Raw genomic sequence first — 56,980 nt, forward strand, 5'->3', positions numbered from 1 at the left:
CGCGAGGTCGACGGCGCCTGGGTCGACCCCGAGGCCTGGGCCGAGCAGGCGCCGCGCCACGAAGGTTCGTGGTGGACCGCCTGGCACGACTGGCTGCTGGCCCAGGGCAGCGGCGAGACCGCCAAGGCGCGCACGCCGGCCAAGGCCGACGTCGTCTGCGCCGCGCCGGGCACTTACGTGCACCAGTGCTGGCGTGACTGAGCCCGGACATGGGACGCCGGAAGGCGTCCCGTGCCGGACGAAGGCCTGAGCGCGATTTCACGCGCGAGGGCTGGCCTCGATCCGGTCTCAATCCGGTTTGACGAAGCGCGCCACGGCGGCGATCAGCTCGCGCGGCCGCTCGCGGTGCGGCACGTGGCCGCAGTCCTCCAGCTCCAGCAGCACCGTGCCCGGCACCTGCCGCGCGACGCTGCGGATCTGCTCCAGCGTGCCGTAGTCGTCGCGTTCGCCCTGCACCGCGAGCAGCGGGCAGCGGATCGCCGCGACCTCGTCGACGATGGACCAGCCGTGGAAACGTTCGTCCAGCCAGACGCCGTTCCAGCCCCAGAAGGCCGAGTCGGGGTCGTCGTGCCAGCGCGCCAGCCGGGTGCGCAGATCGCCTTCGACGTAGGCCCGGCGGGCGGCGCGCAGGCCGGCCAGCGTGAGGTCCTCGACCCACAGGTGCGGCGCGACGATCACCGCGCCGGCGGCGACGCCGGGGAAGGCCGCGGCGTGCAGCAGCGCGATCGTCGCGCCGTCGCTGTGGCCGAAGAGCCAGAGCGGCTCGCGCGCGGCGTCGAGGCCACGCTCGGCGAGCAGCGCCGGCAGCAGATCCTGCGCCTGGCGGTGCAGATAACTCGCGTCCCAGTGTTCGTCGGCCGCGCGCGGCGTCGAGCGGCCGTAGCCGGGGCGCGAATAGACCAGCCCGCGCCAGCCGAGCGCGGCGCAGAGCCGGTCGGGGAAGTCGCGCCAGGCCGCCGCCGAACCCAGGCCCTCGTGCAGGAAGACCATGCACGGCGTGCCCGGCGGCGCGTCGCGGCCGATCTCGCGCCACTCGATGCGCACGCGGCGGCCGTCGAACGGCAGCTCGCTGAACGAGGTTCCCTCACGCATCGCGCGACCTTAACGCCGTGGGCCGGCTTGGACCTTTCGCGTCCGGGGCCTTGGCGCCGGCTTTTGGCATCGACGGCGCACCCGGCCCAGAATGATTCCGCTGCCTGACGGTTCCGGACGTCGGGTGGTCAGGAAGATCGAGTTACGGGGCCCTCGCGGCCCCGTTTTTTTGCCCTCAGCGCACGCGCAGACGCGGCGCTTCGCCGGCTGCCGGCACGACACGGCCGACGACCGCGGCGTCGCCGAAACCGTGTTCGCGGAAGACCGCCAGCACCGCGTCCAGCGCCTCGGGCGCGCAGGCGGCGAGCAGGCCGCCGCTGGTCTGCGGGTCGGTCAGTAGCGCGCGGTCTTCGGCGGCGAAGCCCTCGGGCAGTTCGACTTCAGCGCCGTAGCTGGCCCAGTTGCGGCCCGACGCGCCGGTGACGAAACCCTGGCCGGCCAGCGCCCGCACGCCGGGCAGCAGCGGCACCGCGGCCCAGTCGAGCTCGACGTCGTGGCCCGAGCCGCGCGCCATCTCCAGCGCGTGGCCGGCGAGCGCGAAGCCGGTGACGTCGGTCAGCGCATGCACCGCGTCCAGCGCCGCGAGGTCGGGCCCCGGCGTGTTGAGCTTCGTCGTCGTCGCGATCATGCGGTCGTAGCCCTCGGCGCCGAGCGCACCCTTCTTCAGCGCCGCCGACATCACGCCGACACCCAGCGGCTTGCCCAGCACCAGCAGGTCGCCGGGTTTCGCGCCGGCGTTGCGGCGCACCCGCTGCGGGTGCACCAGGCCCAGAGCCACCAAGCCGTAGATCGCCTCGACCGAGTCGATCGAATGGCCGCCGGCGATCGGGATGCCGGCGGCCCGGCAGACCGAGGCGCCGCCTTCGAGCACGCGGCCGATGGTCTCGGTGGACAGCACCGCGATCGGCATGCCGACCAGCGCCAGCGCCAGGATCGGCTTGCCACCCATCGCGTAGACGTCGGACAGCGCGTTGGTCGCGGCGATGCGGCCGAAGTCGAACGGGTCGTCGACGATCGGCATGAAGAAGTCGGTCGTCGCGACCAGCGCCTGCTCGTCGTTGAGCTGGTAGACCGCGGCGTCGTCGCTGGTCTCGATGCCGACCAGCAGTTCGGGCGGCACCGGCATCGCCGACGCGCCGCGCAGGATCTCGGTCAGCACGCCCGGGGCGATCTTGCAGCCGCAGCCGCCGCCGTGCGACAGCGAGGTCAGACGGGGCTCTGCAGGGGCGGGGGCGGTGGTCATCGGCGGCTTTCGCAAAGATGGATCGGCCGCGAGCATAGTCCTGCCGGGGAAGCCGAGCGCCTGCGCGGGCCGCTGCCCAAACTCCATAATCGCGCCCCATTTCGCCCCAGGGAGAACCGATGTTCCACCGCCTGATGTCCCGCGCGCTGCGCGTCGCCGCCTTCACCGCCGCCTTCGCCGCCGTCGGCGCCCAGGCGCAGCAGGTGCTGCGTGTCACCGCGATCCCCGACGAGTCGCCGACCGAGCTGGCGCGCAAGGCCGCGCCGCTGGTCAAGTACCTCGAGTCCAAGCTCGCGATGAAGGTCGAGTACACGCCGGTGACCGACTACGCCGCCGCCGTCGAGACCCTGGTCACGCGCAAGATCGACCTCGCCTGGTTCGGCGGCTTCACCTTCGTGCAGGCCAGCATCCGCTCCGGCGGCCAGGTGATCCCGCTGGTGCAGCGCGAGGAGGACCAGAAGTTCCGCTCGGTCTTCGTCACCGCCGACCCGGCCGTGCGCTCGCTGGCCGACATCAAGGGCCGCGACTTCAGCTTCGGCTCGCAGAGCTCGACCTCGGGCCACCTGATGCCGCGCAGCTTCCTGATGGCCGCCGGGCTGGAGCCCGACCGCGACTTCCGCCGCGTCGCCTACAGCGGCGCGCACGACGCCACGGTGGCCGCGGTCGCCGCCGGCAAGGTGGCCGCCGGCGCGCTGAACATCTCGGTCTGGGACAAGCTCGTCGCCGAGGGCAAGGTCGACACGCAGCGCGTGCGCGTCTTCTACACGACGCCCACCTATTACGACTACAACTGGACCGTGCACGCCCAGATGCCGGCGGCGCTGCGCGAGAAGCTCAAGGCCGCGTTCCTGGCGCTGTCGCGCGACAGCGCCGAAGGCCGCGAGGTGCTGGAGCTGCAGCGCGCGACGCGTTTCGTGCCGACCAGCCCGGACAACTACAAGGGCATCGAGGCCGCGGCCCGCGCTGCCGGCCTGATCTGAGCGCGGCCGCGATGCGCATCGCGCTGGCCGCCGCCGTCGGCCGCCACCCGGCGGCACGGGCCGACGCGCCGGCGGCCATCGACGGCCTGACGCTGGACGTCGCGCCCGGCGAGGCGGTGGCCGTCATCGGCCCGTCGGGCGCCGGCAAGACGACGCTGCTGCAGCTCATCGCCGCGGCGCTGAGGCCCTCGGCCGGGCAGGTCGTGCTGGACGGCACCGACCCGTGGACGCTGCCGCGCGCGGCGCTGCAGCGGCTGCGCGGCCGGCTGTTCCTGGCGCCGCAGACGCCGCCGCTGCCGCCGCGCCAGCGGGTCGTCACCGCGGTGACGGCCGGCCGGCTGCCGGCGATGGGCTTCTGGCAGAGCCTGGCGGCGCTGCTGCACGCGCAGGACATCGGCGCGGCCGAAGCGGCGCTCGCGCGTTTCGACCTCGCCGACAAGCTCTTCGAGCGTGTGGACCGCCTGTCCGGCGGCGAGCGCCAGCGTGTCGGCCTGGCGCGCGCGCTGCTGTCGCCGGCGTCGCTGTGGCTGGTCGACGAGCCGCTGTCGGCGCTGGACCCGGCGCGTGCCGCCCAGGCGCTGGCCGCCTTGCGCGACGAGGCCGCGGCGCGTGGCGTGACGCTGGTCGCCTCGCTGCACCAGGTCGACGCGGCGCTGGCCGCGTTCCCGCGCGTGATCGGCCTGCGCGACGGCCGCCTGGCCTTCGACCTGCCGGCCGCCGAGGTCACGCCGGCGCGGCTGCAGGCCTTGTACGCGGCGCGCGAGGACCTCGCGCCGGTGATCGAGGACCTGCCGGCCGAACGCGCGCTGGTCGCCGGCCGATGCTGAACCCGGCGCGCCGCGACCCGGCCTGGGCCGGGCGGGTCTTCTGGACCGGCGCCGTGCTGGTGCTGCTGTGGCCGCTGGTCGTGGCCACCGAGTTCCGGCCGCTGCGGCTGTTCGAGCCCGACACGCTGGCCGTCAGCGGGCGTTTTCTCGCCGCCTTCTTCCCGCCGGCGCTCTCGCCGGAGTTCCTCGAGCTCGTCGCGAAAGCGACCTGGCGCACGGTGGCCATCGCCACCGCCGGCATCACGCTGGCGCTGCTGATCGCGGTGCCGGGCGCGCTGCTGACGGCGCGTGTGCTGTCGCTGTCGGCGCTGGCCGGGCCGATGGCCGCCGTGCCGCTGGTGCTGCGCCAGGCGGTGCGCGCCGTGCTCGTCGTGCTGCGCAGCGTGCCCGAGCTGGTCTGGGCGCTGGTCTTCGTGCGCGTCGTCGGCCTGGGGCCGACGGCGGGCGTGCTGGCGATCGCGCTGACCTACGGCGGCATGCTCGGCAAGGTCTACGCCGAGATCCTCGACAGCGGCGAGCCGGCGCCGGCGCAGGCGCTGCTGCGCCAGGGCGCGGGCCGGCTGCAGGCCTTCTTCTGGGGGCTGCTGCCGCAGAACGCGCACGAGCTGGCCTCGTACACCGTCTACCGCTGGGAGTGCGCGATCCGCTCGTCGGTGGTGCTCGGTTTCGTCGGCGCCGGCGGCCTGGGCCAGGAGCTCGACGGTTCGCTGAAGATGTTCGCCGGTGCCGAGGTGGCGACGATGCTGATCGTCTTCGTCGCGCTGGTCGCACTGGCCGACCGCGCCAGCGCGACGATCCGCAAGGTGCTCGGATGAGCCCGCGCCGCCCGCCGCCGCGCACCGACGTCCGCACGCGCGTGCTGCTGGCCGCGCTGGCGGCGCTGGTCGTCGCCAGCTTCGTCTCGCTGGACCTGCAGTGGCGTGCCTTCTTCTCGGCCGCGGCCATGACCTCGATGGCACGTTTCGTCGCCGAGTTCTTCCCGCCGGCACACGACCCGGTGTTCGTCGCCAAGGTCGTGCGCGGCGCCGGCGAGACGCTGGCGATGTCGCTGCTGGGCACGGCGCTGGCGGCCGTCGGCGGGCTGGCGCTGGCCTTGCCGCGCCGCGGCCGCTGGCTGGCGCGCTGGCTGATGAACGCGCTGCGTGCGGTGCCCGAACTCGTCTGGGCGGCGCTGCTGCTGGTGGCCGCCGGCCTGGGGCCGATGACCGGCACGCTGGCGCTGGCGCTGCACACCACCGGCGTGCTCGGCCGGCTGTTCGGCGAGGCGATCGAGAACGCGCCGCCCGGCCCGGCCGAGGCGCTGCGCGCGCAGGGTGTCGAGGGCTGGCGCGTCGCCGCCTGGGCGACGCTGCCGCAGGTGCTGCCGCAGCTCGTCAGCTACACGCTGTACCGCTGGGAGAACAACATCCGCGCCGCCGCGGTGCTGGGCGTCGTCGGCGCCGGCGGGCTGGGGCAGATGCTGGCCTTCCACCTCGGGCTGTTCCAGATGGGGCGCACGGCGACGGTGCTGCTGGCGATGATCGTGCTGGTGCTGGCGGTCGACGCGGCCAGCGTCTTCGCCCGACGAATGCTGATGCGCTGAGCAGAACTGCACGCGCCGCGCCCGCGAGCACGGGGGCAGGGCGGGCGGGGCCGCGTGCCAGAATCGTCGCCGACATGAAGATCCTGCTCACCGGTGCCGCCGGTTTCATCGGCATGACGACGGCGCTGCGGCTGCTCGCGCGCGGCGACGAGGTGGTCGGTCTCGACAACCTCAACGACTACTACGACGTCCGGCTCAAGCTCGACCGCCTGGCGCGGCTCGAGCCGCACCCGGGCTTCCGCTTCGTCAAGCTCGACGTCGCCGACCGCGCCGGCATGGACGCGCTGTTCGCCGCCGAACGTTTCGACCGCGTCATCCACCTCGCCGCGCAGGCCGGCGTGCGCTACTCGCTGCAGAACCCGCACGCCTACGTCGACAGCAACCTCGTCGGCTTCATCAACATCCTCGAGGGCTGCCGCCACGCGCGGGTGCAGCACCTCGTCTACGCCTCCAGCTCCAGCGTCTACGGCGGCAACACGAAGATGCCGTTCGCCGAGCACGACAGCGTCGACCACCCGGTCAGCCTGTACGCCGCGACGAAGAAGGCCAACGAGCTGATGGCCCACACCTACAGCCATCTCTACGGCCTGCCGACGACGGGGCTGCGCTTCTTCACCGTCTACGGCCCCTGGGGCCGGCCGGACATGGCGCTGTTCCTGTTCACCAAGGCGATCCTCGAAGGCCGGCCGATCGACGTCTTCAACCACGGCCGCATGAAGCGCGACTTCACCTACGTGGACGACATCGTCGAAGGCGTGATCCGGGTGCTCGACCGCACGGCCGAGCCCGACCCGGCCTACCGTCCCGAGGCGCCCGACGCCGGCACCAGCAACGTGCCCTACCGCGTCTTCAACATCGGCAACCACGCGCCGGTGGAGCTGATGGAGTTCATCGGCCACGTCGAGGCCGCGCTCGGCCGCGAGGCACAGAAGAACCTGCTGCCGATGCAGGACGGCGACGTGCCGGCGACCTACGCCGACGTCGACGCGCTGAGTGCCTGGACCGGTTTCGCGCCGGCCACCGACCTGCGCACCGGCATCGGCCGCTTCGTCGACTGGTACCGCGGCTACTACCGCGTCTGATCAGCGCGGCAGCGCCGTGGCCGTCGGCTCCGGCGGAGCGGCCTGCTGCAGCAGTTCGTGCACGTGGCGCACGGGGATCGCGTAGCTGATGCCCGAGGGGTACTGGATCGCGTTCTCGCGCGTGCCGCGCACCAGCACCATGTTGACGACGGCGACGACCTCGCCGGTCTCGGCGTCCAGCACCGGGCCGCCGCTGTTGCCGGGGTAGGCGGTGGCGTCGAGCTGGAAGATGTCGAAGCTGCCCTCGCGCAGCTTCTGCAGCGCCCGCGGGTCGAGCTGGCGCGAGTTCGCCGCCGGCAGCGCGATCGAGGTCACCGCCGAGACGATGCCGCGGTGCGTCACCGGCGAGTAGCCCAGCGCGCCGGCGATCGGGAAGCCCATCAGCGCGATCGACATGCCTTCGCGCGCAGCGTCGGCGTCGGCCAGCGGCAGCGGCGGCAGCGACGGGCCCTCGATCTTCAGCAGCACCAGGTCGTGCGAGCGGTCGGAGCCGGCCAGGCGCGCCGAGCGGGCTTCCGACACCTTGCCGTTGCGCGCCACCAGCACCGACAGCCGCGACAGCTGCTCGACCTCGTTGGCCGGCGGCAGCACGTGCTGGTTGGTGATGACGTAGCTGCCGTCGAGCACGGCGAAGCCGCTGCCGCGGAACGAGAAGCGCGGGTTGTCCAGCGGGTTGAAGGTGCCGACGGCGACGACCCCGGGCTTGGCCGCGGCGATGACGTCGGGCAGGCCGGCCCAGGCCGGCAAGGTCAGCGACAGCAGCGAAGCCGCCAGCCAGGCGCGGCGCCGGGGGCCGGTGCCGTGGCCGGCGCCGCGACGGGCATCGATCGGGGAGGTGGGGGCGGGGATCAGCGTCGGGAACGGGGCGCGCACGGTAGGGCCAGCATAGCACCCGCAGGTGGTGCGTCCGGCCCCCCGCTCAGGCTGCCCGGCGGCCGTCGGGCTGCGGCCGGGCCGCCGGCTCTGCCGGGTCGGGCGCGAGGTCGGCGTGCGTCGTGCCGGTCTCCAGCAGGCGCACGCAGCGCATCCAGGCCGGGTCCGGCGCCTCGACGCGGAAGCCGTGGTAGTGGCCGGTGGCCGTCGGCACGCGCCGCACGACCTCGGTCAGCACCGTGGATTCGACGCCTTCGCCGAGCTGCACCTTGGCCCAGCCGCGTGCGCCCAGCGGCAGGTCGTTCGCGCCGTGGGCCTGGAAGCCCTGCTGCGACAGCTCCACCACCTCCAGCGCCTGCGGGCGGTCTTCCAGCGTCAGCACCGCCGGGCACTTCAGCGAGTAGCGCGGGTGGCGGCGCAGCGCGGCGCCACCGGCCTGGTGGCCGTAAGGCAGCGGCGGCAGCACCGCGGCGTACTCGGGGCTGTCGTAGATGCTGTGCAGCAGCCCCAGCCGGCGCGTGTCGAGCTGGGCGAAGCAGTCGGTGCGCTGGGTGAAGAAGTAGTCCAGCAGCGCCGGCGTCATCACCGGGTCGTTGGTCGTGAAGTAGCGGCGCTCGGGCAGCTTGGCGTTGGGCAGGCGCGAGGTGATGAAGTAGCGGTACAGGTCCTTGCGCGGCGGGCGGCCGTCGTAGCCTTCCTTCAGCAGCGTCGGGGCCTCGTGCAGGTCCAGCGTCGCGCCGACCGCCGGCGCGCCGTTGGCGAAGTCGTAGTGGTCGACCTCGGAGGCCTGCAGGCGGCGGAAAAACAGCAGCGACTCGTAGAGCTCGATCTTCGCCGGGTTGACGGCAATGACCAGGTGCCGGGTGTCGAAGTAGTGCACGCAGTAGTCGTGCATGAACTTCATCAGCGGGAACAGGATCCTGCCGCCGGTGGAGCGGAACTTCGGGTGCACCGCCAGCGCCGAGATCTCGGCGATGCGCCCCGGCTGGGCGCGCACCGCGGTCAGGTCGAACACCGACTGCAGCGGGAAGCCGAAAACGCCTTCGCGGATCATCGACAGCGTGCCGACGACCTCGCCGTCCCAGAACGCGGCGATCGTCGTCGTCGTCGGCAGCGCGTGGTATGGCGTGACGCGCAGGCCCGACGGGTGCGGCTTCATGAAGCCGCTGGCGACGTAGGCGTCGTGCAGCAGCCGGAAGCAGGCCTCGAGATCCTGGCGGCTGTCGACGATGCGGATCTCCAGCCGGCCGTCCGGGGCCGGCTCGCAGTCGACCATGCGGCGGAAGATCGCGTGCCGGGCGGAGTCGGGCAGCATCCCCATCGCGGAACGCAGACCGGCGTGGACGTTCTTTCGCAGGGTGCTCATGGCTCAGGTTACGGCGTGCGGCGCGGCAGGTTGAGGATCTGCAACACCTTGTCGCAATTGAGTGCCTGGCGGACCGGTGAGAACCAGTACACGGACGGCTTCATCCACGGGGTGCCGACCACCGATTCAAGGGCCCGTTGCAAGGTGTGTCGGCGCCGGGTCGCGGTCTACACTGCGTGCACCGGACCCGCTCCAGAGCTTGTCGCCTGCGCCGAATCCGAGGGAGCCGTGATGAACGACACCGAACGACCCATCGAACCCCAAGAACCGGATCACGCCGAGGGCACTCCGTCTGGCGGCTTCTCCCCGCGTCGCCGGCGCTTGCTGAGGGTCGCCGGCGGTGCCGCGCCGGCCTCGCTGCTGCTGGTCGGCCGCCCGGTGCACGCCACGACCTTCAGCTGCCTGTCGACCTCGGCCTGGGGCTCGGTGATGGTCAACCCGTCGGCCAGCGTCTCGGCGCGCGCGATCGCCAACGGCACCAAGATCCAGGCCTGGTCGCTGGACCAGTGGTGCCGCAATCTCGAGCAGGTCGGCATCGGCCGGCCGTGGGACAAGCTGTGTGGGAGTCTCGACAGCAAGAAGTTCGGCAGCAACTTCGACGGCTGGAAGAGAACCGTGCTGGTCAGCCACTTTGACGTGCCCCGGCCGAGCGGTCTTCACACCAAGGATGTGCTGCTGTTCGATTTGCTCAACAAGATCAACAACTGCGCGGGGCTTGACGATTTCCCGCGCCACATGGTCGTGGCCTGCCTGAACCAGCGGCTGCTGCAGGGCAAGGGCGTGGACATCGACCCGACGCGCTGCGTGCCGCTGCTGGACGTCAACCAGATGGCCTCCGGCAGCTACACGCTGCCCTCGGGCAAGTACTGGGGCCGTGCCGAGATCCTCGACTACGTGAAGAACAACAACGTCTCGCGCCCGATCTGATGGCGTGACCGCGGCGACCTGGTCCCTCACGCACGAGGCGGCGATCCACGTCCGGTCCTGGGACGACTCGGCCTGCGCGATCGCCTTCGACGAACGCAGCGGCGACACCTTCACGCTCGGCGCGCTGGCGCTGGAGTTGATGGCGATGCTGCACGAGCACGGCGCGCAGTCCGAGCCGGCGCTGGCCGCAGCACTCGCCGCGGAGCTGGGCACCGAGCTGCCCGCCGACATGGCCGGCGCCATCGGCACCGAACTCGAACAGCTGCGGACACGGGGCCTCGTCGCGCGCCTGGACTCTTGAAGATCTCCGACCTCGATCGTGCGGCGCTGCGCGCGCGGCTCCGCGGCGCCGGCCTGCGGCTGGACCTGCACCCCTTCAGCGCCTGCGTGCGTTCCGAGCTGCCGGCGCTGGCCGACGCCGTGGCGCTGCTCTACGCCGACTTCCCGCTCGCCGCCGAGGACGGCTTCGCCGACTTCCATCTCGAGATCCGCGCCGAGCCGCGCTGGCTGCCGTTCGGCCGCTGGCGCGCGCGTTTCCTCTACGACGGGCTGCCGGCCTTCGTCAGCCTGCCCCGGCGCCAGGCGCCGACGATGCTCGAATGGGGCCTCAACTGGTGCGTGGCCTCGCACGCCCACCAGTTCCTGGTCTGCCATGCCGCGGTGCTCGAGCGCGACGGCCGCGCGCTCGTGCTGCCGGCGCCGCCGGGCTCGGGCAAGAGCACGCTGACCGCGGTGCTGGCCCATCGCGGCTGGCGCCTGCTGTCCGACGAGCTCGCGCTGCTGGACCCGGCCACCGGCCTGGTGCACGGCATGGCGCGTGCCGTCAACCTGAAGAACGCCTCGATCGACCTGGTCACCGGTTTCGTGCCCGAGGCCGTGATGTCGCCGCCGGTGCCGGACACGCTGAAGGGCACGGTGGCGCTGATGCGCCCGCCGGCCGAGGCCGTGCGCCGCCGCGCCGAGCCGGCACGGCCGGCCTGGGTGGTGCTGCCGCGCTGGCAGGCCGGAGCCCGCGCCGGCTTCGAGCGGCTCGACCGCGCGCAGGCGGCGCTGCTGCTGGCCGAGCAGTCCTTCAACTACCACGTGCTCGGGCGGCGGGGTTTCGACACGCTGACCACGCTGGTCGGCGCCGTCGACTGCCTGAGCTTCCGCTACGGCACGCTCGACGAGCTCGAGCCGGCCTTCGAGGCGCTGGCCGCCGGCCGGCCGCCGGGAGACGCGCATGGCACCTAGCCTGCTCGTGCGTGTGCTGCGGGAGCCGGCACGCGCTGCCGCGCTGGCGCCGGCCGGCTGGGACCTGCTGGTGCGCCAGGCGCGCCGCGCCAACCTGATCGCCCGGCTGCACGACGCGCTGGCCGAGGCCGACGTCCAGGCGCCGCCGCCGGCTCAGGCCCATCTGGCGGCCGCGCGCCAGATCGCCGACGCCCAGCGCCAGCGCATGCGCTGGGAGCTGGCCTGCATTGCCGAGGCCCTGGCCGGGGTCACGCCGCACTGCGTCGTGCTCAAGGGCGGCGCCTACCTGGCGCTGGACCTGCCGCTGGCGCGCTCGCGGCTGTACGGCGACCTCGACATCCTCGTGCCGCGTGCGGCGCTGGCCGACGTCGAGAGCGCGCTGCTGATCCACGGCTGGATCGTCGAAGGCCTGTCGGCCTACGACGAGCAGTACTACCGCCGCTGGATGCACGAGTTGCCGCCGATGCGCCACCGCAGCCGCGAGACGGCGCTCGACGTGCACCACACGCTGCTGCCGCTGACCTCGCGCACCGCGCTGGACACGCCGGCGCTGTTCGAGGACCTGCGCCCGCTGGCCGCCTGGCCCGGCCTGTCGACACTGGCGCCGGCCGACCTGCTGCTGCACAGCGCGACCCACCTGTTCCACGAAGGCGAGTTCGCCCACGGGCTGCGCGACCTGTTCGACCTGGACGCGCTGGTGCGCCACTTCGGCGGCGAGGCCGCCTACTGGGACCGCGTCGTCGAACGCGCCGGCCGGCTGGGGCTGCGGCGCTCGCTGCACTATGCGCTGCGCCACAGCGCGCGTGCGCTCGGCACGCCGGTGCCGCCGGAGGTCCAGCGTGAACTGCAGCGCGCGGCGCCGCCGTGGCCGCTGCCGGCGCTGCTCGACGCCTGTTACGCGCGGGCGCTGCAGCCGCAGCACCCGAACTGCGAGACGCCGGGGGCGCCGCCGGCGCGGCTGGCGCTGTACCTGCGTTCGCACTGGCTGCGCATGCCGCTGCCGCTGCTCGCCCGCCACCTCGCGCGCAAGGCCTGGCGCCGGTTCAGCGGCGCCGAGCGCCGCGAGCAGGAGGCCGCGCAGCGCCAGCAGGCCTGACCCGGCAGGCCCGACGGCGCGGCCCGGTCTTCAGCTCGCCTTCTTCAGCAGCTCGGCGACCTCGGCCTGGCCGTCGAAGCCCGGGCCGAGCTTGGCCAGCTTGTCGAGCTCGGCGCGCGCGCCGGTCTTGTCGCCCGACTGCAGCATCAGCTTGGCCAGCGTCAGCCGCAGCGACGGCGAGTCGGGCGACCGCTGCACGGTCTCCTTCTGCAGCTGCAGCGCGCGCGGCAGCTGGCCTTCGGCGGCCGCGGCCAGCGCCAGCGTGTCGCGCAGCGCCGGCTGGCCCGGGGCCAGCGTGTTCGCCTTCTCGGCCAGCGCCAGCGCGCCGGGCTTGTGCTGCTGCAGCATCAGCCAGGCGACGTTGTTCAGCGCCATCGGGTTGGACGGCTGGCGCTGCAGGACGTCGCGGTAACGCGCCTCGGCGGCGGCCCAGTCCTTCGTGGCCAGCGCCAGGTCGCCGAGGTGGAAGCGGAACGCGATGTCGTCCGGGTGCTGCTTCTGCCAGCTGGCGGCGAAGCGCTCGGCCTCGTCGCCGTGCCCGGCGGCGCGCAGCGTCGCGTGCAGCCGGATCGCCGACTCGGCGCCCGGCGCCTTCTGCACGGCGCTGCGGATCAGCGCGAGCGCCGCCTCGGGCTTGCGCCGCGCGGTCTCGACGTCGGCCTCGGCGAGATAGCCGATGGCTTCGCCGGGGCGCTGCTTCTGGATCTCGCGCGCCAGCGCCACGGCCTCGGCATAACGCCCGCTGCCGGCGTACAGGCCGAGCAGCGCGCGCTGGGCGGGCAGCAGGCGCGGCGCGAGTTCCAGCGCGGCCTTGAGGCTGCGTTCGGCGCCGGCCTCGTCCTTCAGGCCCAGGTAGGCGTCGGCCTGGCCGAGCAGCCCGGCCGGCGAGCGCGGCTGCAGCTGGGCGAGCTTCTGGAAGCTCGTCAGCGCCTGCTGGTAGTCGCGGTTGGCCAGCTCGCTGCGGGCCAGCGCGGCGAGCAGCTCGCGGCTGGCCGGCAGCGCCGCCACGGCCTCGCGGGCCGCCGACAGCGCCCCGCGGGTGTCGCGCCGGGCGAGGCGGTCGTCGATCAGCCGCAGCCGCGGCAGCGCCTCGTTGGGCGCGGCCTTCACCGCGGCCGCGTATTGGGCGCTGGCGGCGTCGGCGCCGCCGCCGGTGCGCTCGTGCCACTCGGCCAGCGCCAGCATCGCGCGCCAGTTCTTCGGGTCGCGCGCCAGCTCGTCGTCGAAACGCTTGCGCGCCGCGTCGGCCTTGCCCTCGGCCAGGTCGAGCGCGGCCAGGCTGGCGACGGCCGGGAAGTAGGAGGCGTCGCGTTCGAGCGCGCGCCCGAACGCGGCACGCGCGCCGGCGCGGTCGTTGCCGAGCAGCAGCACGCGGCCGCGCATCAGCTCGGGCGTCGGGTCCTGGGGCCGCTTGGCGTCCAGGCCGTCGATGGCCTTCAGCGCCTTGGCGCGGTCGCCTTGGCGCAGGTACGAGGCGATCAGCGCCATGTCGGCGCCGACCCCCGACTCCTGTGCCGCCAGCGTCTCCAGCTCACCCAGGCCGGCGCTGGTGTCGCCGCGCCCGATCTTGCCGAGCGCGACCGCGGTGCGCGCGCGCGGGTTCTGTGGCGCGACCTTGGCCGCCTGTGCGAACACCGCCTCGGCCTGGCGCGCCTCGCCGATCTGCAGGTACGCCTGGCCGGCCAGCAGCAGCGTCTCGGCGCGTGCCTTGCCGCTGTCGAGTTCGGGCTGCAGCAGCGCCAGCGTCTTGTCGGCCTGGCCGGTGCGCAAATAGGTCTCGGCGAGCAGGCGGGTGGCCAGCGGCATGCCGGGCTGCAGCTTCACGGCCTGGGCCAGCAGGGTCTCGGCCTGGGGCAGGGCGCGCAGCTGGTATTCGGCGGCGCCGGCCAGCTGCAGCACGAGGGGGTTGTTCGGTGCGGCCTGCACCAGCGGCTGCGTCAGCCGCCGCACGCCTTCGAAGTCGCTGCGCAGGTAGGCGGTCTGGGCCTGCAGCAGGCGCGTGCCGGCCAGGTCGGGCAGGTTCTTGGCGAGCTGCTGGACATGGGCCTCGGCGCCGGCCACGTCGCCGGCGGCGACGAGCAGCGAGACGAGCGACTGGTGCGCCGTCATCTGCCGCGGGTCGGCCTCGGCGGCCTTGCGGTAGGCCGCCAGCGCGGCGTCGCGGTCCTGGCGCCCGTACTGCTCGAGCTGGCCCTTCAGCAGCCAGGCCTCGGCGTTGCGGGCGTCGGCGCCGGTCAGCTCGTCGGTCAGGCGCAGCGCGCCGTCGAGGTCGGCCCGGGCGGCCAGCTGCCGCGCCTTCAGCAGCTTGGCCGGCGCGTAGCCGGGCTGGGCCTGCAGCGCGGCCTCGACCGCCTGCTCGGCCTTGGCCGTCTGGTCGAGCCGCAGATAGGCCATCGCCAGCGTCGTCGACAGGTCGGCGTCGGCCTCGGGCTGGCCCAGGCGCGTCGCGCCCCAGGTCTGCACGACGCGGCGCTCTTCGCCGGTGGCCAGCGTGGCGCGTGCCAGCGCCGGCACGACCCGCGCCTCGGGCAGCTTGAGCATCTCGGCCTTGCGCAGCTCGACGACGGCGCCGGCGGCGTCGCCCATGGCCAGCAGCGTCGTGCCCAGCAGCAGCCGGGCCTCGGCGAGCTCGGGGTTCTTCTGCAGCGCCGACTTCAGCGAGATGGTCGCCGACTTGCTGTCGTTCTGCGCCAGCGACTGCTTCGCGGTGGCGAGCAGCTCTTCTTCGGACGGGCCGCCGCAGGCGGCGAGCAGCGCCGCGACGGTGATCGCGACGGCAGTCAGGGAGTGTTTCATCACAGGGTCTTGAGGAGGCGGGTCACTTCGTCTTGGCCGCGGAAGGACGGGCCGAGCTTGGCGAGGGATTCGAGTTCGGCCCGGGCCGCAGCCTTGTCGCCGTTGGCCATCAGCAGGCGGGCCAGGCCGAGGCGGTAGTTCGGCACCTCGGGGGCCTTGGCGACGGCTTCGCGCTGCGTCTGCACGGCGCGCGGCAGCTGCTTGTCGGCGGCCAGCGCGCCGGCCAGCGTGTCCAGCACCGAGGCGTTGCCCGGAGCCAGTTGCAGCGCCCGTTCGGCGACGGCCACCGCGCCGGGCTTGCCCTGGCGGACCATCAGCCAGGCGACGTTGTTGTGCGCCACGGCGTCGTTGGGCCGCAGCGCGACGACCTTGCGAAAGCGCGCCTCGGCCTGGGCGAACTGCCCCTGGTCGAGCGCCGCGCCGCCCAGGTGGTTCTGGAAGTCGGCGTCTTTCGGATGCTCGGTCTCCCAGGCGGCGGCAAAACGTTCGGCCTCGGCCTGGCGCCCGGCCAGGCTCAGCAGCGCGTGCTGCCGCACCGCCACCGCGGTGGCGGGCTGGCGCTGGAGCGCGACGCGCGTCGCCGCCAGCGCCGCCGGCCATTGCTTCTGCGCCGACAGCACCTCGGATTCGAGCAGCGGGCCGGCGGCCTCGCGCGGGCGCTGCCGGCCGACCTCGCGTGCGACCTGCAGCGCCTCGTCGTAGTGCTGGCTCGCCAGCGCGACCTGCACCAGGCGCTGCTGCGCCGGCAGGTGCTCGGGTGCGGCCTTCAGGGCCCGGCGCAGCGCCTGCATCGCGGCGTCCGGGTTCTTCATCGCCACGTAGGTGTCGGCCATGCGCATCTGCGGCCCCGGCAGCTCGGGCTGGGCCGCGGCGACCTTGCCGAAGGTGGCCAGGGCTTGTTGCGTGTCGCCCACCGCGAGCTGCGCCACGCCCAGCGCGTCGAGCAGGCGCACGTCGTCGGGCACCGCGGCGACGGCCTCGTTGGCAGCGGTCAGCGCCGCCTTGTGATCGCCCAGGCCGAGGAAGTGCTCGACCAGCACCAGCCGCGGCGCGGCCTCGCCGGGGTTGGCCTTGACGGCGGAGGCGAGCAGGCCGCCGACCTCGGCGGCACCGGCGCCGGTGCGCTGCTTCAGGTCGGCGATCGCCAGCAGTGCGCGGTAGTCGCGCGGGTCCTGCTCCCGCAGCGCCTCGAAGCGCTTGATCGCCTCCTGCGGCTTGTTCTCGGCGAAGTCGATGGCCGCCAGCCCGGCCACGGCCGGGAAGTAGGCCGGGTCCAGCTCGGCCGCCCGGGTGTAGGCCGCGCGGGCGCCGGGCGCGTCGCCGCGCTGGCCCAGGATGCGGCCGCGCAGCAGGTGCGGCAGCGGCTGGCCCTGCATCTTCTTCTCGAGCCGGCCGGTCGCCGCCAGCGCGGCGTCGACCTGGCCGACGCGCAGCCGGGCGCTGATCAGCGCCAGGTCGGCGTAGTTGCCGGGGTCCTGCGTGGCGATGTGCTCGAGCTGCGCGAAGCCGTCGTCGGTCTGGCCCTTGGCGATCTGCGTCAGCGCCAGCGCGGTCGAGACCTTCGGGTCGCGCGGGTCGATCGCCGCCGCGCGCTTGAAGTAGCGCTCCGCGGTCGCCATGTCGCCGCTCTGCAGGTAGGCCTCGGCCGCTGCCGCCAGCGACGGGGCGTCCGGCCGCGGCCCTTCCAGCACCGGCTTGATCGCCTGCAGCGCCTTGGCCGGCTGGCCGGCGCGCAGATGGGTCTGGGCCAGCAGCCGGCGCGCCGTGCCCAGCCGCGGCTCCTGCTGGATCGCGCGGTTGAGGAAGGACTCCGCGAGCAGCAGCCGGCCTTCGCGGAACTCGATCGCGCCGGCCAGCTGCAGCAGGCGCACGCTGGTCGGCGCCAGCTTCAGCAACTGCTGCACGCCGTCGCGCGCGCGCTTGACGTCGCCGTCGAGCAGCGCGACCTGGGCGTCGTAGTAGCGCGTGTCGGGATGCTGCGGCAGCACCTTCTTCATCGCCGCGACCATCGCGCGCAGGCCCTCGACGTCGCTGCGCTCCAGCAGCAGCGGCACCAGCGCGGCGTAGGCCGGCAGGTGGCGCGGCTCGGCCTCCAGCGCCGAACGGAAGGCGGCCATCGCGCCGTCGTTGTCGCCGAGGCTCCAGCGCAGCACGTTGCCCTTGAGCAGCCAGGCGTTGGCGTTGCCCGGCGCGTCCGCCAGGATGCCGTCGACGCGCTCCAGCGTCTGCCGCGGCGACTCGGTGCGCGTCAGCAGGCGCGCCTCCTGCAGCCGGGCGGTGATGTTCTTCGGGTCCAGCCGGAGCGCCTGGTCGACGGCCGCCTGGCTGCGGTCGGAGTCGCCGAGCGCGGCGTGGGCCAGCGCCACCTGGGCCCGCAGTTCGGCGCCGGCGACACGGTCGCCGAGCTCGAAGCGGCCGTACAGGTCGGCGACCTGCTTGGCCTCGCCGCGTGCGACCATCGCCTTGGCCAGCAGCGGCAGCACCGCGTTGTCGTCCCAGCGCAGGTCGTGCGCCTTGCCGAGCTCGATCTGCGCGGCGGCCATGTCGCCGCTCTCGAACAGCGTGCGCCCGAGCAGGAAGCGGGCCTCGGCCGACTGCGGGTTGCCCTGCAGCGCGGACTTCAGCTCGATGATCGCCGCCGGGCGGTCGTTGTTCTGCAGGTGCCCCTTGGCCGACGCGATCAGCTCCGTGTCGGACTTGGCGCCGCAGCCGACGAGGCCGGCGAGGGCGACGGAGATCGCCGCGGCGATGCCCAGGCGCTGAAGTGTCGAACTCACGTGGTCTCCCTTCGTCGGCCGGGCGCTCATTTGATCGCCAGGCGGTGCATCAGGTCGTAGAGCGTCGGCCGGCTGATGCCCAGCAGCTCGGAGGCCTTGACGATGTTGTTGTTGGTGCGCGCCAGCGCGGCGATCACCGTCTGGCGCTCGGCAGCCTCGCGCGCGGCGCGCAGGTCGAACTCGGTGCCGGCCGCCGCGGCGCCCTCGCGCTCGGGGACCTTCAGGCCCATGTCCTGGGCGGTGACGCGCGTGCCGTCGGCCATGATCGAGGCCCGCTTGACGACGTTGATCAGCTCGCGCACGTTGCCCGGCCAGGCGTGGGCCTCGATGGCCTGCAGCGCGTCCTCGCTGAAGACCAGCGAGCCGCGACGCTGCTCCTGCGCGAAGCGGCGCAGGAAGGCGTGCGCCAGCAGCACCGCGTCGCCCTGGCGCGAGCGCAGCGGCGGGATCTTCACCTCGATCTCGGCGAGGCGGTAGTACAGGTCCTCGCGGAAGCGGCCTTCGGCGATCAGCGCCTGCAGGTCCTGGTGTGTCGCGCCGACGACGCGCACGTCGACCGGGATCTCCTGACGCGCACCCAGGCGCTCGATCTTGCGCTCCTGCAGGAAACGCAGCAGCTTGGCCTGCAGCGATGCCGGCAGGTCGCCGATCTCGTCGAGCATCAGCGTGCCGCCGTTCGCCGTCTCGATCTTGCCCGGCGTCGTCTTCGCGGCGCCGGTGAACGCACCCTTCTCGTAGCCGAAGAGCTCGCTCTCGAGCAGGTTCTCGGGGATCGCGGCGCAGTTGATGGCGACGAAGCGCCCGCTGCGGCGCGAGGCCTGGTGCAGGCCCTGCGCCAGCACCTCCTTGCCGGTGCCGCTCTCGCCGAGCAGCAGCACCGTCGCGTCGCTGGAGGCCACACGCTCGACCATGCGCGAGATGCGCAGCATCTCCGGGTCGCGTGTCATCAGCCCGGACAGCGCGTCGGGCTGCTGCAGCGCCTGCAGCCGGCGGTTCTCGGCCTGCAGCTCGGCCAGGCGCATCGCGCGTTCGATCGTCAGCCCCAGCACCTCGGGGTCGAAGGGCTTGGCGAGGAAGTCGTAGGCGCCCAGGGCCACGGCGCGCAGCGCGTTGGCCTGGTCGTTCTGCCCGGTCAGCACGATGACCTTGACGTGCGGGTCCAGGTCCAGCAGCTGCTCGAGCAGCCTGAAGCCCTCGGAGACCGAGTCGGGGTCGGGCGGCAGGCCGAGGTCCATCGTGACGACGGTGGGCTGCACGCGGCGGTATTGCAGGATCGCGGCTTCGCGGTCGGCGGCGGTGGCGCAGTCGTAGCGGTCGAGCGACCACTTGATCTGCTTCTGCAGCGCGAGATCGTCCTCGACGATCAGCACGCGACCGGCGGTGTCGGGGTTCAGGCTCATGCGGACATCCGGAGGTCTGAGGAGGCGTGGGTCTCGAACAGCGGCATCAGCAGCGTGATCACGGTGCCTTCGCCGACGCGGCTGGCGACGTCGACGCTGCCGCCGAGCTCGCGCAGGTACTGGAAGCTCTCGTAGGAGCCGATGCCCATGCCGCTGGTCTTGGTGCTGCTGAACGGGCGGAAGAGCTTGTTGCGCACGAAGTCCTCGCTCATGCCGATGCCGGTGTCGCCGACCTCGACCTTGACCTGGCCGCCGTGGCGCGCGCAGCGCACCCAGACGCGGCCTTCGGGCGGTGTCGCGTCCAGCGCGTTCTGCACCAGGTGGCCGAGCACACGCTCGAGGCGGTCCTCGTGGCCGCGCGTGGCCAGGCCCGGCGTGCAGTCGGTCTCGACGCGGCGGCCGGCGCTGCGCGCGCCCGAGGCGATGCGCTCGACGACGGCCGCCAGCTCGACACCGCGCGCGCCGCCCGGCGGCGTCGCGCCTTCGCGCAGCTGCAGCATCAGGCGGCGCATCTTCTCGAGCGAGCTTTCCACCGTCATCAGCATGTCCTGCTGGAACTCCGGGTTGGCGTGCAGTCGCTGGGCATTCTTCATCATCAGCGACAGCTGGGTGACGATGTTCTTCAGGTCGTGCACGACGAAGGCCGACATGCGGTTGAAGGCCTCGAACTTGCGCGCCTCCAGCAGCGCCTCGGTGGCCTGCATCTGCGCCAGGATGCCGGCGGCCTGGCGCGCGGCGGTCTTCAGCAGGTCGCGCACCTCCCAGTTCAGCTCCAGCCGCGTGCGCGGCCGGCCCAGCGTGACGAAGCCCAGCAGCTCGCCGGCCACCGGCAGCGGCACCACCAGCCAGGTGTCGCCGCCGTCGCGCAGCCAGGCCGGCAGCGCCAGGCTGCCGTAGCGGCGTGGCGCGTCGCGGAACTCGTCGAGATCGATCACCCAGCCGGGTTCGCCGAGAAAGGCGACCAGCGGCGCGTCGGCGGCCTCGGCGGCGTCGACCTCGGCGGTGTTCCAGCGTGCCGCCTGGCGGTAGGCGCCGTCGGCGCCGCCGCGCAGCCACAGGCTGCCCGAGGGCGACTCGACCATGTTCGCCAGGCCGCGCACGACCAGGCCGCCGATCTCCTGCGGCGAGCCGCGCGACGACAGCATCGCGGTGAAGCGCAGCCACTCCTCGCGGTAGTCGTAGCGGTAGCTGAAGAAGTGCTTGCCGACGAAGACGCGCAGCCGCGCGCGGGCCGTGCCCGACAGCACCATCATCGCCAGCATCAGCACGCCGGCCGCGCCGAGCACGATCTGCAGCCCGCGCCCCCAGTCGCCGCCGAAGTCGCGCACCCAGTAGCCGACGCCGGCCATGACGAGCAGGTAGCCGCCCACCAGGATCAGCGTCGCCGAGTAGAAGGCCGCCGAACGCGAGACCTGCAGCCGGCGGATCCAGTCGCGGCGGCGGTGCGCGGCCACCAGCAGCCCGGGCATCGACAGCGCCACGACCAGCCCGCGCACGCCCAGCGCGTCGGCGTCCGGGCGGCCGAACAGCAGGCCCTCGGCGTAGACGTAGAGGTCGAACGCGAACAGCAGCGCCAGCCCCAGGCACACCGGCTTGGCGTTCCAGCGCGAGTCGTCGGGCAGGTTGCGGAACAGCTGTTCCACCAGCACCAGGCCGACGACGGCGATCAGCAGCCAGCCGCCGAACATCAGCCGGGCGAGCGCGGCGGGCTCGCGCGCCAGGCCGACGCCGACCAGGCCGCACAGCGTCACCACCACCGCGACGGCGGCCGCCGTGCGCAGCGGGCGCAGCACGGGGTCGGCCTCGTCGCCGCGGCCGGGGGCCAGCAGCGCGAGCATGAAACGCAGCCACAGACCCAGGCGCAGCAGGTCCAGCAGCGCGGCCGTGTAGGCCGCCGTCAGGCTGGGCGCGCCGGCCTGCCACAGCGAGGCCAGCGCCCAGGCGACGGTGGCGCCGAGCGCAGCCAGGAACAGCGTGGCGTTGGCGTCGCGGTCGCGGCGCCATTCGGGCGCACGCAGCAGCATCGCGACGAAGCCGGCATGCGCCAGCGCCGCGAGGGCGAAACCGAGCAGGGCGAGATCGGCCTCGGGGCGTTCCATGGTTCAGGCGTTGGCCGGCGCGTCCGCTCCGTGGAAGGGAGCGGAAGATTCTAGGTGGCCGGCCGGCGGCTCAGCGCGCCCCCTTGCCCGTCAGCACCACGCCGACCGTCTCGAACAGCACGACGAGGTCGAGGAACAGCGAGTGGTTCTTCACGTAGTAGAGGTCGTACTGCAGCTTCTGCTGCGAGTCCTCGACCGTGGAGCCGTACTGGTAGCGCACCTGGGCCCAGCCGGTGACCCCCGGCTTGACGCTGTGGCGCACCGCGAAGAACGGGATCTCGCGCGTCAGCTGCTCGACGAAGAACGGGCGTTCGGGGCGCGGGCCGACCAGGCTCATCTCGCCCTTGAGCACGTTGAACAGCTGCGGCAGCTCGTCGATGCGCAGCAGCCGGATGACGTGGCCGACACGCGTGACGCGGTCGTCCTGCGCCGTGGCCCAGCGCGGCTTGCCGTCCTTCTCGGCGTCGGTGCGCATGCTGCGGAACTTGGTCACCATGAAGCTCGCGCCGCCCAGGCCGACGCGCTCCTGGCTGTAGAACACCGGGCCGCGGCTGTCGATCTTGATCGCCAGCGCGGTGAGCAGCATCACCGGCGCCGACAGCACGATCAGCAGCGTGCTGAACAGGATGTCGAAGACACGCTTGATCGCGGTGCGCACGGCGCCCTGGTTGAAGCCCTCGCCGAAGATCAGCCAGCCGGCGTTGACGAAGTCGACGCGGATCTGGCCGAGCCGCTTCTCGAAGTGCGTGGACAGGTCGTAGACCTTGACGCCGATGAGCTTGCAGTCGAGCAGCTGGCGCAGCGGCATGCTGCCGGAGCGGCGTTCGGTCAGCGCGACGACGATCTCGTCGACGCCCAGCTGTTCGGCCAGCGCCGGCAGCGCGAGGTCCGAATGCAGGATCTGGCCCTCGGGCACCGCCGTCTCGCGCTCGTTCGGGCCGGGCAGGAAGCCGACGATCTCGACACACGGGTCCGAGGCGAGCAGCGTCTGGCCGACGATCTGCGCGGCCGGGCCGGCGCCGAAGACCATCACCCGCACCCGGTCGCGGTCGCGTGCGCCCCAGTGGGTCACGTAGACGCGCCGCGCGACGACGGCGGCCACGCCGGCCATCGCCGCGATCTGGACGACGTGGCGCTCAGGCGCGGCGGCCGGCAGCAGGCCGAAGCCGAGATAGGCCAGCGGCAGCACGATGACGAGCATCGCCACGGCGCGGGCGCAGCTCTGCACCGGCGTCAGGTTGGGGCCGCGCTGGTAGATGCCGGTGGCTGCGCTGATGACCACCATGCCGGCGGCCAGCGACAGCACGTGCGGGCCGGCGACCGTCAGCAGGTCGGGTGCGTGGCCGAAGGGCACGAAGAACACCGCGACGAGCATCAGCACCAGCAGGGCGCAGTCCGAGGAGATCTGCAGCAGCGTCTGGCGGTGCACGTAGTGGTTGAAGATGCGGATCATGGTCGCTACCGGGTGAGCTTCCGTGGCGATGGCCGCTGGGACCAGCAGGCGGTGGAGAGCCTGGAGGTGATCGTCCCCGGCCGTTTGATGCTTGTTGCAAGCAGGCGTGACCTGCTTTCAGGCACTGTAGGGAAGGCCCCCGGGCAGCGGCACCCCCGGCTCACGGGATCGGGGCGCTTAGCGCGCTGAAGCCGCAAAGAATGCGACTTGCGTCATGAAAACGCGAGGCTGTGGCGCCTCGGCATGGCGCCAGTTGCCGCTTCAGTGGCTGGGGCCGCCCAGCGCCGCGGCGCAGGCGTCCGGTCTGGCTCGCCGGGCCCGGGCCCGTGGCCGCGGGTCCGGGGACGACGGCACCCCCACGATCGTGGTCGCCGTCACCTCGTGTATCCGGGCGTGTCGGTGCGACGCACCAAAAGAAACGGGGGGCCGAAGCCCCCCCGATGCGTGCCGGCGGCAGGTCTCAGCCGCGGCGACGGCGCGAGGCCGCGAAGCCGGCGGTGCCGAGAGCCAAGCCGACCAGGGCCAGCGTGCCCGGTTCCGGAACGTCGCCGGTGACCGCCGAGTTGAAGTCGGTCTGGGCGATGAAGTCCGGGGCGCCCGGGGTGCCACCGTTGATGTTGCCCACCACCGGGGTGTAGCCGCCCGAGCCGCCGTTGGCGGCGTAGGTGCCGTCCACGTGCACGTTGTCGCATGTCGACACGTGACCGGTGCTGCCGACCGCCGCGCCGTTCTGCGTCGTGTTGAAGCAGTCCGACGGGTTGACCGAGGTGTACGGCAGGCCGATCGAGATGTTCGCGAAGTTGATCGTGAACCCGGTCAGCGTCGTCAGGAAGAAGGTCGGGTCGAGCGCGATGCTATCGGTGCCCGCAGTGATAGCCTCTTGCGAGCCGAAGCCCCTCACGGTCTGCTGGCCGGTGTAGTCGTTCCCGTTGAAGCCGTCCAGGACGGCGGCCGCCGAGGTGATCGTGAAGTTGCCGAACGCGTCGACGGTGATGCCCGACAGCTTGCCGATCAGGCGGCCGTCGTTGAAGCCGTTGCCGGTCAGGTCGGTGGCGTTGGTGCCGCTCGGCGCGCTGTAGTAGATCTCCAGCCAGCCGGCGCCGGTCGTGGCAAACGTGGCGGAAGTCAGGCCGGGGCCGACGCCGACGACCCGCTCGGTGTACCCGGCGACCAGCGTGATCTCGCCGAAGTTCGGGGGCAGCGTGCCCGAGCTGCCGCCGTTGGCCAGCGTGTAGCCGGTCAGCTTGGCGTGCGTGTAGACCTGGAACTCCGTCGACCCGCCGTTCTGGGTGGCGAAGTTGACGATGGCGTTGTTCGCGCCCTGGGCCAGGAAGCTGGTCTGCGACCAGTCCAGCGCCGTGACTTCGACCGGGGCCAGGCCACCGGCGCCGTCCAGGTCGAGAACAAGGCCGGCGTGGGCGGGGCCGGCGAGGGCGAAGGCACTACCGATCAGTGCACCCAGGATGCTCTTGCGCATTCGGACTCCTCTCAGGATTCGTTGCAGTACTGGGCACGTGCCCGCTGAGCCAACAAAGCAACGGCTGTGCCACTTTCGCCAAGTGGCTGTCATGAAAGGGAAAAGTGGCTTTTCATGGCCTCTGTCCGGTGACCTGTGTAAGGCTTTCCGACAGGGCTGGAGACGGCCTGCCGGGGCCGGAGGCCGGGCTCAGCCGCCCGTCGCCAGCAGCCGCCCGGCCACCCGCAGCGCGTTGGCCGCGATCGTCAGGCTCGGGTTGGTGCCGCCGCTGGACGGGAAGAAGGAGCTGTCGACGACGTAGACGTTGTCGAGCTCGTGGACCCGGTTGTCGCGGTCGAGCACGCTGTGCCGCGGGTCGTCGCCGAAGCGGCAGGTGCCGCAGACGTGGGCGATGCGCTGGTTGTTCGCCACCTGGTCCAGGCGGCGCCAGCGCCGGCCCTGCAGCGTGCGCCGCAGGTGCGCGCGCAGCGTTCTCATGCGCTCGTGGGCCTCGGGGCGCAGCCGGTACTCCAGCAGCACGCGCTGCGGCCCGTCCGGGTGGCAGGCGACGCGGTTGTCGGCGTACGGCAGATCCTCGGCGATCGTCGCCAGCGTCATCCAGCCTTCGCTGAGGTCGCGCAGCAGCGGCAGCATCAGCGGCCGCGCCAGTTCCAGCAGCCCGGCGGCGGCGGCCCAGGGCGTGGCGCGCAGGTCCGAGGCCAGCGAGCCCAGCAGCATCGGCGCCGGGGGCAGGCGGCCGAAGGACTGCAGCGTGCCGAGCTTGGCGCCGCCGTCGACGTAGAAGTCGTTGCAGGCCAGTTCCTTGCGCCGGTTGTCGAAGGGCTCGTCCGCCGCCCGCGGGCGCACCAGGTAGACGTCGATCAGGTGGCGCATCAGGCAGCGCCCGAGCAGCCCCGACCCGTTGCCCAGCCCGGCGCCGCCGGCCGAGCGCAGCAGGATCAGCGGCGACTGCAGCGCCCCGGCGGCCAGGATCACGCGCCGGCCGCGCAGCGTCAGCGGGCGGCCGCGCCAGGTGCAGCGCAGGCCGCCGGCGCGGCGCCCGTCGGCCAGCAGCTCCAGCACCCGGCAGCCGGCGAGCAGCGTCGCGCCGTGATCGCGCACGGCCGGCACGAGGCAGGCGCTCTCGGCGTCACGCTTGCAGCCGTGGCGGCAGAGAAAGCTCTGGCAGGACCCGCAGCCCGGCCGGTACTCGCAGGCGCTGGGCAGGCGGTACGGATGCAGGCCGCGCGCGCGCAGGAAGTCGGCGAACTCGCTGCCGGCCGCCGACAGCGGCGCCGGCGCCGGCAGCCGCGGCGCGTGCGCGGCCAGCGGGTCGGCGTCGCCGCGCACCCCGTACAGCGTCTCGGCCTGCTCGTAGAACGGCAGCAGCTCGGCGTGCGACACCGGCCAGCGTTCGACGACCGCGGCGTCGACGGCACCGGCGGCGAAGCGGCCGGGCTCGAAGTCCTCCGGCGTGAAGCGCTCCATCGCCATGCCGTACAGCGCGCTCGAGCCGCCCGGCCCGTGGCCGATGAACGGCGTGAACTCGCGCTCGCGGCGGGCGCTGCGGTCGACGATGCGGTCGGCGCAGCGCCCGCCGCGCGCCGCCAGCGCGGCGTCGCCCGGCCCGAGCGCGCGGCCGTCGCGGCCGGCGGCGAGCTCCGGGTACTCGCCCAGCAGCGCGTCGTCGCCGCGGTCGCCGAGCTCGCAGAACAGCACCTGCTGGCCGGCGCGGGCCAGCGCGTGGCCGATCGTCGCGCCGCCGATGCCGGTGCCGACGACGATCGTGTCCCACAGCCGGTCCAGCCCCTCGGGCGCGGTGTCGGTCGTCATGGCCGGTCCTCGCGGGCTGCGCCCGTCACCTCGTCGACATAACGCACGAAGCGCTCGCGTGCCTCGCCGGCGCCCAGGCGCGCCAGCGTCTCGCGGCCCGGGCCGCCGGACAGCAGCGCGGCCGCGGCGCGCCGCACCGCGGCGGCCGACAGCCGGTCGGCGCGCAGCGCGATGCCGGCGCCGGCGGCCTCCAGGCCGCGCATGTTGAGCATCTGGTCCATGTTGCTGCAGATCCCGAGCACCGGCGTGCCGGCGGCCAGCGCCTGCTGCGAGGTCGGGCTGCCGCCGTTGCAGACCACGAGCGCGGCGCGTGCCGCGGCGGCCTCGCCCGGCAGGTAGTCGGCGACGCGCAGGCCGGCGCGCGGCCGCGGCGCCGGTGCGCCGGCGGTCGCCAGCATCGTGCGCGCGCCGAGTGCGTCGAGCGCGTCGAGCACGGTCTCGATCGCCGCGGCGTCGCCCGAGCTGCCCATCGTGACGTAGACCGGCGGGCCGTCGCCAACGGGCTCGTCCCACCACGGCGGCGGCGGCACCGGCGGCGACCACAGGACCGGCCCGAGGTGGCGGTGGTTCGCCGGCGCGCCGTGCAGCGGGAACAGTGCCGGCGAGTCGGCGTAGAGCGTGTCGTCGGCGTCGGTGTAGACGCGGCGCAGGTCCGCCGGCAGCGGCGCCAGGCCGCGCGCGGCGCGCACCGCGTTCAGCGGCCGGCAATGCGGCGCCAGCAGCGGGCCCTGCAGCAGGTCGAAGCCCGCCTGGGCCAGCGCCAGCGGCGCCCGGCGTGTCCAGCCCAGCACCGGCAGCGGCAGCCGGCGGTCGGCCGCGTACGGGCTCCAGTAGGCGTTGCAGATCGCGGCGTAGCGCACGCCCGCCAGCCGGGCGCTGACCGACAGCGACAGCCGGAAGTCGCCGACGACGAGGTCGGGACGGCGGCGCTCGAACAGCGCCAGGTCGGCGTCGACGGCGGCCTCGAGCTCGGCCTGGCGCATCAGCGGCTCGCCGCGCCGCAGCCGGGCGGCGAACAGCGCTGGGTCGATGCCCGCCAGCGGCTCCCAGCGCCCGGCGTCGGCGCCCAGGAAGCGCCGGGCGTGTTCGGGGCAGGCGAGGCGGCCGTCCACGCGCTGCGGGTCCAGCGCCGCCATCAGCGCCGCCGGCCGCGCCAGGTGGGCCAGCGTCGCCGCCTCGCCGACGAAGAGCACGCGCGGGCGAGGGGCCGGGGCGGGCGTGCTCACGTCGTGGCCCGGTGGCGGGCTCAGAAGTAGACGGTGCCGATCAGCGACGCCGAGCGCTTGACGGTCGTGATGCCGAACTCGGTCCAGTCGTCGCCGTGGTTGTCCTGCAGCTGCAGCGCCAGATCCCAGCGCGGCATGCGGTAGCGCAGCTCGGCCCAGGCCATGCGGCTGCGGTCGCTGCGGTTGAGCTTGAGCAGCCCGGTCAGCTCGAGGTTCTTGATGAACAGGTCGCGCTGCACGGCGTAGACCAGCCAGGCCTGGCGCGCGGCGTTGTCCTGCAGCGCGGTGGCCGCGCCGTAGTAGGCGGCGGCCGCGGCCGGGCTGGCGGCCAGCGCCTTCCAACCGTCGCGGTCGAGCGCGGCGCCGTTGTACTGGAACTCGCCGGTCAGCGAGAGCTTGCCGGCGGTGGTGTAGGTCAGGCCGAGCGCGGCGCGGTGGTGGCTGCGCCGCCCGCCGTCCAGCCCCAGCGCCTGGTCGAGCAGCTCGCGGTCGCGGCTCCACGACCACTCGGCATGGCCGACGAGGGCCTGCGACAGCAGCGCGGTGGTGCTCGCGCCCAGCCGCGTCGACTCGCCGTCGGCGCGGTGCACCAGCCAGCGTGCGTTCCAGCTCTCGCTGAAGCGCGTGCCGAGCACGATCTGGCCGCGGTCGCGGTGGTTGGTGGCGCCCCAGTCGGCGCTGAAGCGGTGGTCGCTGGCCTCGTCCTCCAGCTTCGGCGAGAAGGCGGCCTCGAGCGCGACGTCCTGCCACAGATGCTGGCCGCGCAGCATCACGCTGCCCAGGCGGTTCTCGCGCAGCGTGAACGGGTTGACGGTGGTGATCGTGCGCAGCGCCTGGTCGCGGAAGAAGTCGCTCGGGTTGTAGCCGTAGCCCGGGCCTTCGCGCAGGTTGATGCGGCCGAACTCCAGCGCGCTGCGGGCGCCGTCGGCCTGCCAGCCGACGTAGGCCTCGCGCAGGCTCAGCACCGGGTTGGACACGCGCTCGTCGGACGGGCGCGTGGCGTCCAGGCGCAGCGACAGCACCGACTGCAGCGCCGGGCTCCAGCGCCGGCCGTCGCGCCAGTCCAGCGTGGCGCGGCCGATCGAGCGCGAGCCCAGGCCGTAGCGCTGGTCGGCGCGGCCGGCGGCGGCCTCGACGAAGAGCTTGCTGGCGCTGCCGGCGTCGGCGGCGGCCGGGGCTTCGGGTTCGGCCTCGAGGGCCAGCGCGTCGAGGTCGTCGGCGAATGCCGGGCCGGCGAGACAGGCGCCGGCGGCGAGCGCCAGCGGGGCGAGCAGACGGGGCAGGGTGGCGGCGGACAAGATCACTCCGGTTGGAAGCGGGGCAGGAACTCGCGCTGGAACCAGCTCTCGGGCAGGTTCTTCTCGGTGTACTGGGTCAGCCGCATCAGTGTCACCGAGGCGGCGTTCAGCCCGTCGATGATGACCAGCTCGGTCGGGCGATCGACCCCCAGTTCGCGGGCATAGCGGCGGTAGTAGACGGTCTTCAGCAGCCGGCCGGAGTCGGCGAAGAAGCGGCCCTTGATCGGCTGGTCGTTGCCGGCGTCGACCCAGAACTCGATGCGCGCGTAGGTCGCGTCGGGCACCGCCGCGCTCAGCTCCAGCAGCCGGGCGCGGCGCGGCTTGCGGTCGCCGTCCTGCACGTCCTCCTCGGCTTTCAGCACGGCCTTGTAGTCGCGCGCCAGGTTGACGGTGACGACGTCGCCGTTGGACGCCTGGCCGAGCAGCCGCTGCTGCGGCGACAGGCGCACGCTGGCCTTGGTCGACGGGTCGTAGAACCAGAGGTCCTGGCCGTTCTTCAGCATCAGCTTGCCGGCGTCGCGCGCCGGCGCCGTGAAGCGCACCAGGCTCGCGAACTGGCCGTCCTGGGCCAGCGTGCGCGAGAAGGTGACCATCGTGCTCGAGTCCACGCGCTTGCCGTCCTGGAACTCGGTCAGCGCGACGTTGACGGCGAACGGCCGCCCGGGGTTGCGCACCGCGTCGCTGGCGGCCAGCAGGCGTTGGGCGTCGGGGGCCGCCTGCACGCCGCGGCAGGCGGCGAGGGCGGCGGCGGTGGCGAGCCAGGTTCTGCGGTTCATCGTTTGTCCTCGGGTGTCAGGCATGGCGCAGCGCGTCGACGATGACCAGCCGCGACGCGCGCCGCGCCGGCCACCAGGCCGACCCGGCGGCGATCAGGATCAGGCCGGCCGTCGTGCCGACGATGGTCGTGGTCTCGCCCCACACGCGCAGCAGCAGCGGCAGCGCCTCGCCGCTGCCCGGCGGCACCCAGGTCAGGCCGAGCTGGTTGATCAGCGCCGACGAGGCCAGCGCGAACGCCGCGCCCGCCAGCGTGCCGGCGACGCCGAGGATCATGCCCTCGAGCACGAACATGCGCTGCACGCCGCGCTGCTTGAGGCCCAGCGCGCGGATCGTGCCGATCTCCACCGTGCGCTCCATCACCGCGGTGCTCATCGTGTTGCCGACGGTGAACAGCACGATCGAGCCGATGAGCACGAAGATGAAGCCGAAGATCGTGTCGAACATCTGCACCGTCTGCACGAAGAACGGGTTGAGCTCGCGGAAGTCCAGCACCGCCAGCGGCTGCTTCGGCGCGGTCTCGGCCAGCAGCGCCTGCAGCCGCGTGCGCGCGGCCTCGATCTGCCCGCTGTGCTGCAGCTGCACCGTGATCGCGGTCGCCTTCGGCGCCTCGCGGCCGTAGACCAGGCGCTGGGCCTGCGGCAGCTGCAGCAGCAGGTAGACCTCGTCGAGCTCCTTGAAGCCCTGCAGCTCGGCACGCACGACCTGCAGCGACACGACGTTCGGCGCGCCGCCGGGGCTGGTGGCCAGCACCTCGATGCGCGGCGCCCCGCCGGCGGTCTTCGCCGGCCCGGCCGCCGGCGCCTCGCCTGCGGCGAGCGCGGCGATGTCGTCGGGCAGCGCCTCCTGCTCGGCCTGCTCGGCGACCTCGGGCCGCGGGCAGTCGGCGACGGCCAGCGCCTCGCACAGCATCAGCACCCGCGCGACACCCTGGCCGACGAGCGCGCCGTCGGCCGGAGCGCCGGCCAGCGCGAACGGCGGCGCCTCCAGCCGCAGGTCGAACTCGTTCCAGTCGCGCATGCGCTTCTGGTCGGCGGCGATCACGCCGGTGCCGAGCACGGTGCGCGAGACGCCGGCCGAGAAGTTGCTGGCGATGCCGCCGAACTGCAGCGTCGGCGTGACGACGGTGACCATCGGGCCGAGCTCGGGGTCGGCGCGGATCGTGTCGACGATGCGCTGGTAGTCGGCGATCGAGTAGCGGGTCGGGTTGCCGCTGCCGTAGAGGAACAGGTCGCGGTGCTGGATCTGCAGATGGCCGCCACCGCGCACGTAGGCGGTGTGCATCGTGTACTCGATGTTCTTGCGGTAGCCGCCGAACAGCAGGATCGCCGCCGCGCCGATGGCCAGCGCGATGAAGGTCGCCAGCGAACGGCGCCGGTTGCGCAGCAGGTTGCGCACCGCCAGCAGCAGGTCGATCACCGTGCGTCCTCCCCGGGCTGGGCGCTGTCGGCGGCGCCGTCGAGGTCCGCGGCGGGCTCCTCGCCCGGCGGCGCGCTGCGCCGCCGGATGGCGCGGATCTCGCCGTCCTTCAGGTAGATCGTGTCGTCGGCGGCGCCGATCACCGCCCGGTCGTGCGACGAGAACAGGAACGAGATGCCGTAGCGGCGCTGCATGCTGCGCATCAGCTGCAGGATCTCGGCGCCGGTGCGGCTGTCCAGGTTGGCCGTCGGCTCGTCGGCGATGACCAGCCGCGGCTTGAGCGCCAGTGCGCGCGCGATCGCCACGCGCTGGCGCTGGCCGCCCGAGAGCTGGCCGGGGCGGTTGTTCGCCCGGTCGCTCAGCCCCACCGCCTTCAGCAGCCGGCGCACGCGCTCGGCGCGCCGGGCCGCCGGCAGCTGGGCCAGCAGCATCGGGTACTCGATGTTCTCCCAGGCGCTCAGCACCGGCAGCAGGTTGTAGTTCTGGAAGATGAAGCCGATGTGCCGGGAGCGGAATTCGGCCAGTTCGTCGTCGTTCATCGGCCCGACGTCCTGGCCGGCGACGACGACCTGGCCGCTGTCGGGCCGGTCGATGCAGCCGATCAGGTTCAGCAGCGTCGTCTTGCCGCTGCCCGAGGGGCCCAGCACGACGGTGAACTGCGCCGGGCGCACCAGCAGGTCGACATTCTTCAGCACCGGCACGTCGACGTCGTCCAGGCGGTAGCCCTTGACGACGCCGCTGAGCACGGCCACGGGCTGGTCGGCGGGGGTGGGGCTCATCGTGCGGAGTCCGGTCGGTTGACGAACAGCTGCGCCAGGTCCCGCCGCAGCGAGCGCGACCGCGCCGGCACGCCCAGGCCGACCCGGCCGACGAAGACGCCGCGCGCCAGCGCGTCGGCGCCGGCGATGCGCTCGAAGCCGGCGGCGACCTCGGCCGCCGCCTCGGCGGCGCCCGGCGTCGCCGAGAACGGCCGGCCTTCGCGCGCATAGCGGGCGAAGATCAGCGGCGTCATCTCCGGCTGCAGCTGCAGCCCCAGCGCGGTGGCGGTGAGCCAGAAGCGCTGCATCGCGCGGCCGCCGGCGACGTTGGCCTGCACCGACAGCGGCGGCTCGGGCGCGAGGATCACGAAGTGCGCCGCGCAGCCCAGCGCCGGCAGCAGGTCCATCTCGATGCGCGGCATCCAGGTGCCGGCCAGGAAGCGGTTGGCGAACTGCACGCGCTTCCAGTCGGCGAGCGCGAAACGCATCGCCGGCAGCACCAGCGGGTTGGCGCCCAGCGCCTGGTCGGGCACGCGGTCGCGGCTGTAGCGCGCGCCCCACTCGATGATGTCGCGGTGCACGCGCCAGGCCTCGGGCGTCGTCAGCCGCAGCCGCGCCGAGCGGAACAGCAGCCCGGCCATCGCGCGGCGGGCGCCGCCCTCGATCCAGCGCACGGCGTGGCCGGCGCCGACGCTGGCCTCCAGCGCCTGGCGCTGCGCGGCGTCCAGAGGCGTGCGCCGGAAGGGCTTGCGCTGCACGCTGCGCTGCTCGATGACGGCGGCCAGCGGGTCGGGCGCGACGCCGGCGTCGGCCACCAGCTGCAGCCGGTAGGTCGGGCGTTCGTCGGGCCCGGGCTGGCGGCTCGCGTCCAGGCGCCAGCCGTGCGCCGACGCGGCGATGGCCGCGGTCTCGATCAGCGCGCCGATGGCGACCTGGCTGGGCCGCCCGTCGAGGTCGTAAACGCAGTGCTCGCGGGTGTCGTGGCCGTGCAGCAGCGCCGCGTCGTCGCCCAGGCGCTCGAAGCGCCAGGGCTGGGTGTTGTCGCCGCTGGGGGCCCAGCGCGCGGCGTCGAGCACGAGCTCGATCGGGGCACGGTCGGCGGCGGTCGTCACGGCGGTGTCGTGGGGCATGTCGGGGCGCGCCTGCGGCGGGAATGCGGGTACATTCTGCGCGGACTCGGAAATTGCCGATGCTGCCAGTGCCTGCGGGCCGCGGCACAGCGATCAACACCGCGCGATGACCGCAATTCAGCCCCCCGTGTTCGACTACGACGCCGCGATCTCGCGCAACATCGGCTGGCTCACGCCGGCCGAGCAGCAGCGGCTGCGCGGTGCGCGCGTGGCCATCGCCGGGCTCGGCGGCGTCGGCGGCGCGCACCTGCTGACGCTGGCGCGGCTGGGGCTCGGGCGTTTTCGCATCGCCGACTTCGACTGCTTCGAGGTCCACAACTTCAACCGCCAGGCCGGCGCCTTCATGTCGACGGTCGGGCAGCCGAAGTGCGAGGTCATGGCGCGCATGGCGCGCGACATCAACCCCGAGGCCGAGGTCGTCGGCTTCGAGCGCGGCGTCGACGAGGACAACCTCGACGCCTTCCTCGACGGCGTCGACGTCTACGTCGACGCGATCGACTTCTTCGCCGTCGAGGCCCGGCGCATGCTGTTCGCGGCCTGCCATGCGCGCGGCATCCCGGCGGTGACCGCCGCGCCGCTGGGCATGGGCGTGTCGCTGCTGTACTTCTCGCCGCGCGGCATGAGCTTCGAGGACTACTTCCGGCTCGACGGCTGCGACCGCCAGGAGCAGTTCGCGCGTTTCATCGCCGGGCTGTCGCCGGCGATGCTGCAGCGCGGCTACCTGGTGCACCCGGAGGCGGTGAACTTCGCCGCCCAGCGCGGGCCGTCGACGATCATGGCCTGCGAGCTGTGCGCCGGCGTCACCGGCACCGCGGTGCTCAAGCTGCTGTGCGGCCGCGGCGAGCTGAAGCCCGCGCCCTGGGCGATGCAGTTCGACGCCTACCGCCAGAAGCTGTCCTTCACCTGGCGCCCGGGCGGCAACGCCAACCCGCTGCAGCGCCTGCTGCTGCGCTTCATCCGGCCGATGCTGCGCCTGGGCTGAGCCCGCCCGGAGGGCTCCGGCCGGCCTTCGTGGAACGTGGAATCTTCCCGCCCGGAACCTTGGTTCGGGGGGGCGGCGGCGGGATTTGGCGTCTGCTGCTTATGACATGATTCCCGGCGTGATCCGGCCTCTTGCCGCACGGAATTCCCCGGGAGATCTCGCGTGAAGCTCATGTCTGCAACGGCGGCCTCGGTCGGCCGCGTGTTCGGTGTCCTGGTCGCCGTGGCGAGCCTGGCGGCGTGCTCGTCGTTCAGGAGCCACCCGCCGGCGCCCGCCCAGGCGGCCGCCCAGGACTACACCTACATCATCGGCGCCGGCGACTCGGTGAACATCAGCGTCTGGCGCAATCCCGAGCTGTCGATGTCGGTGCCGGTGCGCCCGGACGGCAAGGTCTCGGCGCCGCTGGTCGACGAGGTCATGGCCCAGGGCAAGACCTCGGTGCAGCTGGCGCGCGAGCTCGAGCAGGTGCTGGGCAAGTACGTGCGTGACCCGATCGTGACGGTCATGGTCAACGGCTTCGTCGGCCCCTACAGCGAGCAGATCCGCGTCGTCGGCGAAGCCGCCAAGCCGCAGTTCCTGCCGTTCAAGTCGAAGATGACGGTGCTCGACGTCATGATCGCCGCCGGCGGCCTGACCGACTTCGCGGCCGGCAACCGCGCGACGATCCTGCGTACCTCCGAGGGCAACAAGCAGTACTCGGTGCGCCTGGACGACCTGATCAAGGACGGCGACGTCTCGGCCAACGTCGAGATGCGTCCCGGCGACATCCTGATCATCCCGCAGAGCTTCTTCTGACGGCGGTCTCGCCGTCCGTCGTCCCGGCCGCCTCCCCCATGCAAGATCTCGTTCGTCAAGCGCTGGCCATCCTGCGCGGTATGTGGAACTACCGCTGGCAGGGGCTGATCACGGCGTGGGTCGTCGGCCTCGTCGCCGCGGTCGTCAGCTTCCGCGTGCCCGACCAGTACGAGGCCTCGGCGCGCATCTACGTCGACACCCAGTCGATCCTCAAGCCGCTGATGTCGGGCCTGACCGTGCAGCCCAACGTCGAGCAGCAGATCTCGATGCTGAGCCGGACGCTGATCAGCCGGCCCAACATCGAGAAGCTGATCCGCATGGCCGACCTCGACCTGTCCGAGGGCTCGGCCGTGGAGCAGGAGGAGCTGATCCAGCGCCTGACCAAGGACATCCAGATCCGCAACACCGGCCGCGACAACCTCTATTCGCTGGTCTACCGCGACCGCGAGAGCGAACGCGCGAAGAAGGTCATCCAGTCGCTGGTGTCGATCTTCGTCGAGTCCAGCCTGGGCGCCAGCCGCAAGGACACCGACTCGGCCAAGACCTTCCTCAACGAGCAGATCAAGCAGTACGAGCAGAAGCTCGAGGAGGCCGAGGCCCGGCTCAAGGAGTTCCGCCTGCGCAACATCGACCGCGCCTCGCCCGACGGCAAGGACGCGGCGTCCAACGTGGCGGCCATCGCCGCCCAGCTGCAGCAGGCCCAGCTCGAGCTGCGCGAGGCCGAGAGCGCGCGCGCCGCGGCCAAGGGCCAGCTCGACGCCGAACGCGGCCGCGGCGGCGACATCGCCACGCAGAGCCTGCTGCAGGAGTCGCGCCTGTCGGTGTCGACGCCGGAGATCGACGCGCGCCTGGACGCCCAGCGCCGCAACCTCGACGGCCTGCTGCAGCGCTACACCGAGCAGCACCCCGACGTCGTCACGACGCGCAAGCTGATCAAGGATCTCGAGGCGCAGAAGGCCAAGGAAGTCGCCGAGCTGCGCAAGGCCCAGCTGGCGCTGCCGTCGGCCGCCGTCGGCCCCAACGCCAGCCTGGCGATGCAGGAGCTCGGGCGCGCGCTGGCCGCCGCCGAGGTCCAGGTGGCGGCGCTGCAGGCGCGCGTGTCGGAGTACTCCGCCCGCCTGGCCGCGGCGCGCGCGGCGCTGAAGACCGCGCCGCAGATCGAGGCCGAGGCCGCCCAGCTCAACCGCGACTACGACGTCTACAAGAAGAACTACCAGGATCTGGTCGCGCGCCGGCAGTCGGCCATCATGTCCGGCGAGCTCGAGGTCGCGTCCGGCGTCGCCGACTTCCGCCTCATCGACCCGCCGCGCGTCGCGCCCGAGCCGGTGGCGCCGAACCGCCTGCTGCTGCTGCTCGGCGCGCTCGGCGTCGCGCTGGCCTCGGGCCTGGGCATCGCCTTCGCCGGCAGCCAGCTGCGCCCGGTCTACAACGACGCCACCGAGCTGCGCAGCAAGACCGGCCTGCCGCTGCTGGGGGTCGTGTCGCTGGTGCTGAGCGACGAGCAGCGCCGCCGCGAGCGGGTGTCCACGCTGCGCTTCGTCGGCGCCTCCGGCGGCCTCGTCGGCCTGTACGTCATTGGCATCGTCGCCGTGGCCCTGATGGCCCAGCGCGCCGCCGCCGTGTGAGATCCGTATGACCAGTCTGATCGAACAGGCCGCCCAGCGCCTCGAGCAGCTCCGCCAGGCCGGCGTGGCGGTGCCGGAAGTCGCGGCGCCGCCGGCCGCCCCTGGCGTGGCGCCGGCGCAGCCGCCGCGTGCCGAGCCCGCCGTGACCTCGCGCCGCGTCGAGCTCAAGCTCGAGGACCTCAACGCCGCCGGCATCGTCACGCCGAACGCGCCGCGCACGCCGGTGGCCGACCAGTTCCGCGTCATCAAGCGGCCGCTGATCGCCAACGCCGTCGGCAAGGGCGCCGCCACGCTGAAGCACGGCAACCTGATCATGGTCACCAGCGCGGTGGCCGGCGAGGGCAAGAGCTTCACCTCGGTGAACCTGGCGATGAGCATCGCTGCCGAGCTCGACCACACCGTCGTGCTCGTCGACGCCGACGTCGCCCGGCCGTCGCAGCTGCGCATGCTGGGCCTGCCGCCCAGCGAGGGCCTGCTCGACGTGCTCGAGGGCAAGGCCGAGCTGTCGGACGTGCTGCTGCGCACCAACGTCGACAAGCTCACCATCCTGCCCAGCGGCACGCCGCACGCCAAGGCCACCGAGCTGCTGGCCAGCGAGGGCATGGCGCGCCTGCTCGACGAGATGGCCACGCGCTATCCCGACCGCATCATCATCTTCGACTCGCCGCCGCTGCTGCTGACGACCGAGTCGCGCGTGCTCGCCTCGCACATGGGCCAGATCGTCGTCGTCGTCTCCGCCGGCCGCACCCAGCAGGCCGCGGTGCAGCAGGCGCTGGACACCATCGACTCCTGCCCGGTGCGGCTGCTGGTGCTCAACAAGGCGCGTTCCGACAGCGCCGCCTATGGCGGCTCGGGTTACGGCTACGGCTACGGTTACGGCTACGAACGCGAGACCGGCGGCCAGGCGGGCGGCACCGAAGGCGAGGGCGACCGGCCGTCGAACCGTCCCGCCGGGGCCTGACGCCATGCCGGTCCAGCAGGCAACGTTCCCCCCGCACGCGCTGCGGCGTCCCGGGCTGATCGCCGCCGCGGCCGTCGCGGCGCTGGCCTGCCCGGCCTGGGCCCAGGAGGGGCCGCGCGGCTGGTCGGTGCAGCCCAGCGTGTCGCTGCAGCAGACGGTCACCAACAACGCCCGCCTCGAGCAGGACGGGCGTTCCGACGCCATCACCCAGGTCACGCCCGGCGTGCGCGTGTCCGGCCGCAGCGGCCGCGTGCAGGGCTCGCTCGACTACCAGCTGGACCTGATCCAGTACGCCCGCGAGTCCGATCGCAGCACCACGCACAACCGGCTGTCGGCCGACGCCGGCGCCGAGCTCGTCGACCAGCACCTGTTCCTGGACGCCAGCGCCAGCATCTCGCAGCAGACGATCTCGGCCTTCGGCCGCCAGAACGCCGGCACCGGGCTGGTCGACTCCAACTCCACCGAGGTCGCCACGGCGACCGTCTCGCCGACCTTCAAGGCCCGGCTCGCCGGCCTCGTCGACGTCGGCGCCCAGGCGACGTGGACGACCTCGCGGGCCGAGGACAGCACCGCCGGTGACTACACCGACTGGGACGCCTCGGTCGATCTCGGCGCGCGCCACGGCCTGTTCGGCTGGGGCCTGGCCGGCTCGCGCTCGAGCAGCCGCTTCCAGGACGGCGGGCGCTACATCACCGACATCGGCGTGGCGACGCTGTCGGTGTTCCCGACCTCGCGCTTCAGCCTGTTCGTGCGCGGCGGCCGCGAGCGCACCGACGCGCTGGGCACCGGCACGCGCTACAGCAGCAGCTCCGGCGGCGGCCTGACCTGGCTGCCGACGCCGCGCACGCGCCTGACGCTCGAGAGCGACGAGCGCTACTTCGGCCGCTCGCACAGCGTCAGCGTGAGCCACCGCTTCCGCCGCGTCGCGCTGACCTACTCCGACACCCGCGGCGTGACCGGCGACAACGCCGACGCGCTGGGCCCGCTGCGAGCGCTGTACGGCCAGATCTACGCCGCCTGCATGCAGCAGTTCGGCAATGCCGCGCTGTGCACCCAGGTCAGCCGCCTCGCGCTGGGGCTCGACCCGACCGTGCCGCTGACCTTCCTGAACTCGGCGCCGTCGCTGCAGCGCGCCCAGGCGCTGTCGCTGGGCTTCTCGGGGGTGCGCAACAGCGCCTCGCTGGTCGTCACCAGCACCGAGAACCGCCGTCTCGGCGAGCAGCAGTACATCGGCGGCGACCTGGCGCTGGTGCCGAGCGTGCGCCAGCTCGCGCTGACCCTCGGCGGCGTGCACCAGATGACGCGCCAGACCTCGCTGGGCCTGAGCGCCAGCCTCCTGAAGACCCTGGACGAGGAGTCCCAGCCCGGCACCGAGCAGCGCCGGCTGGAGCTGTCGATGACCAGCACCCTGGGCCCGCGCACGCAGGGCACGCTGGCCGTGCGCCGCGTGTGGTTCGACAGCGAGACCAGCCCGTACCAGGAATCCGCGATCGTCGGGACGCTCAACTACCGGTTCTGATCATGTACGAAGCGTTCTACGGGTTGAGCAGCAAGCCGTTCCAGCTCAATCCCGATCCGAGCTTCTTCTTCGGCAGCAAGCAGCACCGTCGCGCCAAGGCCTACCTCGAGTACGGCGTCTCGCGCAACGAGGGCTTCATCGTCATCACCGGCGAGATCGGTGCCGGCAAGACGACCGTGCTGCGCTCGCTGATCGACGGCCTGCACGGCAGCAACGTCATCGCCGGCCACCTGGTGACGACGCAGCTCGGTGCCGAGGACACGCTGCGCATGGTCGGCGCGGCCTTCGGCTTTCGCGTCAAGGACGTGCCCAAGAGCGAGCTGCTGATCACGCTGGAAGCCTTCCTGATCAGCCAGACCAGCAAGGGCAAACGCTGCCTGCTGATCGTCGACGAGGCGCAGAACCTGACGCCGCGCGCCGTCGAGGAGCTGCGCATGCTGTCGAACTTCCAGTTCGGCAACCAGGCGCTGCTGCAGAGCTTCCTCGTCGGCCAGCCCGAGTTCCGCGAGATCCTGCAGCGCCCGGAGATGGAGCAGTTCCGCCAGCGTGTCGCGGCCACCTGCCACATCGGCCCGCTCGACGCCGAGGAGACGCAGCGCTACATCGAGCACCGCCTGAAGTGCGCCGGCTCGACCGGCAAGCCGAGCTTCGACGCCGCCGCCTTCGACGGCATCTACCAGGCCACCGGCGGCATCCCGCGGCGTGTCAACACCGTCTGCGACCGCCTGCTGCTGGCCGGCTTCCTGTCGGGCAAGACGCACCTGACGGCCGAGGACGTGGCCGAGGTCGTGCAGGAGTTCCGCCAGGAGTCCGAGGTCCCGGCCAAGCCGGCCCCGGCGGCCGACGCCGCCGGCGGCGCCGAGGCGCTGGCCGCCGTCGCCGCGGCGGTCACCGCCTCGCTGGACGTCGACCTGTCCGGCCTGCAGCTGCCGGCCGAGGACGCCGAGGCCATGACCCGCCAGATCCAGTCGCTGGCCGCCGACCAGCGCGGCGACCAGCTGCAGCGGCTGGAGAAGAGCCTGCTGCGCCTGGAGCGCATCAACCTGCAGACGCTGGCGATGCTGACCAGGCTCGTCGAGGCCGCCGCCAAGCCTCCGGAGAAGAAGTGAACGGACCCGTCCTCTGCGTCGTCGGCGCGCGCCCGAACTTCATGAAGATCGCGCCGATCCTGCGCGCCTTCGCCGCGCACCAGCCGCCGATCCCCGCGCTGCTGGTGCACACCGGCCAGCACTACGACCAGGACATGAACGACAAGCTGTTCGTGGACCTGCAGCTGCCGCGGCCCGACCTCAACCTCGAGGTCGGCTCGGGCAGCCACGCGGTGCAGACGGCCGAGGTCATGCGCCGTTTCGAGCCGGCGATCGACGCCCACCGGCCGAGCTGCGTGCTGGTCGTCGGCGACGTCAACTCCACGCTGGCCTGCGCGCTGGTGGCCGCCAAGAAGGGCGTGCCGGTGGTCCACGTCGAGGCCGGCCTGCGCAGCTTCGACCGGCGCATGCCCGAAGAGATCAACCGCGTGCTGACCGACCAGCTCGCCGACCGGCTCTACACCACCGAGCGCGGCGCGCTGGCGCATCTGCAGCGCGAGGGCGTGGCCGCCGAGCGCGTGTGTTTCGTCGGCAACGTGATGATCGACACGCTGCTCGCCTGCCGCGAGCGCGCGCGCAGCGCCGCGGCCACGCTGCAGGCCCACGGCCACGACACGGCGCGCCTGGCTGGCCCGGCCGGCTACGGCGTCGTCACGCTGCACCGGCCGTCCAACGTCGACGACGCCGAGACGCTGCACGAGCTGCTGCAGACGCTGGCGCGGGTCGCCGAGCGGCTGCCGCTGGTCTTCGCGCTGCACCCGCGCACGCGCGCCAACGTCGAGCGTTTCGGCCTCGGCCACCTGCTCGACCCGGCGCGCGTGACGCTGCTGCCGCCGCAGGGCTACCTGGAGATGATCGGCCTGATGGCCGGCGCCGCCGTCGTGCTCACCGACTCCGGCGGCCTGCAGGAGGAGACCACGGCGCTCGGCGTGCCGTGTCTCACGATGCGCGAGAACACCGAGCGCCCGATCACCGTCGACGAAGGCACGAACACGATGGTCGGCCGCGACCGCGCCGCGATCCTCGCCGGCGTCGACGAGATCCTCGCCGGCCGCGGCAAGCGTGGCCGCGTGCCCGAGCTCTGGGACGGCCGGGCCGCCGAGCGCATCGCCGCCGACCTGGCGCACTGGCTGTCGTGAGGCCCGGCTGCCGATGCTCGCCCCCGCGATCACGAACGCGCTGACCATCGACGTCGAGGACTACTTCCAGGTCTCGGCGTTCGCGCCGTACATCCGCCGCAGCGACTGGGACGCGCGCGAGTGCCGCGTCGAGCGCAACGTCGAGCGCATCCTGGCGATGCTCGACGCGCGCGGCGTGCAGGCCACCTTCTTCACGCTGGGCTGGGTCGCCGAGCGCTACCCGCAGCTGGTGCGGCGCATCGTCGCCGGCGGCCACGAGCTGGCCAGCCACGGCTACGGCCACCAGCGCGCCAGCGACCTGACCCCGGCCGCGTTCCGCGACGACGTCGCGCGTGCCAAGGCCATCCTCGAGGACCTCGGCGGCGTCGCCGTGCGCGGCTACCGCGCGCCCAGCTTCTCGATCGGCGAGAAAAACCTCTGGGCCTTCGACACGCTGGCCGAGACCGGCCACGCCTACAGCAGCAGCCTCTACCCGATCCGCCACGACCACTACGGCATGCCCGACGCGCCGCGTTTCGCCCACCGCGTCGCCGGCGGCCTGCTCGAGGTGCCGGTGACCACGGTGCGCCTGGGCGGGCGCAACCTGCCGTCCAGCGGCGGCGGCTACTTCCGGCTGCTGCCCTACGCGGCGTCGCGCTGGCTGATCGGCCGCGTCAACCGCGACGACCGCGAGGCCGCGGTCTTCTACTTCCACCCCTGGGAGATCGACGCCGACCAGCCGCGTGTGCCCGGCATCGACGCCAAGACGCGCTTTCGCCACTACGTGAACATCGCGCGCATGGAGCGCAAGCTCGCCAGCCTGCTCGACGACTTCCGCTGGGGCCGGATGGACCACATCTTCCTGGCCCGCGACGCCGCCGCGGCGCGCCCGGCCTGAGCCCGCCGTGACCACCGTCCGGCGTCTGGCCCCCGACGACGGCCGCCTCGCCGCGGCCTGGGACGAGTACGTGCTCGCCTGCCCGCAGGCGACCTTCTTCCACCGCGCCGGCTGGCAGCGTGTGCTGCGCGAGGTGTTCCGCCACGACACGCACTTCCTCTGCGCCGAACGCGGCGGGCGCATCGTCGGTGTGCTGCCGCTGGCGCGCGTGAAGAGCCTGCTGTTCGGCCACTCGCTGGCCAGCCTGCCGTTCGCGGTCTACGGCGGCGTGGCCGCCGACGACGAGGACGCCGCGCTGCTGCTGGAGGCTGCCGCCGAGCGCCTGGGCCGCGGGATGGGCGTCGAGCACCTGGAGCTGCGCCAGCTGGCGCGCCGCCACGAGGGCTGGCCGCGCCAGGAGCTGTACGTCACCTTCCGCAAGGAGATCCTGCCCGACGAGGAGGCCAACCTGCTGGCCATCCCGCGCAAGCAGCGCGCGATGGTGCGCAAGGGCATCAAGAACGGCCTCGCCGCCGCCTTCGACGACGGCGTCGAGCGTTTCTTCGCGCTCTACGCCGACAACGTGCACCGCCACGGCACGCCGGCGATGCCCAAACGCTGGTTCCAGGCGCTGCGCCGCGAGTTCGGCCGCGACTGCAGCGTGCTCACCGTCACCGCGCCCGACGGCCGGCCGCTGTCCTCGGTGCTGAGCTTCTACTTCCGCGACGAGATCCTGCCGTACTACGCCGGCGACGACGAGGCCGCGCGCGACCTCGCTGCCAACGACTTCAAGTACTGGGAGCTGATGCGCCACGCCTGCGCGCGCGGCCTGAAGACCTTCGACTACGGCCGCAGCAAGCAGGGCACCGGGCCCTACGCCTTCAAGAAGAACTGGGGCTTCGAGCCGACGCCGCTGACCTACGAGTACCGGCTGTTCAGCCGCGAGGCGGTGCCGCAGCACAACCCGAGCAACGCCAAGTACCAGCTGCTGATCCGCGCCTGGCGCCGGATGCCGCTGGCGATGGCCAACACGATCGGCCCGCACATCGTGCGCAGCCTGGGCTGACCATGGCGCGGCTGCTGTTCCTCGCCCACCGCCTGCCGTACCCGCCCAACAAGGGCGACAAGGTGCGCTCGTACCACCTGCTGCGCCACCTGGCCGCGCGCCACGAGGTCCATGTCGGCACCTTCGTCGACGACCCCGAGGACGAGGTCCACGTGCCGACGCTGGCGCGCGACTGCGCCAGCCTGTTCGCGCCGCGCCTGCATCCGCTGCGCGCACGCGCCGCCAGCCTCGCCGCGCTGCTCGACGGCCGCGCGCTGACGCTGCGCTACTACCAGCACGCGGCGATGGCGCGCTGGGTGCGCCGCACCGTCGCCGAGCGGCGCATCGAGGCGGTCGTCGTCTTCTGCTCGTCGATGGCCCAGTACGCCGAGGGCCTGGGACTGCCGACGCTGGTCGACTTCGTCGACGTCGACTCGGCCAAGTGGGCGCAGTTCGCCACCGACCGCGGCGGCCCGCTGGCCTGGCTCTACCGCCGCGAGGGCCGGCGGCTGCTGGACTACGAGCGCCGCGTCGCCGCCGCCGCGCGCCGCTCGTACTTCGTCACCGAACGCGAGACCGAGCTGTTCCGCTCGCTCGCTCCCGAGTGCGCCGGCGCCGTCGACGCGATGTCCAACGGCGTCGACGCCGAGTTCTTCGCGCCCGAGCCCGCGCGCGCGTCGCCGTACCCGGCCGGCGCGCCGGCCATCGCCTTCACCGGCGCGATGGACTACTGGCCCAACGTCGACGCCGTGGTCTGGTTCGCGCAGGAGGCGCTGCCGGCGCTGCGCGCCGCGCACCCGGGGCTGCGCCTGCACGTCGTCGGCCGCAGCCCGGCGCCGGCGGTGCGGGCGCTGGCCGGCGACGCGGTCAACGTCACCGGCACCGTGCCCGACGTGCGGCCGTACCTGCAGCACGCCGACGTCGTCGTCGCGCCGCTGCGGCTGGCGCGCGGCATCCAGAACAAGGTGCTCGAGGCGATGGCGATGGCGCGCCCGGTGGTCGCCGCCACCGGCTGCGGCTCGACGATCGGCGCCGCCGACGGCCGCGAGATCGTGCTCGCCGCCGACGCGCCGGCCTTCGTGCACGAGGTCGGCGCGCTGCTCGCCGACCCGGCGCGCGCCTCGGCGCTGGGCGCCGCCGGCCGCCAGCGCGTGCTCGCCGACTACGCCTGGGGCGCCAACCTGGCGCGCATCGACGACCACCTCGCCGCGGCACTCGCCGGGCGCGCCGCCTGAAGAGCCCGACGATGAGCGCCGTCCCCGCCCCGCTGCCCCGTGCCACGCCCTGGCCGCCGGCGCTCGCCGCCTTCGGCCTGCTGCTGGCCGCCGTCGGCTGGTTCTACCGCGACACCGCGCTGGCGATGGCCGAGGTCTGGTGGCGCTCGGACACCTTCGCGCACTGCATGCTGGTGCCGCCGATCGTGCTCTGGCTGGTGTGGCGCAAACGTGCCGAACTCGCGGCGCTGGCGCCGCGCCCGCAGCCCTGGCTGCTGCTGCCGATGCTCGCGCTGGCCGCGCTGTGGCTGCTGGCCGAGCTGGTGGCCGTCAACGCCGCCGAGCAGTTCGCCTTCGTCGCCACGCTGGTGCTGGCGGTGCCGGCGGTGCTGGGGCTGGCCGTCGCGCGCCGCATCCTGTTCCCGCTGCTGTTCCTGTTCCTGGCGGTGCCCTTCGGCGAGTTCGCGCTGCCGATGATGATGGAGTGGACGGCCGACTTCGTCGTCGGCGCGCTGCAGCTCACCGGGGTGCCGGTCTACCGCGAGGGCCAGAGCTTCGTCATCCCCAGCGGCAGCTGGTCGGTCATCGACGAATGCAGCGGCATCCGCTACCTGATGGCCTCGTTCATGGTGGGCTCGCTGTTCGCCTACCTGAGCTACCGCTCCTGGCGGCGGCGCGCGGTGTTCATGGCGCTGTCGATCGCCGTGCCCATCGTCGCCAACTGGCTGCGCGCCTACCTGATCGTCATGCTGGCGCACCTCTCGGGCAACAAGATCGCCGTCGGTGTCGACCACCTGCTCTACGGCTGGGTGTTCTTCGGCGTGATCATCCTGGTGATGTTCTTCGTCGGCGCGCGCTGGTCCGAGCCCGAGGCCGCGCCGGCGCCCGGCCCCCGGGGCGCCGCGCCGGCCGCCGGCGCCTGGCGGCCCGTCGCCGCGACGGCCGCCGCCGTCGCACTGGTGGCGCTGCTGCCGCACGGCCTGCTGGCGCTGCTGCAGCGCGCCGAGGGCGCCGCCGCCCCGGCGCAGCTGGTGCTGCCGCAGGCGCTGGGCGACTGGACGCAGGCCACGCCGCCGGCCGCCGACTGGACGCCCGCGTTCGACGACGGCGCGCTGCGCGTGCGCGCCGGCTACGCCGGGCCGGCCGGCCTCGTCGGCGTGCACGTCGACTACTACCGCGGCCAGAGCGACACGCGCAAGATCGTCAGCAGCCAGCACCTGCTGGTCGGCATGCAGGACACGCAGTGGGCCATCCCCGCCCACGGCGCGCGCCGCATCGAGCTTGACGGCCGGCCGCTGGTGCTGCGGCGCTCCGAGATCCTGTCGCGCGTGTCGCTGTCCGGCGCCGACCAGCGCCGCATCGTCGTCTGGCGGCTGTACTGGGTCGACGGCCGCTTCCTGGGCGGCGACGTCGAGACCAAGCTCGCCGGCGCGCTGGCCCGTCTGGCCGGCCGCGGCGACGAGGGCGCCGCGCTGCTGCTCTACGCCGATGCCGGCGACCCTGCCGCGTCCGACGCCGCGATCGAGGCCTTCCTGCGTGCCCAGCTCACCCCGCTGGGCACGCTGCTGCAGCGCGTGCACGACACGCGCTGACCCCACCCCGTTTCATTGCAGAAAGCGAGAACCACCGTGAACACCGTCGCCGTCATCGGTCTGGGCTACGTCGGCCTGCCGCTCGTCGTCGAGTTCGGCAAGCAGATGCGCACCATCGGCTTCGACATCGCGCAGCACAAGGTCGACGCCTGCCAGGCCGGCCGCGACCCCTCGCGCGAGCTGCCCGACAGCGAGCTCGCCGCCGCCACGCACGCCGTCTACACCAGCGACCCGGCGCTGCTGGCCGAGGCCGACATCATCATCGTCGCCGTGCCGACGCCGGTCGACGAGGCGCACATCCCCGACTTCACGCCGCTCATCGGCTCGTCGACCAGCGTCGGCCGGCACATGAAGAAGGGCGCGATCGTCGTCTACGAGAGCACCGTCTACCCCGGCGCCACCGAGGAGGTCTGCATCCCGGTGCTGGAGCGCGAGTCGGGCCTGAAGTGGAAGCGCGACTTCTTCGTCGGCTACAGCCCCGAGCGCATCAACCCGGGCGACCGCGAGCACACGCTGACCAAGATCCTGAAGATCGTCAGCGGCGACACGCCCGAGACGCTGGAGAAGGTGGCGCAGCTGTACGAGCGCATCATCGTGCCGGGCGTGCACCGCGCCAGCAGCATCAAGACCGCCGAAGCCGCCAAGGTCATCGAGAACACCCAGCGCGACCTGAACATCGCGCTGATGAACGAGCTGGCGATCATCTTCAACAAGCTCGGGCTGGACACCAGCGAGGTGCTGGAGGCCGCCGGCACGAAGTGGAACTTCCTGAAGTTCAAGCCGGGGCTGGTGGGCGGCCACTGCATCGGCGTCGACCCGTACTACCTGACGCACAAGGCCGACATGCTGGGCTACCACCCGCAGGTCATCCTGGCCGGTCGGCGCATCAACGACGGCATGGGCAAGTTCATCGCCGAGCAGACGATCAAGCAGATGATCGCCTCGGGCAGCTACGTCAAGGGCGCGCGTGTCAACGTGCTGGGCCTGACCTTCAAGGAGAACTGCGGCGATCTGCGCAACAGCAAGGTCATCGACATCATCCACGAGCTGGAAAGCTACGGCGTCGACGTCTTCGTCACCGACGCCCAGGCCGAGGCCGACGAGGCGATGCACGAGTACGGCGTGCGCCTGGTGCCGTTCGAGGACCTGCCGCGCGCCGACGCCATCGTCGCCGCCGTCGCGCACCGCGAGTACGCCGAGCTGAGCACCGACGACCTGTGCCGCAAGCTGGTCAAGGGCGGGGCCTTCATCGACGTCAAGGCGGCCTTCGACGCGCGGGCGCTGGAGGCGGCGGGGGTGAGGGTGTGGCGCCTCTGACGCCGGTGCGGGGTCAGGTCTTGCCTCTTGCAGAGGCCACGGCCGCCCGGGGCAGCCCGGGGTCAGGTCTCGTGAGACCTGACCCCGTCCGGCGGCTGCCGTCCCGTCGCGTCCGCGCGAGGTCCATCCGATGACGGCACCCGCCTCGCGCGCCAGCCGCCCCCTCGTCCTCCACCTCGTCTACCGCTTCGACACCGGCGGCCTCGAGAACGGCGTCGTCAACCTGATCAACCACATGCCGGCCGACGCCTACCGGCATGCGGTGGTCGCGCTGACCGAGGTCGTGCCCGGTTTTGCCGCGCGCATCCAGCGTGACGACGTCGAGTTCGTCTCGCTGCACAAGCCGCCGGGCCACGGCGTGAAGCTCTATCCGAGGCTCGCGCAGGTGTTCCGCCAGCTGAAGCCGGACGTCGTGCACACCCGCAACCTCGCCGCGCTGGAGTTCCAGGTGCCGGCGGCCTGGTGCGGCGTGCCGGCGCGTGTGCACGGCGAACACGGCCGCGACGTCGACGACCCCGACGGCACGGTGCGCCGCTACCAGTGGATGCGGCGCGCCTACCGCCCGTTCGTGCACCGCTACGTGGCGCTGTCGCAGGACCTCGCCGGCTACCTGGAGCAGCGCGTGGGCGTGCCGCCGCGGCGCATCGTGCGCATCTGCAACGGCGTCGACACCCGGCGCTTCTGTCCTGCCACGGCCGGGCGCGAGGCGCTGGCCGGCTCGCCGTTCGCCGACCCGGCGCTGTTCGTCGCCGGCACCGTCGGCCGGATGCAGACGGTGAAGGCGCAGCCGCTGCTGGCGCGCGCCTTCGTGCGCGCGCTGGAGCTCGCGCCGCGGCTGCGGCCGGTGCTGCGCCTGGTGATGGTCGGCGACGGCCCGCTGCGTGCCGAGGCGCAGGCGGTGCTGGCGCAGGGCGGTGCGGCCGATCTGGCCTGGCTGCCCGGCGAGCGCCGCGACGTGCCCGAGCTGATGCGCTCGCTCGACGCCTTCGTGCTGCCGTCGCTGGCCGAGGGCATCTCCAACACCATCCTGGAGGCCATGGCCAGCGGCCTGCCGGTGCTGGCCACCCGCGTCGGCGGCAACGCCGAGCTGGTCGACGACGGCACGACCGGCGCGCTGGTGCCGGCCGGTGACGTCGACGCGCTGGCCGCCGGCCTCGTGGCGCTGGCCTCGGACCCGGCCGGCGCCGCCGTGCAGGGCGCCGCCGGCCGCCGCCGCGTCGTCGACGGCTTCAGCCTCGACGCGATGGTCGGCCGCTATCGCGCGCTGTACGACGAGTTGCTGGGGATCGGGGTCAGGTCTCGTAAGACCTGACCCCAGGCTGCCCAGGCTGCTGGTTGGAAAGGCGCCTCAGCGGGGGATCGGGGTCAGGTCTCGTAAGACCTGACCCCAAGCCGTCCCAAGCCTTCCTGAACCCCGCAGCGGCCCCCGTCTTCGAGGGGGCGAGGCGTGCACAAGTCACCTGCCCGGCGCCGAACGCCGAGTCACGGCGTCGCCTGCACTTACCATGGCGGCGGGCGCGTCGGCCCATGGCAAGGGGCGAGGTCTGCCCGTCGCCCCGGCGCCCCGGCAAGGCAGTCCAGGCGGAGCAACAACCCATGTGCGGCATCACCGGCCTCTTCGACACCCGCGGCACCCGTCCGGTGGACCCGGCCGTGCTCGCGCGCATGAACGACGCCCAGTGGCACCGCGGCCCCGACGAAGGCAGCGTGCACGTCGAGCCCGGCGTCGGCTTCGGCCACCGGCGGCTGTCGATCATCGACATCGCCACCGGCCAGCAGCCGCTGTGCAACGAGGACGGCTCGGTCGTCGTCGTCTTCAACGGCGAGATCTACAACTACCAGGAGCTGATCCCCGAGCTCCAGGCCGCCGGCCACGTCTTCCACACCAAGAGCGACACCGAGTGCATCGTGCACGGCTGGGAGCAGTGGGGCGAGCGCTGCGTCGAGCGCTTCCGCGGCATGTTCGCCTTCGTGCTCTGGGACCGCAACCGCCAGACGCTGTTCCTGGCGCGCGACCGCCTGGGCGTCAAGCCGCTGCACTACGCGCTGCTCGACGACGGCACGCTGCTCTTCGGCTCCGAGCTGAAGTCGCTGCTCGCCCACGGCGGCCTGAAGCGTGACCTCGACCCGCTGGCGGTGGAGGAGTATTTCGCGCTGGGCTACGTCGCCGAGCCGCGCACCATCTTCAGCCAGGCGCGCAAGCTGCCGCCCGCGCACACCCTGAGCATCCGCCGAGGCGAGCCGCTGCCCCAGCCGCGCGAGTACTGGGACGTGCACTTCACGCTCGGCAACCCGACCTCGGTGGAGGACGCCTGCGAGGAGCTGCAGCACCGCCTGCGCGAGTCGGTGCGGCTGCGCATGATCGCCGAGGTGCCGCTGGGCGCCTTCCTGTCCGGCGGCGTCGATTCCAGCGCCGTCGTCGCGACGATGGCCGGCCTGTCCGACGGCCCGGTCAACACCTGCAGCATCGCCTTCGACGACCCCAAGTTCAACGAGAGCGCGTTCGCGCAGCTCGTCGCCGACCGCTACCGCACCGACCACCGCGTCGAGACCGTCAAGTCCGACGACTTCGACCTCATCGACACGCTGGCGCGGCTGTACGACGAGCCCTACGCCGACAGCTCGGCCATCCCCACCTACCGCGTCTGCCAGCTCGCGCGCAAGCACGTCACGGTGGCGCTGTCGGGCGACGCCGGTGACGAGAACTTCGGCGGCTACCGCCGCTACCGCCTGCACCTGATGGAGGAGCGCATGCGCTCGGCGCTGCCGGCGGCGGTGCGCCAGCCGGTGTTCGGCATGCTCGGCCGGCTCTACCCCAAGGCCGACTGGGCGCCGCGCGTGCTGCGCGCCAAGACCACCTTCGAGGGCATGGCGCGCAGCTCGGTCGAGGCCTACTTCCACTCGGTGTCGATCCTGCGCGGCGACATGCGCCGCCAGCTGTTCAGCCCGGCGCTGAAGCGCCTGCTCGCCGGCTACGACGCGCAGCAGGTCTTCGAGCACCATGCCGCACGCGCCGGCACCGACGACCCGCTGGCGCTGATCCAGTACCTGGACCTGAAGACCTACCTCGTCGGCGACATCAACACCAAGGTCGACCGCGCCAGCATGGCCCACAGCCTGGAGGTGCGCGAGCCGCTGATGGACCACAAGCTCGTCGAGTGGCTGGCCACGCTGCCGTCGTCGCTGAAGGTCCGCGGCCAGGAGGGCAAGTTCCTGCTGAAGAAGGCGATGGAGCCCATGCTGCCCGACGAGGTGCTGTATCGGCCGAAAATGGGGTTCTCGGTGCCGCTCGCGCGCTGGTTCCGCGGCCCGCTGAAGGACCGCGTGCGCGACGCCGTGCTCGGCGAGCGCCTGTCGGCGACGGGCTGGTTCGAGCGTTCCTATCTGCAGCACCTGGTGGATGCCCACCAGGCCGGCACCCGCGACTACAGCGCACCGCTGTGGACGCTGCTGATGTTTGAAGCTTTCCTGCGCAACGTCGTCGATGCCGGCGCCGTCGGCGCGCAGGGTATTTCGCGAGAGGCCGAAGCGCTGGCATGACATTGCGCGTCCTGCACGTCCTGGATCACTCCATCCCCCTGCACAGCGGCTACACCTTCCGCACGCTGTCGCTGCTGACCGAGCAGCGCCGCATGGGCTGGGAGACCTTCCATGTGACGAGTCCCAAACACGCCACCACCGTCCCCGAGGAGACGGTCGAAGGCTGGCATTTCTATCGCACCGTGGTGCCGGCCAGTGCCGGCGGCGTTCCCGGCCTCAACGAGATGGCGCTGATGCGCCGGCTGGAAAAGCGCATCAACGAGCTGACGCTCAAGCTGCGCCCGAACGTCATCCACGCCCATTCGCCGGTGCTCAACGCGCTGCCCGCGCTGCGCGTGGCCAAGCGCCAGCGCATCCCGGCGGTCTACGAGGTGCGCGCCTTCTGGGAGGACGCTGCCGTCGACCACGGCACGACCACCGAAGGCAGCCTGCGCTACCGCCTGACGCGGCGCATGGAGACCGCGGCGCTGAAGGAGGCGGCCCACGTCTTCACGATCTGCGAGGGCCTGCGCGGCGACATCGTCGGCCGCGGCGTGGCCGGCGAGAAGATCACCGTCATTCCCAACGCGGTCGACGTCGACACCTTCGAGCCCGGCGGCCAGCCCGACGCGGCGCTGAAGGCCCGGCTGGGGCTGGACGGCGCCACCGTCGTCGGCTTCATCGGCAGCTTCTACGCCTACGAGGGCCTGGACCTGCTGCTCGACGCGATGCCGCGCCTGCTCAAGCGCCGGCCCGAGATGCGCGCGCTGCTCGTCGGCGGCGGCCCGCAGGAGCAACTGCTCAAGGAGCGTGCGCAGTCGCTGGGCATCGCCGACAAGGTGGTCTTCACCGGCCGCGTGCCGCACCAGGAGGTGCAGCGCTACTACGACCTCGTCGACGTGCTCGCCTACCCGCGCCACAGCATGCGGCTGACCGAGCTGGTCACGCCGCTGAAGCCGCTGGAGGCGATGGCCCAGGGCCGGCTGTTCGTCGCCAGCGACGTCGGCGGCCACAAGGAGCTGATCCGCAACCGCGAGACCGGCTGGCTGTTCCAGGCCGGCAGCGCCGAGGCCCTGGCCAACGCTGTCGACGACCTGCTGGCGCGCCGCGACCAGTGGCCGTCGCTGCGCGCCGCGGGCCGCGAGTTCGTCGAGCGCGAACGCACCTGGGCCAACTCGGCCGGGCTGTACCGCCCGGTCTACGAGCGCCTGATCGCCGCCGGGGGGCGCTGACGGTGGCCGACGGCCCGCGGATCGTCGTCCTCAGCAGCCTGTTCCCGAGCGCCGTGCAGCCCGGTGCCGGCCTCTTCGTGCGCGAGCGCATGTTCCGCGTCGGCCGCGAGCTGCCGCTGGCCGTGGTGGCGCCGACGCCGTGGTTCCCGCTGCAGTCGCTGCTGCGGCGCTTCAAGCCCGGCTTCCGGCCCGGGGCGCCGCGGCACGAGACGCAGCAGGGCCACGAGGTCTGGTTCCCGCGGTTTGTCAGCGTGCCCGGCGCGCTGAAAGGCTGGGACGGGCTGGCGATGGCGCTGGCCGCCTGGCCGCGGCTGGCGCGCCTGAAGCGCGAAGGCCGGCTCGACCTGATCGACGCCCACTTCGCCTATCCCGACGGCTACGCCGCGACGCTGCTCGGCCGCTGGCTGGGCGTGCCGGTGACGATCACGCTGCGCGGCACCGAGCAGCGCCAGGCGCGCGACCCGGCGCTGGCGCCCAAGCTGCGCGCCGCGCTGCAGCGCGCGACGCAGGTCTTCGCGGTGTCGGAGTCGCTGCGCCAGGTGGCGCTGGGGCTGGGCATCGCGGCCGACAAGGTGCAGGTCGTCGGCAACGGCGTCGACCTCGCGCGCTTCGCGCCGTTGCCGCGCGGCGAGGCGCGCGCCGCGCTGGGCCTGGCGGCCGACGCGCCGGTGCTGGTCAGCGTCGGCGGGCTGTGCGAGCGCAAGGGCTTCCACCGCGTCATCGAGCGCCTGCCGGCGCTGCGCGAACGCTTTCCCGGCCTGGTCTACCTCGTCGTCGGCGGCCCCAGCCCCGAAGGCGACCTCGGCCCGCAGCTGCGCGCCCAGGTGGCCGCCGCCGGGCTGGGCGACGCGGTGCGTTTTCTCGGCCCGCTGCCGCCCGACGCGCTGCGCGGGCCGCTGTCGGCGGCCGACGTCTTCGTGCTCGCCACGCGCAACGAAGGCTGGGCCAACGTGTTCCTCGAAGCGATGGCCTGCGGCCTGCCGGTCGTGACCACCGCCGTCGGCGGCAACGCCGAAGTCGTCTGCCGCGCCGAACTGGGCCACGTCGTGCCCTTCGGCGACGGCCCGGCGCTGGAAGCGGCCGTTGCCGACGCGCTGGCGCGCGACTGGGATGCCGACACGATCCGCCGCTACGCTGCGGCCAACACCTGGGACCGGCGTGTCGCCGAGCTCGTCGCCGTGTTCCGCACGCTGCACCGCGGCGCCGGCGAACGGGCGGCCGCCGCGGCCCCCTGAACACCATGAGCGGGCTCTACACGCGTTTCACCTCCGGCGTCCTGTTTCCGCTGCACGAGCGCCTGAAGCGCCACGACAGCGTCGCGGTGCGCCGCGCTCTGGAGGCCAGCCAGTGGTGGCCACCCGAGCGCCTGGAGGCGCTGCGTGTCGAGCGCCTGCGCGCGCTGCTGACGCAGGCCGGCCAGCACGTGCCGTACTACCGCGAGCTGTTCGCTGAACACCGTTTCGACCCGGCGGCCGTCACCTCGGTGGCCGACCTGCAGCGCCTGCCCTTCCTGAGCAAGGCCGTCGTGCGCGCCCAGGGCGAGCGCCTGCGCCACGAGCAGGCCGAAGGCCTGGCGCGTTTCAACACCGGCGGCAGCTCCGGCGAGCCGCTGATCTTCTTCATCGGCCGCGAGCGTGTCAGCCACGACGTCGCCGCCAAGTGGCGCGCCACACGCTGGTGGGACGTGGACATCGGCGACCCCGAGATCGTCGTCTGGGGCAGCCCGATCGAACTCGGCGCCCAGGACCGCGTGCGCGCTTGGCGCGACCGCCTGCTGCGCACCGAGCTGCTGCCGGCTTTCGAGATGAGCGAGGCCAAGCTCGACGGCTTCGTCGCCGCGATCCGCGCGCGCCGGCCGAAGATGCTGTTCGGCTACCCCAGCGCACTGAGCCACATCGCGCGCCACGCCGAGCGCCGCGGCCAGAGGATGGACGACCTCGGCATCGAGGTCGCCTTCGTCACCAGCGAACGCCTGTACGACGACCAGCGCGCGACGATCTCGCGCCTGTTCGGCTGCCGCGTCGCCAACGGCTACGGCAGCCGCGACGCCGGCTTCATCGCCCACGAGTGCCCCTCGGGCGGCCTGCACCTGACGGCCGAGGACGTGATCGTCGAGATCGTCGCGCCCGATGGCCGCGTGCTGCCGCCGGGGCAGTCGGGGGAGATCGTCGTCACGCACCTGGCGACCAAGGACTTCCCGTTCATCCGCTACCGCACCGGCGACGTCGCCGTGCTCGACAGCGCGCGCTGCGCCTGCGGCCGCACGCTGCCGCTGGTGAAGGAGATCCAGGGCCGCAGCACCGACTTCATCGTCGCCGCCGACGGCACCGTGATGCACGGCCTGGCGCTGGTCTACGTCGTGCGCGACCTGCCCGGCGTGCGCGGCTTCAAGATCGTGCAGCACAGCCTGCAGCGCACCGAGGTGCAGATCGTCGCCGACGCGGGCTTCGACCGCCCGGCGCGCGCCGCCGAGATCCAGGCCGGGCTCAAGCGCCGCCTGGGCGCCGCCGTGCAGGTGGACGTGAACTACGTCGACGCCATCGCGCCGGAGAAGTCGGGCAAGTACCGCTACGTGGTCAGCCACGTGGCCGCGGCGCCGGCGCAGGAGAGCGTGCCGCATGCGTGACATCCTGATCATGATGATCGTGATCCCGGCGGCGCTGATGGCGCTGCGGCGGCCGTGGATCGGCGTGCTGCTGTGGACCTGGCTGAGCCTGATGAACCCGCACCGCTACGCCTTCGGCTTCTCCGTCACCGCGCCGCTGGCGGCGATCGCGGCGGTGTCGACGCTGGTGGGCATGCTGGCGGCGCCCAAGGACCGCGAGTCGCCGTTCAAGGGCGCGCCGCCGGTGATCCTGCTGATCTTCATGGCCTGGATGACCTTGTCCTGGGTGATGGGCATGGACCGCGCCAACGACTACGCCCAGTGGGACAAGGTCATGAAGATCAACCTGATGGTGCTCGTGACGCTGATGCTGTTGCGCACCCGGGTGCAGATCATGACCTTCGTCTGGGTGGCGACCTTCTCGCTGGCGCTGCTGGGCATCAAGGGCGGTCTGTTCACCATCGCCAACGGCGGCAACTACCGCGTCTGGGGGCCGCCGGGCAGCTTCATCTACGACAACAACCACTTCGCGCTGGCGCTGGTGATGACGATCCCGCTGATGCGTTTCCTGCAGATGCAGACGCAGGCCGCCTGGCTGAAGCTGGCGATGACCGGCGGGATGGTGCTGGTGGCCGCCTCCGCGCTGGGCAGCCACTCGCGCGGCGGCTTCCTGGCGATCTGCGCGATGACGCTGGTGCTCTGGTGGCGCGGCCGCAACCGTTTCGTCTCGGGTGTCGTGCTCGCCGTGGTCGCGGCCGTGCTGCTGGCCTTCATGCCGCAGGAGTGGTCGGATCGCATCGCGACGATCGGCGAGTACAACGAGGATGCGTCGGCCCAGGGCCGGCTGTCGGCCTGGGCGACGGCGTGGAACGCCGCCTTCCACTACCCGTTCGGCGTGGGCTTCAACGCGGCCCGTCCCGAGCTGTTCCAGCGTTTTTCTCCGAACCCTGAGGTGGGCACGCCGGTGGCGCACAGCATCTACTTCCAGGTGCTGGGCCAGCACGGCTTCGTCGGCCTGGGGCTGTTCCTGCTGCTGTGGGGCGTGACCTGGCGCTGGGCGGCCAAGCTGCGCTGGGAGGCCCGCGACATCCCGCAGGCGCGCTGGGCGGCCGACCTGGGCGCGATGTGCCAGGTCTCCCTCGTCGGCTACGCGGTCGGTGGTGCGTTCCTCAACCTCGCGCACTTCGACTGGCCTTACGACGTCATGGCCATGGTCGTGATGGCGCGTGTCTGGGTGCGACGGCGAAGCTGGGAGACCGAACCGGTTCCCGAGAGCCCGCGGCGCTGGCAGCATCTGCTGGGCATCGTGCCGCCCCGGGTGCCGGCCGCCAAGGGGGCCGCTTGATCCGTGCCGCGCTCGGGGTCGTCTCGCCGGCGGGCGCCCGCGCCCGGCTGTCGATCCTCATCTTCCACCGCGTGCTGCCGCAGCCGGACCCGCTGTTCCCGGAGGAGATGCACGCCGGGCGTTTCGACACGCTGTGCGGCTGGCTGGCCGGCTGGTTCAACGTGCTGCCGCTCGACGAGGCCGTGCGGCGCCTGGGCGAGGGCACGCTGCCGCCGCGCGCGCTGGCGATCACCTTCGACGACGGCTACGCCGACAACCACGACGTCGCGCTGCCGATCCTGCGCCGCCACGGCCTGAACGCCACCTTCTTCGTCGCCACCGGCTTCCTGGACGGCGGGATCATGTGGAACGACGTGCTGATCGAGGCGCTGCGCCGCACCCGCGAGGACAGCCTCGATGCCGGTGCGGCCACCGGGCTCGCGCTGGGGCGCCTGTCCACCGTCACGACCGAGCAGCGCCGTGCGGCCGTGGACACGCTGATCGGCGCGCTGAAGTACCTGCCGCAGCCGCAGCGGGCGCGGGCCGTCGACAGCGTCGCCCGCAGCGCGGGGGTCGAGCTCCCGCGCGACCTGATGATGACCGGCGCCCAGGTCCGCGCGCTGCACGCCGCCGGCATGCGCATCGGCGGGCACACCGTCGGCCACCCGATCCTGGCACGCCTGGACAGCCCTGCGGCACGGGCCGAGATCGCCGACGGCAAGGCCGCGCTCGAGGCCCTGGTCGACGCGCCGGTGCGGCTGTTCGCCTACCCGAACGGCAAGCCGGGCGAGGACTTCGGCGACGAGCATGTCGCGATGGCGCGTGAACTCGGCTTCGAGGCCGCCGTCACCACCGGATGGGGTGCCGCGGGCGCCGGCGCCGATCACCACCGCCTGCCGCGCTTCACGCCGTGGGATCGCACGCGTTGGCGCTTCGGCCTGCGAATGCTCGGCAATCTTCGGCAGGCGAGCTGATCCGCTCGTCGCCGGCTCGACCAGGGGAGGGTTATGAACGATCGGGTCCATCGATTCCTCCAGCGCAACGAGGCGCGCATCAAGTCCGGCCTGGACGCGCTGGGCTACGACCACCGGCACTGGACCCGTCCGGTGATGTACGAGCGCTGCGCCGAGCTGCTGCGGGCGCTGCGGCCGGCGGACCTGGACGCGCTGGAGATCTCCGCCGGCAAGTTCTTCCAGACCCTCGGCTTTCGCAGCTACACCGAGGCCAACTACCCGGCCTTCGACATCTGCAAGGACGTGATGGACCGGCAGTTCGACGTCGTCATCGCCGACCAGGTGTGGGAGCACCTGCTGTGGCCGTACCGCGCCACGCGCAACGTGCACGCGATGCTCAAGCCCGGCGGCCACTTCCTCGTCACGACGCCGTTCCTGATCCGCGTGCACGCCATCCCGCACGACTGCACGCGCTGGACCGAGACCGGCATGCG

At 72.8% G+C, this 56,980-nt stretch carries 47 protein-coding genes (2 of these 47 cut by a window edge); 30 read left to right on the top strand and 17 right to left on the bottom strand.

The annotated features are described in order from the left end of the window. A protein-coding gene (locus tag G5B56_RS05750; protein ID WP_164962586.1) for an alpha/beta hydrolase crosses the window boundary here: on the top strand, window positions 1-201 show its 3' portion. 1,569 nt of this gene lie to the left of the window's left edge; only the last 201 of its 1,770 coding nucleotides appear in the window; the start codon falls outside the window, past its left edge; it ends in the stop codon at window positions 199-201. 87 nt (window positions 202-288) lie between these two features. On the opposite strand, the gene G5B56_RS05755 is transcribed toward G5B56_RS05750, so the two are convergent. Together G5B56_RS05755 and selD are read right to left on the bottom strand one after the other, a co-directional pair. Beyond that, complete coding sequence (locus G5B56_RS05755) at window positions 289-1,092, bottom strand: alpha/beta fold hydrolase (protein WP_164962587.1); 804 nt, start codon at window positions 1,090-1,092, stop codon at window positions 289-291. A 175-nt stretch (window positions 1,093-1,267) separates the two neighbouring features. Beyond that, on the bottom strand, window positions 1,268-2,335 hold the full coding sequence (gene selD / locus G5B56_RS05760) for a selenide, water dikinase SelD (protein ID WP_164962588.1): 1,068 nt from the start codon (window positions 2,333-2,335) through the stop codon (window positions 1,268-1,270). 119 nt (window positions 2,336-2,454) lie between these two features. Between selD and G5B56_RS05765 the strand changes: the two genes are divergently transcribed. The 5 genes from G5B56_RS05765 to G5B56_RS05785 all read left to right on the top strand — a co-directional run bounded on the left by G5B56_RS05765 (window position 2,455) and on the right by G5B56_RS05785 (window position 6,806). Next, window positions 2,455-3,315, top strand: coding sequence for a putative selenate ABC transporter substrate-binding protein (locus G5B56_RS05765; protein WP_164962589.1), 861 nt, complete (start codon window positions 2,455-2,457; stop codon window positions 3,313-3,315). Between the two features lie 11 nt (window positions 3,316-3,326). Then, the gene (locus G5B56_RS05770; RefSeq protein ID WP_164962590.1) at window positions 3,327-4,142 is read left to right on the top strand and encodes a phosphonate ABC transporter ATP-binding protein; all 816 of its coding nucleotides are present in this window, start codon (window positions 3,327-3,329) and stop codon (window positions 4,140-4,142) included. After that, a complete protein-coding gene (locus G5B56_RS05775) occupies window positions 4,136-4,957 on the top strand; it encodes an ABC transporter permease (RefSeq protein WP_164962591.1) in 822 nt (273 codons plus the stop codon). Before G5B56_RS05770 ends, G5B56_RS05775 begins: the two co-directional genes overlap by 7 nt. Next, entirely contained in the window at window positions 4,954-5,724 is a 771-nt protein-coding gene (phnE, locus tag G5B56_RS05780; protein WP_164962592.1) for a phosphonate ABC transporter, permease protein PhnE, read from the top strand. The genes G5B56_RS05775 and phnE overlap by 4 nt, the downstream gene beginning before the upstream one ends. Window positions 5,725-5,798: 74 nt before the next feature. Then, window positions 5,799-6,806, top strand: a complete 1,008-nt coding sequence (locus G5B56_RS05785) for an NAD-dependent epimerase (RefSeq protein WP_009857338.1) — start codon at window positions 5,799-5,801, stop codon at window positions 6,804-6,806. Here the strand turns inward: G5B56_RS05785 and G5B56_RS05790 are convergent, their stop codons facing one another. Together G5B56_RS05790 and G5B56_RS05795 are read right to left on the bottom strand one after the other, a co-directional pair. Continuing rightward, window positions 6,807-7,679: a S1C family serine protease gene (locus G5B56_RS05790; protein WP_164962593.1), complete on the bottom strand. Its 873-nt coding sequence runs from the start codon at window positions 7,677-7,679 to the stop codon at window positions 6,807-6,809. It abuts the gene before it with no gap. A 46-nt stretch (window positions 7,680-7,725) separates the two neighbouring features. Continuing rightward, complete coding sequence (locus G5B56_RS05795; protein ID WP_009857340.1) at window positions 7,726-9,045, bottom strand: PilZ domain-containing protein; 1,320 nt, start codon at window positions 9,043-9,045, stop codon at window positions 7,726-7,728. A gap of 321 nt (window positions 9,046-9,366) precedes the next feature. Here G5B56_RS05795 and G5B56_RS05800 point away from each other — a divergent pair, with 321 nt between their 5' ends. Genes G5B56_RS05800 through G5B56_RS05815 form a run of 4 tightly spaced genes read left to right on the top strand, consistent with a single transcriptional unit; the run spans window position 9,367 to window position 12,301 of the window. Beyond that, window positions 9,367-9,972 (top strand): hypothetical protein, encoded by a 606-nt coding sequence (locus tag G5B56_RS05800; protein WP_164962594.1) that lies wholly within the window; start codon window positions 9,367-9,369, stop codon window positions 9,970-9,972. A 4-nt stretch (window positions 9,973-9,976) separates the two neighbouring features. Beyond that, a complete protein-coding gene (locus G5B56_RS05805) occupies window positions 9,977-10,273 on the top strand; it encodes an HPr-rel-A system PqqD family peptide chaperone (RefSeq protein WP_164962595.1) in 297 nt (98 codons plus the stop codon). Then, complete coding sequence (locus tag G5B56_RS05810; RefSeq protein WP_164962596.1) at window positions 10,270-11,205, top strand: HprK-related kinase A; 936 nt, start codon at window positions 10,270-10,272, stop codon at window positions 11,203-11,205. The genes G5B56_RS05805 and G5B56_RS05810 overlap by 4 nt, the downstream gene beginning before the upstream one ends. Then, entirely contained in the window at window positions 11,195-12,301 is a 1,107-nt protein-coding gene (locus G5B56_RS05815; RefSeq protein WP_164962597.1) for a nucleotidyltransferase family protein, read from the top strand. The genes G5B56_RS05810 and G5B56_RS05815 overlap by 11 nt, the downstream gene beginning before the upstream one ends. A 30-nt stretch (window positions 12,302-12,331) precedes the next feature. Here G5B56_RS05815 and prsT (G5B56_RS05820) read toward each other — a convergent pair whose 3' ends face one another. From prsT (G5B56_RS05820) to G5B56_RS05880, 13 genes are all read right to left on the bottom strand, one after another. Then, on the bottom strand, window positions 12,332-15,097 hold the full coding sequence (gene prsT / locus G5B56_RS05820; protein WP_164962598.1) for an XrtA/PEP-CTERM system TPR-repeat protein PrsT: 2,766 nt from the start codon (window positions 15,095-15,097) through the stop codon (window positions 12,332-12,334). Continuing rightward, window positions 15,097-17,874 carry an XrtA/PEP-CTERM system TPR-repeat protein PrsT gene (gene prsT / locus G5B56_RS05825; protein ID WP_164962599.1) on the bottom strand — a complete coding sequence of 926 codons (2,778 nt, stop codon included), beginning with the start codon at window positions 17,872-17,874 and terminating at the stop codon, window positions 15,097-15,099. The genes prsT (G5B56_RS05820) and prsT (G5B56_RS05825) overlap by 1 nt, the downstream gene beginning before the upstream one ends. 26 nt (window positions 17,875-17,900) lie before the next feature. Beyond that, complete coding sequence (gene prsR, locus G5B56_RS05830) at window positions 17,901-19,274, bottom strand: PEP-CTERM-box response regulator transcription factor (RefSeq protein ID WP_164962600.1); 1,374 nt, start codon at window positions 19,272-19,274, stop codon at window positions 17,901-17,903. After that, on the bottom strand, window positions 19,271-21,373 hold the full coding sequence (gene prsK, locus G5B56_RS05835; RefSeq protein WP_164962601.1) for an XrtA/PEP-CTERM system histidine kinase PrsK: 2,103 nt from the start codon (window positions 21,371-21,373) through the stop codon (window positions 19,271-19,273). Before prsK ends, prsR begins: the two co-directional genes overlap by 4 nt. A 70-nt stretch (window positions 21,374-21,443) precedes the next feature. Next, a complete protein-coding gene (locus G5B56_RS05840; RefSeq protein WP_009857350.1) occupies window positions 21,444-22,826 on the bottom strand; it encodes a TIGR03013 family XrtA/PEP-CTERM system glycosyltransferase in 1,383 nt (460 codons plus the stop codon). 460 nt (window positions 22,827-23,286) lie between these two features. Next, window positions 23,287-24,303, bottom strand: a complete 1,017-nt coding sequence (locus G5B56_RS05845; RefSeq protein ID WP_164962602.1) for a PEP-CTERM sorting domain-containing protein — start codon at window positions 24,301-24,303, stop codon at window positions 23,287-23,289. Between the two features lie 189 nt (window positions 24,304-24,492). Continuing rightward, on the bottom strand, window positions 24,493-26,115 hold the full coding sequence (locus tag G5B56_RS05850; RefSeq protein WP_164962603.1) for a GMC oxidoreductase: 1,623 nt from the start codon (window positions 26,113-26,115) through the stop codon (window positions 24,493-24,495). Next, window positions 26,112-27,341 carry a glycosyltransferase gene (locus G5B56_RS05855; RefSeq protein WP_164962604.1) on the bottom strand — a complete coding sequence of 410 codons (1,230 nt, stop codon included), beginning with the start codon at window positions 27,339-27,341 and terminating at the stop codon, window positions 26,112-26,114. The genes G5B56_RS05850 and G5B56_RS05855 overlap by 4 nt, the downstream gene beginning before the upstream one ends. 20 nt (window positions 27,342-27,361) lie before the next feature. Continuing rightward, window positions 27,362-28,639, bottom strand: a complete 1,278-nt coding sequence (locus G5B56_RS05860) for a hypothetical protein (RefSeq protein ID WP_164962605.1) — start codon at window positions 28,637-28,639, stop codon at window positions 27,362-27,364. Between the two features lie 2 nt (window positions 28,640-28,641). Beyond that, on the bottom strand, window positions 28,642-29,415 hold the full coding sequence (locus G5B56_RS05865; RefSeq protein ID WP_164962606.1) for an outer membrane lipoprotein-sorting protein: 774 nt from the start codon (window positions 29,413-29,415) through the stop codon (window positions 28,642-28,644). Window positions 29,416-29,431: 16 nt separating this feature from the next. Next, window positions 29,432-30,832, bottom strand: a complete 1,401-nt coding sequence (locus G5B56_RS05870) for an ABC transporter permease (RefSeq protein ID WP_164962607.1) — start codon at window positions 30,830-30,832, stop codon at window positions 29,432-29,434. After that, window positions 30,829-31,611, bottom strand: coding sequence for an ABC transporter ATP-binding protein (locus tag G5B56_RS05875; RefSeq protein WP_009856304.1), 783 nt, complete (start codon window positions 31,609-31,611; stop codon window positions 30,829-30,831). The genes G5B56_RS05870 and G5B56_RS05875 overlap by 4 nt, the downstream gene beginning before the upstream one ends. Beyond that, a complete protein-coding gene (locus G5B56_RS05880; protein WP_164962608.1) occupies window positions 31,608-32,720 on the bottom strand; it encodes a nitroreductase family protein in 1,113 nt (370 codons plus the stop codon). The genes G5B56_RS05875 and G5B56_RS05880 overlap by 4 nt, the downstream gene beginning before the upstream one ends. 106 nt (window positions 32,721-32,826) lie before the next feature. Here G5B56_RS05880 and G5B56_RS05885 point away from each other — a divergent pair, with 106 nt between their 5' ends. The 20 genes from G5B56_RS05885 to G5B56_RS05980 form a co-directional block, all read left to right on the top strand. After that, complete coding sequence (locus tag G5B56_RS05885; protein ID WP_029718578.1) at window positions 32,827-33,702, top strand: ThiF family adenylyltransferase; 876 nt, start codon at window positions 32,827-32,829, stop codon at window positions 33,700-33,702. Window positions 33,703-33,873: 171 nt separating this feature from the next. Then, complete coding sequence (locus tag G5B56_RS05890) at window positions 33,874-34,497, top strand: XrtA/PEP-CTERM system exopolysaccharide export protein (RefSeq protein WP_050801738.1); 624 nt, start codon at window positions 33,874-33,876, stop codon at window positions 34,495-34,497. Between the two features lie 38 nt (window positions 34,498-34,535). Next, entirely contained in the window at window positions 34,536-36,122 is a 1,587-nt protein-coding gene (locus G5B56_RS05895; RefSeq protein ID WP_029718580.1) for an XrtA system polysaccharide chain length determinant, read from the top strand. 7 nt (window positions 36,123-36,129) lie between these two features. Further along, window positions 36,130-37,083 (top strand): XrtA-associated tyrosine autokinase, encoded by a 954-nt coding sequence (locus G5B56_RS05900; protein ID WP_164962609.1) that lies wholly within the window; start codon window positions 36,130-36,132, stop codon window positions 37,081-37,083. Between the two features lie 4 nt (window positions 37,084-37,087). Further along, entirely contained in the window at window positions 37,088-38,602 is a 1,515-nt protein-coding gene (locus tag G5B56_RS05905) for a TIGR03016 family PEP-CTERM system-associated outer membrane protein (protein ID WP_164962610.1), read from the top strand. Between the two features lie 2 nt (window positions 38,603-38,604). Continuing rightward, window positions 38,605-39,711 (top strand): XrtA/PEP-CTERM system-associated ATPase, encoded by a 1,107-nt coding sequence (locus G5B56_RS05910; protein WP_009856297.1) that lies wholly within the window; start codon window positions 38,605-38,607, stop codon window positions 39,709-39,711. After that, window positions 39,708-40,829 (top strand): non-hydrolyzing UDP-N-acetylglucosamine 2-epimerase, encoded by a 1,122-nt coding sequence (gene wecB, locus G5B56_RS05915; RefSeq protein ID WP_009856296.1) that lies wholly within the window; start codon window positions 39,708-39,710, stop codon window positions 40,827-40,829. The genes G5B56_RS05910 and wecB overlap by 4 nt, the downstream gene beginning before the upstream one ends. Window positions 40,830-40,842: 13 nt before the next feature. After that, a complete protein-coding gene (locus tag G5B56_RS05920; RefSeq protein WP_164962611.1) occupies window positions 40,843-41,706 on the top strand; it encodes an XrtA system polysaccharide deacetylase in 864 nt (287 codons plus the stop codon). Between the two features lie 7 nt (window positions 41,707-41,713). Further along, window positions 41,714-42,751, top strand: a complete 1,038-nt coding sequence (locus G5B56_RS05925; RefSeq protein WP_164962612.1) for a FemAB family XrtA/PEP-CTERM system-associated protein — start codon at window positions 41,714-41,716, stop codon at window positions 42,749-42,751. A gap of 2 nt (window positions 42,752-42,753) precedes the next feature. After that, window positions 42,754-43,965: a TIGR03087 family PEP-CTERM/XrtA system glycosyltransferase gene (locus tag G5B56_RS05930; RefSeq protein WP_164962613.1), complete on the top strand. Its 1,212-nt coding sequence runs from the start codon at window positions 42,754-42,756 to the stop codon at window positions 43,963-43,965. An 11-nt stretch (window positions 43,966-43,976) separates the two neighbouring features. Beyond that, entirely contained in the window at window positions 43,977-45,536 is a 1,560-nt protein-coding gene (gene xrtA, locus G5B56_RS05935; RefSeq protein ID WP_164962614.1) for an exosortase A, read from the top strand. A 36-nt stretch (window positions 45,537-45,572) separates the two neighbouring features. Continuing rightward, window positions 45,573-46,853 carry a nucleotide sugar dehydrogenase gene (locus G5B56_RS05940; protein WP_164962615.1) on the top strand — a complete coding sequence of 427 codons (1,281 nt, stop codon included), beginning with the start codon at window positions 45,573-45,575 and terminating at the stop codon, window positions 46,851-46,853. A gap of 130 nt (window positions 46,854-46,983) precedes the next feature. After that, window positions 46,984-48,165, top strand: coding sequence for a TIGR03088 family PEP-CTERM/XrtA system glycosyltransferase (locus G5B56_RS05945; protein ID WP_164962616.1), 1,182 nt, complete (start codon window positions 46,984-46,986; stop codon window positions 48,163-48,165). A 284-nt stretch (window positions 48,166-48,449) separates the two neighbouring features. Beyond that, window positions 48,450-50,393 carry an XrtA/PEP-CTERM system amidotransferase gene (locus G5B56_RS05950; RefSeq protein ID WP_164962617.1) on the top strand — a complete coding sequence of 648 codons (1,944 nt, stop codon included), beginning with the start codon at window positions 48,450-48,452 and terminating at the stop codon, window positions 50,391-50,393. A gap of 2 nt (window positions 50,394-50,395) precedes the next feature. Beyond that, window positions 50,396-51,604 (top strand): TIGR04063 family PEP-CTERM/XrtA system glycosyltransferase, encoded by a 1,209-nt coding sequence (locus G5B56_RS05955; protein WP_009856375.1) that lies wholly within the window; start codon window positions 50,396-50,398, stop codon window positions 51,602-51,604. A 2-nt stretch (window positions 51,605-51,606) separates the two neighbouring features. After that, window positions 51,607-52,839, top strand: coding sequence for a glycosyltransferase (locus tag G5B56_RS05960; RefSeq protein WP_164962618.1), 1,233 nt, complete (start codon window positions 51,607-51,609; stop codon window positions 52,837-52,839). 5 nt (window positions 52,840-52,844) lie between these two features. Then, entirely contained in the window at window positions 52,845-54,230 is a 1,386-nt protein-coding gene (locus G5B56_RS05965; protein WP_164962619.1) for a phenylacetate--CoA ligase family protein, read from the top strand. Then, the gene (locus G5B56_RS05970; protein WP_164962620.1) at window positions 54,223-55,554 is read left to right on the top strand and encodes a putative O-glycosylation ligase, exosortase A system-associated; all 1,332 of its coding nucleotides are present in this window, start codon (window positions 54,223-54,225) and stop codon (window positions 55,552-55,554) included. The genes G5B56_RS05965 and G5B56_RS05970 overlap by 8 nt, the downstream gene beginning before the upstream one ends. Then, window positions 55,551-56,507, top strand: a complete 957-nt coding sequence (locus G5B56_RS05975) for a polysaccharide deacetylase family protein (protein WP_164962621.1) — start codon at window positions 55,551-55,553, stop codon at window positions 56,505-56,507. The genes G5B56_RS05970 and G5B56_RS05975 overlap by 4 nt, the downstream gene beginning before the upstream one ends. Before the next feature lie 33 nt (window positions 56,508-56,540). Then, window positions 56,541-56,980, top strand: the 5' portion of a protein-coding gene (locus tag G5B56_RS05980) for a bifunctional 2-polyprenyl-6-hydroxyphenol methylase/3-demethylubiquinol 3-O-methyltransferase UbiG (RefSeq protein ID WP_009856370.1). Its footprint extends 178 nt past the window's final position; the window shows 440 of its 618 coding nt (coding positions 1-440); it begins with the start codon at window positions 56,541-56,543; its stop codon lies beyond the right edge, outside the window.

It is taken from the genome of Rubrivivax sp. JA1026 (genome assembly GCF_011065555.1).
Lineage (GTDB): Bacteria > Pseudomonadota > Gammaproteobacteria > Burkholderiales > Burkholderiaceae_C > Rubrivivax > Rubrivivax benzoatilyticus.

Excerpts from the sequence above, each read along its gene's own strand:
- xrtA (WP_164962614.1), top strand. The coding sequence starts at position 43,977 with ATGAGCGCCGTCCCCGCCCCGCTGCCCCGTGCCACGCCCTGGCCGCCG.
- prsR (WP_164962600.1), bottom strand. The coding sequence starts at position 19,274 with ATGAGCCTGAACCCCGACACCGCCGGTCGCGTGCTGATCGTCGAGGAC.
- prsT (WP_164962598.1), bottom strand. The coding sequence starts at position 15,097 with ATGAAACACTCCCTGACTGCCGTCGCGATCACCGTCGCGGCGCTGCTC.
- G5B56_RS05905 (WP_164962610.1), top strand. The coding sequence starts at position 37,088 with ATGCCGGTCCAGCAGGCAACGTTCCCCCCGCACGCGCTGCGGCGTCCC.
- G5B56_RS05765 (WP_164962589.1), top strand. The coding sequence starts at position 2,455 with ATGTTCCACCGCCTGATGTCCCGCGCGCTGCGCGTCGCCGCCTTCACC.
- G5B56_RS05775 (WP_164962591.1), top strand. The coding sequence starts at position 4,136 with ATGCTGAACCCGGCGCGCCGCGACCCGGCCTGGGCCGGGCGGGTCTTC.
- selD (WP_164962588.1), bottom strand. The coding sequence starts at position 2,335 with ATGACCACCGCCCCCGCCCCTGCAGAGCCCCGTCTGACCTCGCTGTCG.
- G5B56_RS05875 (WP_009856304.1), bottom strand. The coding sequence starts at position 31,611 with ATGAGCCCCACCCCCGCCGACCAGCCCGTGGCCGTGCTCAGCGGCGTC.
- G5B56_RS05945 (WP_164962616.1), top strand. The coding sequence starts at position 46,984 with ATGACGGCACCCGCCTCGCGCGCCAGCCGCCCCCTCGTCCTCCACCTC.
- G5B56_RS05865 (WP_164962606.1), bottom strand. The coding sequence starts at position 29,415 with ATGAACCGCAGAACCTGGCTCGCCACCGCCGCCGCCCTCGCCGCCTGC.
- G5B56_RS05920 (WP_164962611.1), top strand. The coding sequence starts at position 40,843 with ATGCTCGCCCCCGCGATCACGAACGCGCTGACCATCGACGTCGAGGAC.
- G5B56_RS05970 (WP_164962620.1), top strand. The coding sequence starts at position 54,223 with ATGCGTGACATCCTGATCATGATGATCGTGATCCCGGCGGCGCTGATG.
- G5B56_RS05890 (WP_050801738.1), top strand. The coding sequence starts at position 33,874 with ATGTCTGCAACGGCGGCCTCGGTCGGCCGCGTGTTCGGTGTCCTGGTC.
- G5B56_RS05845 (WP_164962602.1), bottom strand. The coding sequence starts at position 24,303 with ATGCGCAAGAGCATCCTGGGTGCACTGATCGGTAGTGCCTTCGCCCTC.
- G5B56_RS05770 (WP_164962590.1), top strand. The coding sequence starts at position 3,327 with ATGCGCATCGCGCTGGCCGCCGCCGTCGGCCGCCACCCGGCGGCACGG.
- G5B56_RS05895 (WP_029718580.1), top strand. The coding sequence starts at position 34,536 with ATGCAAGATCTCGTTCGTCAAGCGCTGGCCATCCTGCGCGGTATGTGG.
- G5B56_RS05815 (WP_164962597.1), top strand. The coding sequence starts at position 11,195 with ATGGCACCTAGCCTGCTCGTGCGTGTGCTGCGGGAGCCGGCACGCGCT.
- G5B56_RS05930 (WP_164962613.1), top strand. The coding sequence starts at position 42,754 with ATGGCGCGGCTGCTGTTCCTCGCCCACCGCCTGCCGTACCCGCCCAAC.
- G5B56_RS05900 (WP_164962609.1), top strand. The coding sequence starts at position 36,130 with ATGACCAGTCTGATCGAACAGGCCGCCCAGCGCCTCGAGCAGCTCCGC.
- phnE (WP_164962592.1), top strand. The coding sequence starts at position 4,954 with ATGAGCCCGCGCCGCCCGCCGCCGCGCACCGACGTCCGCACGCGCGTG.
- prsK (WP_164962601.1), bottom strand. The coding sequence starts at position 21,373 with ATGGAACGCCCCGAGGCCGATCTCGCCCTGCTCGGTTTCGCCCTCGCG.
- G5B56_RS05950 (WP_164962617.1), top strand. The coding sequence starts at position 48,450 with ATGTGCGGCATCACCGGCCTCTTCGACACCCGCGGCACCCGTCCGGTG.
- G5B56_RS05840 (WP_009857350.1), bottom strand. The coding sequence starts at position 22,826 with ATGATCCGCATCTTCAACCACTACGTGCACCGCCAGACGCTGCTGCAG.
- G5B56_RS05785 (WP_009857338.1), top strand. The coding sequence starts at position 5,799 with ATGAAGATCCTGCTCACCGGTGCCGCCGGTTTCATCGGCATGACGACG.
- G5B56_RS05795 (WP_009857340.1), bottom strand. The coding sequence starts at position 9,045 with ATGAGCACCCTGCGAAAGAACGTCCACGCCGGTCTGCGTTCCGCGATG.
- G5B56_RS05880 (WP_164962608.1), bottom strand. The coding sequence starts at position 32,720 with ATGCCCCACGACACCGCCGTGACGACCGCCGCCGACCGTGCCCCGATC.
- G5B56_RS05910 (WP_009856297.1), top strand. The coding sequence starts at position 38,605 with ATGTACGAAGCGTTCTACGGGTTGAGCAGCAAGCCGTTCCAGCTCAAT.
- G5B56_RS05965 (WP_164962619.1), top strand. The coding sequence starts at position 52,845 with ATGAGCGGGCTCTACACGCGTTTCACCTCCGGCGTCCTGTTTCCGCTG.
- G5B56_RS05755 (WP_164962587.1), bottom strand. The coding sequence starts at position 1,092 with ATGCGTGAGGGAACCTCGTTCAGCGAGCTGCCGTTCGACGGCCGCCGC.
- G5B56_RS05885 (WP_029718578.1), top strand. The coding sequence starts at position 32,827 with ATGACCGCAATTCAGCCCCCCGTGTTCGACTACGACGCCGCGATCTCG.
- G5B56_RS05850 (WP_164962603.1), bottom strand. The coding sequence starts at position 26,115 with ATGACGACCGACACCGCGCCCGAGGGGCTGGACCGGCTGTGGGACACG.